The 53,063-nt window shown below is 65.9% G+C and carries 58 protein-coding genes, 1 tRNA gene and 1 other RNA gene (1 of these 60 running past the window's edge); 30 read left to right on the forward strand and 30 right to left on the reverse strand.

What is annotated here, in order from left to right; translation table 11 throughout:
- The first annotated feature begins 212 nt into the window (after nt 1–212).
- A complete protein-coding gene (gene metG, locus ACE3Q6_RS09820) occupies nt 213–1,931 on the forward strand; it encodes a methionine--tRNA ligase (RefSeq protein WP_374431605.1) in 1,719 nt (572 codons plus the stop codon).
- Nucleotides 1,932–2,320: 389 nt separating this feature from the next.
- Complete coding sequence (locus ACE3Q6_RS09825; protein ID WP_374431607.1) at nt 2,321–2,476, forward strand: hypothetical protein; 156 nt, start codon at nt 2,321–2,323, stop codon at nt 2,474–2,476.
- Nucleotides 2,477–2,492: 16 nt separating this feature from the next.
- Here ACE3Q6_RS09825 and ACE3Q6_RS09830 read toward each other — a convergent pair whose 3' ends face one another.
- From ACE3Q6_RS09830 to ACE3Q6_RS09845, 4 genes are all read right to left on the reverse strand, one after another.
- Nucleotides 2,493–3,701 carry an NAD(P)/FAD-dependent oxidoreductase gene (locus ACE3Q6_RS09830; protein WP_374431609.1) on the reverse strand — a complete coding sequence of 403 codons (1,209 nt, stop codon included), beginning with the start codon at nt 3,699–3,701 and terminating at the stop codon, nt 2,493–2,495.
- Nucleotides 3,702–3,759: 58 nt separating this feature from the next.
- Nucleotides 3,760–4,260: an SAM-dependent methyltransferase gene (locus ACE3Q6_RS09835; protein ID WP_374431611.1), complete on the reverse strand. Its 501-nt coding sequence runs from the start codon at nt 4,258–4,260 to the stop codon at nt 3,760–3,762.
- 61 nt (nt 4,261–4,321) lie between these two features.
- On the reverse strand, nt 4,322–4,858 hold the full coding sequence (locus tag ACE3Q6_RS09840) for a copper chaperone PCu(A)C (RefSeq protein WP_374431613.1): 537 nt from the start codon (nt 4,856–4,858) through the stop codon (nt 4,322–4,324).
- 266 nt (nt 4,859–5,124) lie between these two features.
- Nucleotides 5,125–5,490, reverse strand: coding sequence for a hypothetical protein (locus ACE3Q6_RS09845; protein WP_374431615.1), 366 nt, complete (start codon nt 5,488–5,490; stop codon nt 5,125–5,127).
- Between the two features lie 135 nt (nt 5,491–5,625).
- Here ACE3Q6_RS09845 and ACE3Q6_RS09850 point away from each other — a divergent pair, with 135 nt between their 5' ends.
- Nucleotides 5,626–6,693, forward strand: coding sequence for a dipeptidase (locus tag ACE3Q6_RS09850; RefSeq protein ID WP_374431617.1), 1,068 nt, complete (start codon nt 5,626–5,628; stop codon nt 6,691–6,693).
- 23 nt (nt 6,694–6,716) lie between these two features.
- On the opposite strand, the gene ACE3Q6_RS09855 is transcribed toward ACE3Q6_RS09850, so the two are convergent.
- Nucleotides 6,717–7,604, reverse strand: a complete 888-nt coding sequence (locus ACE3Q6_RS09855; protein WP_374431619.1) for a LysR substrate-binding domain-containing protein — start codon at nt 7,602–7,604, stop codon at nt 6,717–6,719.
- A 151-nt stretch (nt 7,605–7,755) separates the two neighbouring features.
- On the opposite strand from ACE3Q6_RS09855, the gene katG reads away from it, so the two are divergent.
- Nucleotides 7,756–9,924 (forward strand): catalase/peroxidase HPI, encoded by a 2,169-nt coding sequence (gene katG, locus ACE3Q6_RS09860; protein WP_374431621.1) that lies wholly within the window; start codon nt 7,756–7,758, stop codon nt 9,922–9,924.
- Between the two features lie 53 nt (nt 9,925–9,977).
- Here the strand turns inward: katG and ACE3Q6_RS09865 are convergent, their stop codons facing one another.
- From ACE3Q6_RS09865 to ACE3Q6_RS09875, 3 genes are all read right to left on the reverse strand, one after another.
- Entirely contained in the window at nt 9,978–11,702 is a 1,725-nt protein-coding gene (locus ACE3Q6_RS09865) for a hypothetical protein (RefSeq protein WP_374431624.1), read from the reverse strand.
- Nucleotides 11,702–12,454, reverse strand: a complete 753-nt coding sequence (locus ACE3Q6_RS09870; RefSeq protein WP_374431625.1) for a pyrroline-5-carboxylate reductase — start codon at nt 12,452–12,454, stop codon at nt 11,702–11,704. The genes ACE3Q6_RS09865 and ACE3Q6_RS09870 overlap by 1 nt, the downstream gene beginning before the upstream one ends.
- Nucleotides 12,455–12,491: 37 nt before the next feature.
- Nucleotides 12,492–12,577 (reverse strand) — tRNA-Leu (locus tag ACE3Q6_RS09875).
- 103 nt (nt 12,578–12,680) lie between these two features.
- Between ACE3Q6_RS09875 and ACE3Q6_RS09880 the strand changes: the two genes are divergently transcribed.
- Nucleotides 12,681–13,715 carry a hypothetical protein gene (locus tag ACE3Q6_RS09880; protein WP_374431628.1) on the forward strand — a complete coding sequence of 345 codons (1,035 nt, stop codon included), beginning with the start codon at nt 12,681–12,683 and terminating at the stop codon, nt 13,713–13,715.
- On the opposite strand, the gene ACE3Q6_RS09885 is transcribed toward ACE3Q6_RS09880, so the two are convergent.
- On the reverse strand, nt 13,716–14,261 hold the full coding sequence (locus ACE3Q6_RS09885) for a LuxR C-terminal-related transcriptional regulator (protein WP_374431630.1): 546 nt from the start codon (nt 14,259–14,261) through the stop codon (nt 13,716–13,718).
- A 108-nt stretch (nt 14,262–14,369) separates the two neighbouring features.
- On the opposite strand from ACE3Q6_RS09885, the gene ACE3Q6_RS09890 reads away from it, so the two are divergent.
- Genes ACE3Q6_RS09890 through ACE3Q6_RS09900 form a run of 3 tightly spaced genes read left to right on the forward strand, consistent with a single transcriptional unit; the run spans nt 14,370 to nt 15,995 of the window.
- A complete protein-coding gene (locus tag ACE3Q6_RS09890) occupies nt 14,370–15,074 on the forward strand; it encodes a CoA transferase subunit A (protein WP_374431632.1) in 705 nt (234 codons plus the stop codon).
- On the forward strand, nt 15,074–15,715 hold the full coding sequence (locus ACE3Q6_RS09895) for a 3-oxoacid CoA-transferase subunit B (protein ID WP_374431634.1): 642 nt from the start codon (nt 15,074–15,076) through the stop codon (nt 15,713–15,715). Before ACE3Q6_RS09890 ends, ACE3Q6_RS09895 begins: the two co-directional genes overlap by 1 nt.
- Nucleotides 15,705–15,995 (forward strand): GNAT family N-acetyltransferase, encoded by a 291-nt coding sequence (locus ACE3Q6_RS09900; RefSeq protein ID WP_374431636.1) that lies wholly within the window; start codon nt 15,705–15,707, stop codon nt 15,993–15,995. The genes ACE3Q6_RS09895 and ACE3Q6_RS09900 overlap by 11 nt, the downstream gene beginning before the upstream one ends.
- Here ACE3Q6_RS09900 and ACE3Q6_RS09905 read toward each other — a convergent pair.
- Nucleotides 15,992–16,855: a lytic transglycosylase domain-containing protein gene (locus tag ACE3Q6_RS09905; RefSeq protein WP_374431638.1), complete on the reverse strand. Its 864-nt coding sequence runs from the start codon at nt 16,853–16,855 to the stop codon at nt 15,992–15,994. The two genes, ACE3Q6_RS09900 and ACE3Q6_RS09905, sit on opposite strands and share 4 nt — an antisense overlap.
- Nucleotides 16,856–17,195: 340 nt before the next feature.
- Here ACE3Q6_RS09905 and ACE3Q6_RS09910 point away from each other — a divergent pair, with 340 nt between their 5' ends.
- The 13 genes from ACE3Q6_RS09910 to ACE3Q6_RS09970 all read left to right on the forward strand — a co-directional run bounded on the left by ACE3Q6_RS09910 (nt 17,196) and on the right by ACE3Q6_RS09970 (nt 29,739).
- Nucleotides 17,196–17,411, forward strand: a complete 216-nt coding sequence (locus ACE3Q6_RS09910) for a hypothetical protein (RefSeq protein ID WP_374431640.1) — start codon at nt 17,196–17,198, stop codon at nt 17,409–17,411.
- Nucleotides 17,412–17,819: 408 nt separating this feature from the next.
- Nucleotides 17,820–18,026 carry a hypothetical protein gene (locus tag ACE3Q6_RS09915; RefSeq protein WP_374431642.1) on the forward strand — a complete coding sequence of 69 codons (207 nt, stop codon included), beginning with the start codon at nt 17,820–17,822 and terminating at the stop codon, nt 18,024–18,026.
- Nucleotides 18,027–18,382: 356 nt separating this feature from the next.
- A complete protein-coding gene (gene cpaB / locus ACE3Q6_RS09920) occupies nt 18,383–19,243 on the forward strand; it encodes a Flp pilus assembly protein CpaB (protein WP_374431644.1) in 861 nt (286 codons plus the stop codon).
- 211 nt (nt 19,244–19,454) lie between these two features.
- Nucleotides 19,455–20,816, forward strand: a complete 1,362-nt coding sequence (locus ACE3Q6_RS09925; protein ID WP_374431646.1) for a type II and III secretion system protein family protein — start codon at nt 19,455–19,457, stop codon at nt 20,814–20,816.
- Nucleotides 20,817–20,820: 4 nt separating this feature from the next.
- Nucleotides 20,821–21,474, forward strand: coding sequence for an OmpA family protein (locus ACE3Q6_RS09930; protein WP_374431649.1), 654 nt, complete (start codon nt 20,821–20,823; stop codon nt 21,472–21,474).
- A 242-nt stretch (nt 21,475–21,716) separates the two neighbouring features.
- A complete protein-coding gene (locus ACE3Q6_RS09935; protein WP_374431651.1) occupies nt 21,717–22,976 on the forward strand; it encodes a CpaE family protein in 1,260 nt (419 codons plus the stop codon).
- A 17-nt stretch (nt 22,977–22,993) separates the two neighbouring features.
- Nucleotides 22,994–24,433 (forward strand): CpaF family protein, encoded by a 1,440-nt coding sequence (locus tag ACE3Q6_RS09940; protein ID WP_374431653.1) that lies wholly within the window; start codon nt 22,994–22,996, stop codon nt 24,431–24,433.
- A 5-nt stretch (nt 24,434–24,438) separates the two neighbouring features.
- A complete protein-coding gene (locus tag ACE3Q6_RS09945) occupies nt 24,439–25,407 on the forward strand; it encodes a type II secretion system F family protein (protein ID WP_374431655.1) in 969 nt (322 codons plus the stop codon).
- A gap of 8 nt (nt 25,408–25,415) precedes the next feature.
- Nucleotides 25,416–26,399 carry a type II secretion system F family protein gene (locus ACE3Q6_RS09950; protein WP_374431657.1) on the forward strand — a complete coding sequence of 328 codons (984 nt, stop codon included), beginning with the start codon at nt 25,416–25,418 and terminating at the stop codon, nt 26,397–26,399.
- A 13-nt stretch (nt 26,400–26,412) separates the two neighbouring features.
- On the forward strand, nt 26,413–26,970 hold the full coding sequence (locus ACE3Q6_RS09955) for a tetratricopeptide repeat protein (protein ID WP_374431659.1): 558 nt from the start codon (nt 26,413–26,415) through the stop codon (nt 26,968–26,970).
- 37 nt (nt 26,971–27,007) lie between these two features.
- The gene (locus ACE3Q6_RS09960) at nt 27,008–27,865 is read left to right on the forward strand and encodes a tetratricopeptide repeat protein (RefSeq protein WP_374431661.1); all 858 of its coding nucleotides are present in this window, start codon (nt 27,008–27,010) and stop codon (nt 27,863–27,865) included.
- Nucleotides 27,865–28,359, forward strand: coding sequence for a prepilin peptidase (locus tag ACE3Q6_RS09965; RefSeq protein WP_374431663.1), 495 nt, complete (start codon nt 27,865–27,867; stop codon nt 28,357–28,359). Before ACE3Q6_RS09960 ends, ACE3Q6_RS09965 begins: the two co-directional genes overlap by 1 nt.
- Before the next feature lie 63 nt (nt 28,360–28,422).
- Nucleotides 28,423–29,739 (forward strand): ATPase, encoded by a 1,317-nt coding sequence (locus ACE3Q6_RS09970; protein ID WP_374431665.1) that lies wholly within the window; start codon nt 28,423–28,425, stop codon nt 29,737–29,739.
- Nucleotides 29,740–29,800: 61 nt separating this feature from the next.
- On the opposite strand, the gene ACE3Q6_RS09975 is transcribed toward ACE3Q6_RS09970, so the two are convergent.
- Together ACE3Q6_RS09975 and mgtE are read right to left on the reverse strand one after the other, a co-directional pair.
- The gene (locus tag ACE3Q6_RS09975; protein ID WP_374431667.1) at nt 29,801–30,346 is read right to left on the reverse strand and encodes a 5-formyltetrahydrofolate cyclo-ligase; all 546 of its coding nucleotides are present in this window, start codon (nt 30,344–30,346) and stop codon (nt 29,801–29,803) included.
- Nucleotides 30,343–31,710 carry a magnesium transporter gene (mgtE, locus tag ACE3Q6_RS09980; protein WP_374431669.1) on the reverse strand — a complete coding sequence of 456 codons (1,368 nt, stop codon included), beginning with the start codon at nt 31,708–31,710 and terminating at the stop codon, nt 30,343–30,345. The genes ACE3Q6_RS09975 and mgtE overlap by 4 nt, the downstream gene beginning before the upstream one ends.
- Before the next feature lie 172 nt (nt 31,711–31,882).
- Here mgtE and guaD point away from each other — a divergent pair, with 172 nt between their 5' ends.
- Nucleotides 31,883–33,163 carry a guanine deaminase gene (gene guaD / locus ACE3Q6_RS09985; protein ID WP_374431671.1) on the forward strand — a complete coding sequence of 427 codons (1,281 nt, stop codon included), beginning with the start codon at nt 31,883–31,885 and terminating at the stop codon, nt 33,161–33,163.
- 250 nt (nt 33,164–33,413) lie between these two features.
- Here guaD and ACE3Q6_RS09990 read toward each other — a convergent pair whose 3' ends face one another.
- The 5 genes from ACE3Q6_RS09990 to ACE3Q6_RS10010 all read right to left on the reverse strand — a co-directional run bounded on the left by ACE3Q6_RS09990 (nt 33,414) and on the right by ACE3Q6_RS10010 (nt 37,112).
- A complete protein-coding gene (locus ACE3Q6_RS09990; RefSeq protein ID WP_374431673.1) occupies nt 33,414–33,731 on the reverse strand; it encodes a ribonuclease E inhibitor RraB in 318 nt (105 codons plus the stop codon).
- A gap of 26 nt (nt 33,732–33,757) precedes the next feature.
- Nucleotides 33,758–34,339, reverse strand: coding sequence for a hypothetical protein (locus ACE3Q6_RS09995; RefSeq protein ID WP_374431675.1), 582 nt, complete (start codon nt 34,337–34,339; stop codon nt 33,758–33,760).
- 72 nt (nt 34,340–34,411) lie between these two features.
- Nucleotides 34,412–35,752 (reverse strand): 8-oxoguanine deaminase, encoded by a 1,341-nt coding sequence (locus ACE3Q6_RS10000; protein ID WP_374431677.1) that lies wholly within the window; start codon nt 35,750–35,752, stop codon nt 34,412–34,414.
- Nucleotides 35,753–35,864: 112 nt separating this feature from the next.
- Nucleotides 35,865–36,662: an inositol monophosphatase family protein gene (locus tag ACE3Q6_RS10005; protein ID WP_374431680.1), complete on the reverse strand. Its 798-nt coding sequence runs from the start codon at nt 36,660–36,662 to the stop codon at nt 35,865–35,867.
- An 87-nt stretch (nt 36,663–36,749) separates the two neighbouring features.
- Complete coding sequence (locus ACE3Q6_RS10010) at nt 36,750–37,112, reverse strand: helix-turn-helix domain-containing protein (protein ID WP_374431681.1); 363 nt, start codon at nt 37,110–37,112, stop codon at nt 36,750–36,752.
- Between the two features lie 367 nt (nt 37,113–37,479).
- Between ACE3Q6_RS10010 and ACE3Q6_RS10015 the strand changes: the two genes are divergently transcribed.
- Nucleotides 37,480–38,451, forward strand: a complete 972-nt coding sequence (locus tag ACE3Q6_RS10015; protein WP_374431684.1) for an NADPH:quinone oxidoreductase family protein — start codon at nt 37,480–37,482, stop codon at nt 38,449–38,451.
- On the opposite strand, the gene ACE3Q6_RS10020 is transcribed toward ACE3Q6_RS10015, so the two are convergent.
- Nucleotides 38,439–39,290, reverse strand: a complete 852-nt coding sequence (locus ACE3Q6_RS10020; protein WP_374431686.1) for a LysR family transcriptional regulator — start codon at nt 39,288–39,290, stop codon at nt 38,439–38,441. The genes ACE3Q6_RS10015 and ACE3Q6_RS10020 overlap by 13 nt on opposite strands.
- A gap of 124 nt (nt 39,291–39,414) precedes the next feature.
- On the opposite strand from ACE3Q6_RS10020, the gene ACE3Q6_RS10025 reads away from it, so the two are divergent.
- Together ACE3Q6_RS10025 and ACE3Q6_RS10030 are read left to right on the forward strand one after the other, a co-directional pair.
- A complete protein-coding gene (locus tag ACE3Q6_RS10025; protein ID WP_374431688.1) occupies nt 39,415–39,645 on the forward strand; it encodes a DUF1127 domain-containing protein in 231 nt (76 codons plus the stop codon).
- Nucleotides 39,646–39,775: 130 nt separating this feature from the next.
- Nucleotides 39,776–40,513, forward strand: coding sequence for a Bax inhibitor-1 family protein (locus ACE3Q6_RS10030; RefSeq protein WP_374431690.1), 738 nt, complete (start codon nt 39,776–39,778; stop codon nt 40,511–40,513).
- Between the two features lie 46 nt (nt 40,514–40,559).
- On the opposite strand, the gene ACE3Q6_RS10035 is transcribed toward ACE3Q6_RS10030, so the two are convergent.
- From ACE3Q6_RS10035 to ACE3Q6_RS10080, 10 genes are all read right to left on the reverse strand, one after another.
- A complete protein-coding gene (locus tag ACE3Q6_RS10035) occupies nt 40,560–41,087 on the reverse strand; it encodes a GNAT family N-acetyltransferase (RefSeq protein WP_374431694.1) in 528 nt (175 codons plus the stop codon).
- Between the two features lie 39 nt (nt 41,088–41,126).
- Entirely contained in the window at nt 41,127–41,822 is a 696-nt protein-coding gene (locus tag ACE3Q6_RS10040) for a VIT family protein (protein WP_374431696.1), read from the reverse strand.
- A gap of 151 nt (nt 41,823–41,973) precedes the next feature.
- Entirely contained in the window at nt 41,974–42,141 is a 168-nt protein-coding gene (gene rpmG / locus ACE3Q6_RS10045) for a 50S ribosomal protein L33 (protein WP_135448918.1), read from the reverse strand.
- 100 nt (nt 42,142–42,241) lie between these two features.
- Nucleotides 42,242–42,892, reverse strand: coding sequence for an EF-hand domain-containing protein (locus ACE3Q6_RS10050; protein ID WP_374431698.1), 651 nt, complete (start codon nt 42,890–42,892; stop codon nt 42,242–42,244).
- A 135-nt stretch (nt 42,893–43,027) separates the two neighbouring features.
- An RNA gene (rnpB, locus tag ACE3Q6_RS10055) (RNase P RNA component class A) lies at nt 43,028–43,419 on the reverse strand.
- Nucleotides 43,420–43,430: 11 nt separating this feature from the next.
- Nucleotides 43,431–44,150, reverse strand: a complete 720-nt coding sequence (locus tag ACE3Q6_RS10060; protein WP_374431700.1) for an N-acetylmuramoyl-L-alanine amidase — start codon at nt 44,148–44,150, stop codon at nt 43,431–43,433.
- The gene (locus ACE3Q6_RS10065) at nt 44,147–44,902 is read right to left on the reverse strand and encodes a hypothetical protein (protein WP_374431702.1); all 756 of its coding nucleotides are present in this window, start codon (nt 44,900–44,902) and stop codon (nt 44,147–44,149) included. Before ACE3Q6_RS10065 ends, ACE3Q6_RS10060 begins: the two co-directional genes overlap by 4 nt.
- A 30-nt stretch (nt 44,903–44,932) precedes the next feature.
- The gene (gene gatA / locus ACE3Q6_RS10070) at nt 44,933–46,417 is read right to left on the reverse strand and encodes an Asp-tRNA(Asn)/Glu-tRNA(Gln) amidotransferase subunit GatA (protein WP_374431704.1); all 1,485 of its coding nucleotides are present in this window, start codon (nt 46,415–46,417) and stop codon (nt 44,933–44,935) included.
- Nucleotides 46,414–46,701, reverse strand: a complete 288-nt coding sequence (gatC, locus tag ACE3Q6_RS10075) for an Asp-tRNA(Asn)/Glu-tRNA(Gln) amidotransferase subunit GatC (RefSeq protein WP_374431706.1) — start codon at nt 46,699–46,701, stop codon at nt 46,414–46,416. Before gatC ends, gatA begins: the two co-directional genes overlap by 4 nt.
- A 75-nt stretch (nt 46,702–46,776) precedes the next feature.
- Complete coding sequence (locus ACE3Q6_RS10080; RefSeq protein WP_374431708.1) at nt 46,777–46,977, reverse strand: hypothetical protein; 201 nt, start codon at nt 46,975–46,977, stop codon at nt 46,777–46,779.
- A gap of 466 nt (nt 46,978–47,443) precedes the next feature.
- Between ACE3Q6_RS10080 and ACE3Q6_RS10085 the strand changes: the two genes are divergently transcribed.
- Nucleotides 47,444–48,139, forward strand: a complete 696-nt coding sequence (locus tag ACE3Q6_RS10085; RefSeq protein WP_374431710.1) for a metal-dependent hydrolase — start codon at nt 47,444–47,446, stop codon at nt 48,137–48,139.
- A gap of 367 nt (nt 48,140–48,506) precedes the next feature.
- Here ACE3Q6_RS10085 and ACE3Q6_RS10090 read toward each other — a convergent pair whose 3' ends face one another.
- Entirely contained in the window at nt 48,507–48,971 is a 465-nt protein-coding gene (locus ACE3Q6_RS10090; protein WP_374431712.1) for a nucleoside deaminase, read from the reverse strand.
- Nucleotides 48,972–49,025: 54 nt separating this feature from the next.
- Between ACE3Q6_RS10090 and ACE3Q6_RS10095 the strand changes: the two genes are divergently transcribed.
- A complete protein-coding gene (locus ACE3Q6_RS10095) occupies nt 49,026–50,063 on the forward strand; it encodes a pseudouridine synthase (RefSeq protein ID WP_374431714.1) in 1,038 nt (345 codons plus the stop codon).
- On the opposite strand, the gene ACE3Q6_RS10100 is transcribed toward ACE3Q6_RS10095, so the two are convergent.
- Nucleotides 50,060–50,965, reverse strand: coding sequence for a hypothetical protein (locus ACE3Q6_RS10100; protein WP_374431716.1), 906 nt, complete (start codon nt 50,963–50,965; stop codon nt 50,060–50,062). The genes ACE3Q6_RS10095 and ACE3Q6_RS10100 overlap by 4 nt on opposite strands.
- Before the next feature lie 96 nt (nt 50,966–51,061).
- Between ACE3Q6_RS10100 and ACE3Q6_RS10105 the strand changes: the two genes are divergently transcribed.
- The 3 genes in view from ACE3Q6_RS10105 to ACE3Q6_RS10115 are tightly spaced (at most 12 nt apart) and all read left to right on the forward strand, a layout consistent with a single transcriptional unit that may run on beyond the window.
- A complete protein-coding gene (locus ACE3Q6_RS10105) occupies nt 51,062–51,211 on the forward strand; it encodes a hypothetical protein (RefSeq protein ID WP_374431718.1) in 150 nt (49 codons plus the stop codon).
- Entirely contained in the window at nt 51,211–52,074 is an 864-nt protein-coding gene (locus tag ACE3Q6_RS10110; protein ID WP_374431720.1) for a 5-bromo-4-chloroindolyl phosphate hydrolysis family protein, read from the forward strand. The genes ACE3Q6_RS10105 and ACE3Q6_RS10110 overlap by 1 nt, the downstream gene beginning before the upstream one ends.
- A 12-nt stretch (nt 52,075–52,086) precedes the next feature.
- A protein-coding gene (locus ACE3Q6_RS10115; protein ID WP_374431722.1) for a toxic anion resistance protein crosses the window boundary here: on the forward strand, nt 52,087–53,063 show its 5' portion. The gene runs 196 nt beyond the window's last position; only the first 977 of its 1,173 coding nucleotides appear in the window; the start codon lies at nt 52,087–52,089; its stop codon lies off the right edge, out of view.

Consider the following 53,063-nt stretch of genomic DNA (forward strand, 5'->3'; position numbering starts at 1 on the left):
AATCGCCCCTGCAGCGCCCCGCCATCGGGACGCGGCGGCGGGTGCCAGCCGGGGACCTTTGCGCCAAACTGCTTCACCACGATGAAAACCTCCGCGTTTTCAGGCAGGTTAGGCGCGCCCCCGCCCCAGCGCAAGCGGCCTGATCGGGGCCACTGGCCAGCCCCGCCGGCATGGGTTAAACCGCTACCCGCAAGACAGGTCAGGCAGGTATCATGGCACGGATTCTCATCACCTCGGCCATCCCTTACATCAACGGGATCAAGCATCTGGGCAATCTGGTGGGCAGCCAGTTGCCTGCCGACCTCTTTGCCCGTTACATGCGCGGGCGTGGCCACGAGGTGATGTTCATCTGCGCCACCGACGAACACGGCACCCCCGCCGAACTGGCCGCCGCCAAGGCGGGCAAGCCCGTGGCCGAATATTGCGCCGAAATGCATGATGTTCAGGCCGAGATCGCCCGGGGGTTCCGGCTGTCCTTTGACCATTTCGGCCGTTCGTCCAGTCAGCGCAACCACCAGCTGACACAGCATTTCGCCGGGCGCCTGGCCGATAACGGGCTGATCCGCGAAGTGAGCGAAAGCCAGGTCTATTCGGTCGATGACGGCCGTTTTCTGCCCGACCGTTATATCGAGGGCACCTGCCCGAACTGCGGCTATGATTCGGCGCGCGGCGATCAGTGCGACAACTGCACCAAGCAGCTTGACCCGACCGACCTGATAAACCCGCATTCGACCATCTCGGGGTCGACCAACCTCGAGGTGCGCGAGACCAAGCACCTCTACCTGATGCAGCGCGCGCTGCGCGACAAGCTGGAGGCCTGGATCGACAGCAAGACCGACTGGCCGATCCTGACCACGTCGATCGCCAAGAAATGGCTGAACGACGGCGACGGACTGCAGGACCGCGGCATCACCCGCGACCTTTACTGGGGCATCCCGGTGAAAAAGGGCGACCAGCCGTGGCCGGGGATGGAGGGCAAGGTCTTCTATGTCTGGTTCGACGCCCCCATCGAATACATCGCCGGGACCGCCGAATGGGCCGACGCCAACGGCAAGACGGACGCCGATTGGGAACGCTGGTGGCGCACCGACAAGGGCGCGGCCGACGTCACCTACTACCAGTTCATGGGCAAGGACAACGTGCCCTTCCACACGCTCAGTTTCCCCGCCACCATCCTGGGGTCGGGTGAGCCGTGGAAGCTGGTCGACTACCTCAAGTCCTTCAACTACCTGAACTATGACGGCGGCCAATTCTCGACCTCCCAGGGACGGGGCGTCTTCATGGACCAGGCCCTGTCGATCCTGCCCGCCGACTACTGGCGCTGGTGGCTGCTGTCGCACGCGCCGGAATCCAGCGACAGCGAATTCACCTGGGAAAATTTCCAGACCTCGGTCAACAAGGACCTCGCCGACGTGCTTGGCAACCTCGTCTCCCGCGTGACGAAGTTCGCGGTGTCCAAGTTCGGCAATCAGGTCCCGGCGGGTGGCCAGTTCGGGCCATTGGAGACCGCCCTCATCGCCGACCTCGGCGCCCGTATCGCGGACTACACGAAGTTCATGCAGGAGATGGAGGTCCGCAAGGCCGCCGCCGAGCTGCGCGCGATCTGGGTCATCGGCAACGAATATCTGCAGTCCGCAGCGCCCTGGTCCGTCGTCAAGACCGACCCCGAGCAAGCCCAGGCCATCGTGCGGCTCGCGCTGAACCTGATCCGCATCTACGCGATCCTGTCTGCCCCGTTCATCCCCGATGCCTCGGCCACGATGATGAAGGCCGTCGGCTCGGAGGATTGGACCTGGCCCTCGGACATTCACGCCGGCATCCGCACCCTCGCCCCCGGCCATGCCTTCGAGGTGCCCGAGAACCTGTTCCGCAAGATCACGGACGAGGAGCGCGCCGATTGGCAGACCCGCTTCTCAGGCGTGAGAAGCTAGGCAGCTTTCCGCGCAATTGCAGTTGCAGCAGGCGCGAGCGCGCCTTCTTCGGCCATGTCCCCGCCACGGGCAATTGTTTCCGCAGGCGCGATAGTCGCCGGCTTTGGCGCTGGATGACGGGTTAATCGTGGATTCTCAGGGCCTTGCACGAACCATTCGCGATCAAACGAATCGTCTTTCAACGATGTGACTGCGGACGGAAAACGGTTCGTGTGCAGGCGCAGAAAAAGCCGGGCATCGGGCGGAAATTTGCGCGGACGCCTCCTGCGCGGGAAGAAATTCCGCCGACTCTGAAATCTTCGGGCACCACGCCACCCGTGAAGGTGGTAATGTCTGCGCATCGGACCTGAGTCGCTGCCCGACTTTGCCTAAGTCCAGGAGAACCCGAGATGACACAGATTCTGCCGTCACGTACCCGTCCCGCCAGAACCTATGCTGCCGTCGCCCTGTTCCTTGCCGTCTATGCCGGAGTGCTGGTTTTCGTCTTCGCGCCCAAGGACATGATTGCCGTCCAGTCGCCGACCGCCCTCGTGGCCTCCGACTGACACTCCCCGACCGACCTCAGATGATCGCTCCTTCCACCAGCGCACGCCCCTCGGCGATGCGCTGGTAGTGGAAGTCCGACATGTCCAGCGTGCGGTAGCCGCCGTGCACGATCCATTCCGCCGTCGCGCGCCCCATCGCGGGCGATTGTTGCAGACCGTGGCCTGAAAACCCGTTCAGGAACAGGAAGTTGGCGATCTCCGGATGCGGGCCGGTGATCGCGTTCTGGTCCAGCGTGTTGTAATCGTACTGCCCCGCCCATTCGCTGATGACCTTCACCCTCTCGAAGGCCGGGATGCGGGTTGCCAGCGCGGGCCAGATCTTCTCCAGCCACAGGTCATGGTCCATCACGAAGTCGTCGTGATCGACCGCCGGATCGACATCGGCATGCCCACCGGCCATGTAGGTGCCCCCGCCCACCTCGCGCGCGAAGGCGCCCGAGGGGTCTATCACCAGAGGAAGCGGCCGGTCCAGCGGCTCGGCCGCCTGGATCACCCAGTTGAAGCGCTTGCGCGGCTCGATCGGGATCTGGATCCCCGCCATCGCCGCCACCTTCGCCCCCCGCGTGCCCGAGGCGTTCACAACCGTCCCGCAGGCGACCGTGCGCCCGGATGCAAGCCGCACCCCGGTCACCCGCGACCCGGTCCTGTCCAGCCCCACGACCTCGTCAGCCAGATACTCCACCCCCGCCTCGCGCGCCTTGCGGCGGAACCAGTCGAACACGGTCGAGCCGTCGAAATAGCCTTCATCCAGCGTGTTCAGGCTGCCCAGCACCAGGTCGTCCACGACCATGAAGGGAAACTCTTCCCGAATCTGGCCGGGCGTCAGAAGCCGCGTCCCCGCACCGGCCGCCGCCTGCACCTTCTGGTTCGCCCGCAGCACCGCCGCGAACTCCTCGGTATCCGCAAGATAGAGGTAGCCGAAGTTCTGGATCTTCAGCTCGGGCACGCGGTCGTCCCCACCCATCCGGCTGCGCAGGGATTGCACGAAATCCGCGCCGAACTGCGAGATGCGGATGTTCAGTTCGGTCGAGAACTGCTGGCGAATGCAGGAAAAGGACAGGCTCGACGCCGCCTTCTCGTAGCTGGGGTCGCGCTCCACAACCAGCACCCGGCCCGAGAAGCCCATTTCGGTCAGCCACCAGGCCGTCGACGACCCCATGATGGCCCCGCCGATGATGACGACATCATAAGCCGCGTGCTTCGGTTCCGTGGAAAATCCCTGCATTTTCGTCCTGCGTCCAAGCCCTCGCCGACGGTGTAGCGCAGCGGTCGGGCAGGGTAAATCACCCCTGCGGAGGGGGCACGTCGACCGAGGGCAGCCAGGGCTTGATGTCCAGAAGCGGCGTGCCGTCGAAGGCGTCGAGCGCGTCGAACTCCAGATGACCGGCCTCGCAGTCGCAGGCCAGCAGGCGGACCACCCCCAGTGCGACCGGATTGGGCCGCGCCGGTGAGCGAAGGGCGAAGACCCCGGTCGGGGCGTCGCGGTGCGGCGGGTGCAGCACGATCCGGTCGCGCCGCGCCTGGCCGGTCCAGTACAGCAGGATGACCGCCTGGCCCGGTACCAGGCCGGTCAGGCCCGGACGGAACGGCGGGTCGATCTCGGCCCGGAACTCGCCTCCTGCCTCTCGCGCCTCGCGCAGGTTCTTCGGACAGTGGCCGGGCGACCAGGGACTGCGCAGCCGCCCGATGAAGCGCAGCCGCGCATCATCCGCGATCCGCGCCGGGTCGAAGCTCAGCGCGACCTCGCCCGGGCGTGCCGGCTTGCCCGTGGGTGCCTCGTTCATGCCGCGCATCCTCCCCTTGGCCCCGTCACATGCTGAGGCCAAGGGGAAAGGTGCGCAAGCGTCAGTCGCCCGCGCCGTCGTGACCCATCGTGGAGTGGTCCATATGCGAATGGTCCATCTTGGAGTGGTCCATTTTGGAGTGGTCCATCTGGCCCATGCCCATCATCGGCGGGTCGATCTGGAACTCGATCTCGACCCGACCAGCCTTCTCGAAGATCAGCGTGGCCTTGTGCATTTCGCCTTCGGTCAGGGTCCCCGTCAGGCCCATCAGCATGACGTGGTAACCGCCGCGCTCCAGGCTGACCGTGCCGCCCGCCGGGATCTCCAGCGCCTCGACATGTTCCATGGTGCCCACGCCATCGGCGGCAACCTTGCTTTCATGCACCTCGGCCTTGCCGGCGATGTCGGTCTCGACCCCGACCAGCCGGTCAGCCTCGGCGCCGTTGTTGACGATGGCCATGTAGCCGCCCGCCGACTTGGCACCCGGCGCGGGCTGCGGGATATGGGGATGGATGATCTGCAGATCGCCCACCGTCAGGTCGTGGGCAACGGCGGGTGCCGCGATGAACAGCGCCGCTGCGATGGCAAGGATTTTCATGGGTTTGCTCCGTATGAAGGGAAGAGACATCAGCTGACCGGACGCTGCGGCAGGTCAGCTGAAAGGGACGAGGTTGGGGACGATGACCGCCATAGGCGTCGCGTCCAGCGTCGGGAAGGCGCTCACGTCGGAAAGCCCAAGGTGGTTCTGGGATTGGGTGTCGTTCGACATGCGGTGGCCTTCGGGTCGCGTGAGGATGCCCAGGCGCAAGGCCTGCGGGCTGCACGGGAAGGCGGCGTCGGTTTCGCGGGAAAGAGGCGCCGCCGTCAGGCGACGGGTGGGCCTTGCGGACGGTGCGCGGGGTCCGGCACGCGCAACAGCTGCCGAAGTTCCAGGGGAGCCACGACCTTGGCATGGAAGGCCAGTTCCAGGTCGATCCGGGCGCCGGTCGGGTCCGGCAGGTCGGCGGAGCCCGCAATCTGGCAGGCCGGGCAATCGGCCCCGGCATGAAGTCCGCCCGTCAGGTCGTCGCCGCAGATGTCGGACGGGCTGAACCCGTTCGCCAGCGCGAGGGCGAGGATGTCGTCCTGCGGCAGGATGACCCGATGCGCAAAGCCCGTTCCCACCAGGGCGACGGTCAGCGCGGCCAGGATCATCACGCGGTGCAGGCTATGGACCAGTTGGACCAGCATGGCCTTGGCATGACCGAACTCCGCCGGTCCGTCAACCGTCGCCTGCACTCCGCCCCCGCGACCATTCAGCCCGGCTTGCGCCCGCACTGGGAACAAGGAACAGTGCCCGGGACGCAATCATCCCGGACCCGCCCCATGCCCGCGCCCGTTCCCGTCTTCGACGGCCACAACGACATCGTCCTGAAGATTGCCGCCGCTGGTAAAGCCCGCGACAGGCTCTGGCTGAAGGGGGAAGGCGCGGGCCACCTCGACCTGCCGCGGATGCTGTCCTCGGGGTTCGCCGGAGGTTTCTTCGCCGTCTACATCCCCTCGCCCGAGACCGGGGACGTCGGCGCCTACCACGACCTGATGGACAATCCACCCTACGACGTCCCGCTTCCTGACCTGATCGACCATGCCGCCGCCCAGCCGGTCGCGGTCGAGATGCTGGGCCACCTCCTCTGGATGGAACGCGCCTCGGAAGGCCGCTTCCGCTGGTGCCGCAGCGCCGCCGAGATCCGCGCCTCGATGGCAGCGGGTGCCGTCGCGGGCGTCCTCCACTTCGAAGGGGCGGAACCCATCGGCCCCGACCTCGACGCGCTTCACCTCTTTCACGCGATGGGCTTGCGCTCCCTTGGCCCGGTCTGGAGCCGCCCGACCATCTTCGGCCACGGCGTCCCGTTCCGTTTCCCCTCGACCGGCGACACCGGACCGGGGCTGACCGACCTCGGCCGCGCGCTGGTCCGCGAATGCAACGCGCTGCGCATCATGATCGACCTGTCGCACATGACCGAGGCCGGGTTCTGGGACGTGGCCAAGCTGTCGGACGCGCCGCTGGTGGCCACCCATTCCAACGCCCATGCTGTGACGCCATCCAGCCGCAACCTGTCAGACCGCCAGCTGCGCGCGATTGGGGAATCCGGCGGCATGGTGGGCCTCAACTTCGCCACCTGCTTCCTGCGCGAGGACGGCCGCGAAAGCCCCGACATGACGCTTGACCCGGTCAAGCGCCACATCGAGCACATGCTGAAGCTTGCCGGCGAGGATCACGTCGGCATCGGCTCGGACTATGACGGCGCGACGACGCCCAAGGACATCGGCGGGGTCGAGGGCCTGCCGGTCCTGATCGCCGCGATGGGCGAGATGGGGCTTGGCGAGGCGCTGATCCGGAAGATCGCCCACGGCAACTGGCTGCGCCTCCTGGAACGCACCTGGGGCGCCTGAAGGTCTCGGCGAACACCGAAGGTTCAGCCAAGCGCCGTCCGCAACCCCTCGGCCAGATCGACAAACCGGTCCGACAGCGGGTTGGACCGCCGCCAAACCAGCCCGATCCGCCGCCCCGGACGCGGTTCCGGCAGTCGATGCAAGACCACCGGGGCCGACCGGCCTTCCACCTCGGCCGCCATCTCGGGGATCAGCGTCACTCCGATGCCGGCCCCCACCATCTGCACCAGCGTGGACAGCGCCGAGCCCTCCATGATCTCTCCCGCCGGTCCCCGAGGCAGCTTGCAGGCCGCAATCGCCTGGTCGCGGAAGCAGTGCCCTTCTTCCAGCAACAGAAGCGGCGCGGCGGGCAGGTCCGACAGCGGCGGGATCGGCAGATCGGCCGCGCTTTCGTGGCGGACCAGCAGGAATTCCTCGTCCAATAGCGGGTGTTCGACCAGCGACGGCTCGGACACCGGCAGCGCGAGCAGCGCGAGGTCCAGCCGCCCCTCGCCCAGGTCGCGCAAAAGCTTCGGCGTCACCGCCTCGCGCGGGCGCAGGTCCAGCTCGGGGAACCGCCCGCCAAGTTCCTGCATCAGCCGCGGCAGCAGATAGGGCGCGACCGTCGGGATCACCCCCAGCCGCAGCCGCCCCGACCACGGCCCCGTCGACGCCCGCGCCAGCGCCCCCAGCTCGTCCACCGCCCGCAGGACCTCGCGCCCGCGCGCTGCAACCTCCTCGCCCAGAAGAGTCAAACCGATTTGCCGCGCCCCCCGCTCGACCAAAGGCGCGCCCAGGATCTCCTCCAACTCCTTCACCTGCAGCGACAGCGCGGGTTGCGAGATCGACGACGCCTCAGCCGCCCGTCCGAAGTGCCGGTGCCGCGCCAGCGCGTCGAAATAGCGCAGATGCTTCAGGGTGATCTTTGTCATAAGCCTTGCATATCGCGACGATAGGAAAATGAAAATTCCTATTATCGATCGGAGGTGCTAGCCATGCCCTACGACACAGCATCCGAGTCGCCCTCCAGATCCGGGATCGGGCGCCTGCGGTGTTTTTTGCAGCCAGTTCAGGGAGAGCAAGATGGACGGCAATGACGTTGGACGGTCGGGCAAGTGCCCGGTCATGCACGGCGCGATCACCACGACCACGCAGACGGTGACGGACTGGTGGCCGAAGACGCTGAACCTCGACATCCTGCACCAGCATGACACCAAGGTGAACCCGCTGACCGGGTTCAACTACCGCGAGGAAGTTAAGAAGCTCGACTTCGAGGCGGTGAAGCGTGACCTGATCGCGCTGATGACCGACAGCCAGGACTGGTGGCCCGCCGACTGGGGCCACTATGGCGGCATCTTCATCCGCATGTCCTGGCACGCCGCCGGGACCTACCGCATGGCCGACGGCCGCGGCGGCGCGGGCACCGGCAACCACCGCTTCGCCCCCCTGAACTCCTGGCCCGACAACGCCAACCTTGACAAGGCCCGCCGCCTCTTGTGGCCGATCAAGAAGAAATACGGCAACCGCCTGTCCTGGGCCGACCTGATGGTCCTGGCCGGGACTGTCGCCTACGAATCGATGGGCCTCAAGACCTTCGGCTTCGGCTTCGGCCGCGAGGACATCTGGCACCCCGAGAAGGACGTCTACTGGGGGTCGGAAAAGGAATGGCTGAAGGACGAACGCTATCCGACGAAGGAAGACCGCTCCAGCCTCGAAAACCCGCTCGCCGCCGTGGTCATGGGGCTGATCTACGTGAACCCGCAGGGCGTGGACGGCCAGCCGGACCCCGCCCGCACCGCGATGGACGTGCGCGAGACCTTCGCCCGCATGGCGATGGATGACGAGGAAACCGTGGCGCTGACCGCTGGCGGCCACACCGTCGGCAAGGCGCACGGCAACAACGACGCCGCCCGCATCGGCGCGGAACCGGAAGGCGCTGCCATTGAAGAGGGTGGCCTCGGCTGGATGGTCCACTCCGCCCGCTCCGTGGGGCGCGACACCATCACTTCGGGCCTCGAAGGTGCCTGGACCACCAACCCGACCAAGTGGGACGGCGGCTATTTCCACCTTCTGCTGAAATACGACTGGGAGCTGGTGAAATCCCCCGCCGGTGCCTGGCAGTGGCAGCCGATCAACATCGACCCGGCGGACATGCCTGTGGACGTGGAAGACCCCTCGATCCGCCGGATGCCGATGATGACCGACGCCGACATGGCGATGAAGGTCGATCCGAAGTACCGCGCGATCTCCGAGCGGTTCGCGAAGGATCAGGCTGCGTTCAGCGATGCCTTCGCCCGCGCCTGGTTCAAGCTCACGCACCGCGACATGGGGCCGAAGGTCCGCTACCTTGGCCCCTGGGTTCCGCAGGAAGACCTGATCTGGCAGGATCCGGTCCCCGCCGGCTCGACCGCCTGGAACGTGGACGCGGTGAAAGCGAAGATCGCCGCTTCGGGCCTGTCGGTCAGCGACATGGTCGCCACCGCCTGGGACTCCGCCCGCACCTTCCGCGGTTCGGACAACCGGGGCGGCGCCAACGGTGCCCGCATCCGCCTCGCCCCGCAGAAGGATTGGGAGGGCAACGAACCCGCCCGCCTGGCGCGCGTCCTGTCGGTGCTGGAACCCATCGCCAAGGAAGCCGGGGCCTCGCTGGCCGACGTGATCGTCCTTGCCGGCAACGTCGGCGTCGAGCACGCTGCGAAGGCCGCGGGCGTTGACGTCACCGTCCCCTTCCACGCGGGCCGCGGCGACGCCACGCCTGAGGACACCGACGCCGACAGCTTCTCCGTGCTGGAGCCGCTGGCGGATGGTTTCCGCAACTGGATGAAGAAGGACTACGCCGTGTCCGCCGAGGAGCTCCTCCTCGACCGCGCGCAGCTCATGGGCCTGACCGCGCATGAGATGACCTGCCTGATCGGCGGGATGCGGGTGATCGGGACGAACCACGGCGGCACAAAGCACGGGGTCTTCACCGACCGCGTGGGTGCCCTGACCACCGACTTCTTCACCGGCCTCACGGACATGGCCTACAAGTGGGTTCCGAAAGGCAACAACCTCTACGAACTCACCGACCGCAAGACCGGCGCGGTGAAGTGGACGGCCACCCGTGCGGACCTGGTGTTCGGCTCGAACTCCATCCTGCGCGCCTATGCCGAGGTCTATGCCCAGGACGACAACCGCGAGAAGTTCGTCTGCGACTTCGTCTCGGCCTGGGTCAAAGTGATGGAAGCCGACCGTTTCGACCTGCGGGCCTGATCCGGATCCGGCTTGCGACCAGTGGCGGCCCGGGAGAGATCCCGGGCCGTTCGCTATTCGCGGGGATGGCTCCGACGCAGGGATCCAAGTGCCCCGGCAAGCTCGGCGGCCTCGCGGCAGACCAGCGCCCCGGCTTCCGCCAGCTGATCCCCCACATCGACCGGCAGGCTGGAGTTCGACCCCTGCGGAATCTGGTTCAGCCGTCCGCCGATCAGGATCGGCACCGCGATCCCTGCCCTCCGCAGTGCCGAGTAATAATCCAGCGCCACCCCGTTGTAGGTGCTGATCGCCACGGCATCGGGCCGTTCGAGGGCGACGCGCGCCGCCAGCAGGGCAGGATCGGTCGAGACGCCGCCGTCCAGTACGGTGACCCGCAGCCTCCGCAGGATTTCCTCCACCAGCATCTTGCCATGCTCGTGCACGTCGCTGGTCGCCACCATGACCCGCATCCCCGCCAGATCGACCGGCCCGGTCCGCGCCAGCGCATGGTCCGCCATCTCGGCCAACTCACCCAGGATCGAGGCTGGAGCCACCGGCACGCGGCCTCCCGGAACCTGCGGATCGACCCGGCCCGCGCCGAACGCCGCTTCCAGCCGCCGCGCCCCCATCCGGCGCAGCGCAAGGAAAAGCTGGAACGGGCAGGTCACGTCGATCCCGCGCTCCTCCAGCCCGCGCAACGCCGCATCCGCAAAGGCGCGTCCACCCGCCACGATCTGCGCAGAAAGCGCAGCCACGGGCGTCTCGTCGATCATCTCCACCCAGCCGGGGGCAAGCTCGGCCATCCGCCCCGCGAAAAGCTGCGCCGCAATCACCTCGTCGATCTCGGGGATGCGCTCGTTTTCCGTCACCGGAACCGCGTTGATCGCGTGGCCCGTCGGCTGCGTGAGCTGCCCAACCGCGTCAACCAGAAGGTAGTTGGAAAGGCTGGCGAAATTCGAAGCCCCTGCCCCGCGGTAGGCCGTGGTGTTGCCATAGACCATCGTACCCGGCGCCGCCCCCACATCGGCCAGCGCGCGCTGAAAGGCCAGGCGCGACAGCGGATCGCGGAAATGGTGGCCATAGCAATGGCCGATCTCGGCCCCCACAAGGTCGCGGATGATATGCCGCTCGATCAGGACCATCCCCAGGCACGAGGCAAGGTCGGTGAACTGCGCCGCAAAGCCGTCGTCCAGGTTCGACTGCACCAGGACGCGCTGCGGCTGTGCCGCGATCAGGCCCAGCGCCCGGACGGTTTCCGCCGTGGCGCGGATGTCGTCGTCGTGGCCCGGAATGCGGAAGGTGAAATACTGGCCCAGGTTGCCGATGGCCGTGCTGCCCGCCGCCAGGGCCGCCTGGGTGTTCTCGACCGCCGCTTCGAACCCCAGCACGAAGTCGCCGAAATGCGCTGCGACCGGGGCGGTGTTTGCCAGCCGGACGAAATCCTCGACCTCGGGCAGGATCATCCCCGTCCCCTGCTGGGCGCCCTTCCGCAGCGCCCGTGGCACCGACATCGACCAGTCAAGGCAGAGACCATAGCGCTGCACCCGAACGCCTTGCGCCGCGCAGCTCTCCCAGATCTCGGCATAGGCACGCTGGCTTTTCCCCGCATCGCGGTAGCCGATCTGCGCGTGCTGGGTGATCCGCCCCTCGGCCATTGCCCGCAGTTTGAAGTCGTATTCGCTGGCAACGCCCTCCTCCATCAGGAAGGCGGACCGACCGAGAGTCCAGTCCCGTGCCAGGGCGCGGCCCTCGGCCAGAAGGTCATGGCCCCGCGGCAGGTCGGGCTCCGGCAGCAGCATCACCGCCCCTGCACCCGCGCCAGGACCCCGTCCAGCGCCCCGGTCAGCGCCGTCGTCCCGCCGGCCTCGGCAAAACTGCGGAACACCTGTTCGTTCAGCCCGCCTTTCGTCGAGAATTCCTCGCGCAGCGCGGCGAAGGGCATTGTCCCGCCCTCTGCCACCCGGCCAAGATTGGCAAAGAGCCCGGCCAGATAGGACCGGGCCGCAGCCTCGGGCAGGCCCTTCTCAACCAGCCAGTCCTGAACCGTCTCAAGCAGGCCGAAATAGCTGCCCATCATCGCCGAACCCACCGCGAGGAGATCGAACTCTGCCAGGCTTGCGCAAGGCAGCGCCGTGCCCAGACGGTTGAACAGTGCCTCGGTCTCGGCGTCGGCGGGATGGATCGGCGTCACGCAGGTCCGCTCTGCGACGAAGGGCAAGGGCACCGCGCGGATCACCGGCAGGTCCAGCCCGATCCAGTCGCGCAACCGCTCGACCGGCGTGGCCGCCACGACCGAGATCACCTTCTGCCCCGGCCGGAAGCGCAAGGCGCGAACGACGTCTTCCACCACCTGCGGTCGCACGGCCAGCACCACCGTGCTCGCCGCGTCCACCACCGCCTGGTTGCTGTCGGCGACGCGCACCCCCGGCAAGCGCCGCGCCAGGTCGGCCGCCCGCTCCGCGCCGCGCGGCGACAGAAGGATGTCCCCGCCGCCCAAACCTTCGACCATCGCCGCAGCCATCGTCCCGATGCCGATGAAGCCCAGGGTCATCCGTCTCTTCCCGCTTGACCCTTAGGTCCTTGCATTCTGGTGCCCGCGGCCGGGCTCGAACCGGCACGGCCTTGCGGCCAAGGGATTTTAAGTCCCCAGTGTCTACCATTTCACCACGCGGGCCAGCGGGCGGACCTTAGCCGCTGGCGGCGACCGGGAAAAGCCCGGTCCTTGCCTTGGCCCCGCCCACCGCTTTAGCCTGCCCGCAAACCCGCAGGAAGCCCCGATGACCGCCCCCGCCCAGACCCTGCCCAGAAGCGACACCGTGGTCACGGCATCGCTGGCACATCTTGCCCGGATCGTCCTGCCGAAGGGCCGCTTCATCTATGCCCACGAGGCCGGGGACACCGCTACGGTGCATGACGGCTACAACCTCCTGCGCCATTGCGGGACGCTGTGGTTCATGGCCCGCGCCACGACGCTCATCCCCGGCCGGGCTGATCCCGACCTTCTCGCAGCCATCGCCCGCGCCACGGCCTATCTCGGCCAAAGGCTTGCCCCGCCGCCCTGGGCCGCGCCAGGCCGGCCAAGCCTCGGCCTGGTCGGAAATGGTGCGGTCAAGCTGGGCGGCCTCGGGCTCGGCCTTCTCGCCCTGACCGAGGTCGCCGCGATCCCGGCCCTGATCCTGCCACCGAACGCCCTGCCCCATCCCCTGCCCGACACCATGTCCCGGATGCGCCAATATGCCCTGGACGAAATCGATGGCGACGACTTCCGCCACAAGCGCGTCTTCGCGACGGGCGAGGTGCTGGGCTTCCGCTCCGACTACTACACCGGCGAGGCGATCTTCGGCCTTCTCATGTCCGGCCCCAGCACCCCGGACCTGACGCGCGTCACCACGGCCCTCATGCGCCAGGGCTATGGCTTCGCCCAGCAAAGCCATTGGATGGCCTATGCCGCCTGCGAAGCCGTGGCCCGCTCCGTGGTGCCCGAGGCGCTGGGGTCGGCTTACCTGACCGGGCTCATGGAGGCGATCCTTGCCGACACCCACTACCGCGCCCGCCGCCAGTCCACCCCCATCGCCTGCCGGACCGAGGCTCTGACGCGCGTCCTCCTTCTGGCGCGCGACCACCCGGGCCTTTTGACGCCCGACCTCCTGAACCGCATCCGCAGCGCCGCTGCCGAGAACCTGGCCCTGCAGCTGGACTGGTACGGTGACGGCCAGTTTTGGAAGGGCGACGACGCGCGCAAGGTGCAGATCGACTACATCCAGCACAACGCCACCGCCTTCCTGCACTGGGGCCTTCTGGGCGAGGGCTAGTCAGCCCACCGCCGCCAGCAATCGGCTCACCAGTTCGAAACTGTTCCGCACCCCCATCTTGCGGATCATGTTCGCCCGGTGCACCTCGACCGTCCGGGGCGACGACCCCATCGCCAGGGCGATCTCCTTCGAGGTGAACCCGTTCACCAGATACCGCGCGATCCGCCGTTCCGTGGGTGTCAGGGCCCCCGTCGGGCCTTCGGATTCCAGCGGCCGGTAGGTCCAGACCGCCAGGCGCTGCGGGTCCTCGGGGTCCAGCGCGGTGCCATGCCCCTCCATCCACACCACCTGCCCGTCCTTCCGCCGCATGAACCGCTCATCCCGGTAGACCGGCGCCGCCTGCATCGCCTTGCGCGCCCTCTCGCCGATCAGCTCATAATCCGTCTGGCCCGGATAAAGCACCCGGATCGACTGCCCCTCCAGCTCCTTCGGGGTCCAGCCAAACACCGCCTCGACCCGGAGGCTGGCCCGCAGGATCACCCGGTCGGCCAGGATCAACGTCGCATCCGGCGCGTGCTGGAAGGCCAGCCGTTCATAGTCGCGCATCGCTGCCCCTACGTAGCCATATACGTATTCTTACGGATGGTGGCCATTTGCGCAATCTTTCAGGATCACCGCCAGTCCGTTCCCCCAAGGAACCGGGAGGAGAATCCAATGAACAAGGTCTACCCCAGCGCCGCTGCGGCCCTCGACGGGCTTCTGCACGACGGCATGCTGATCGCGAGCGGGGGCTTCGGCCTCTGCGGCATCCCCGAGCTTCTGATCGCCGCCATCCGCGATGCAGGCACCAAGAACCTCACCGTCGCCTCGAACAACGCGGGCGTCGACGGCTTCGGGCTTGGCGTGCTGCTCGAGACGCGGCAGGTCAAGAAGATGATCTCGTCCTATGTGGGCGAGAACGCCGAATTCATGCGCCAGTACCTCAGCGGAGAACTGGAGCTCGAATTCAACCCGCAAGGCACCTTGGCCGAGCGCATGCGGGCCGGCGGCGCGGGCATCCCGGGCTTCTACACTGCCACGGGCGTCGGCACCGTGATCGCCGAGGGCAAGGAACACCACGACTTCGACGGCAAGACCTACATCCTGGAACGCGGCATCGTCGCCGACCTGTCCATCGTGAAGGCCTGGAAGGCCGACCCCTCGGGCAACCTCGTCTTCCGCAAGACCGCGCGGAACTTCAACGTCCCCGCCGCCACCTGCGGGAAAACCTGTGTGGTCGAGGTGGAGGAAATCGTGCCCCTCGGCTCCATCGACCCCGACCACATCCACCTGCCGGGGATCTACGTCCACCGCATCATCACCGGCAAACACGAAAAGCGCATCGAACAGCGGACCGTCCGCAAGAAGGAGGCCGTGTGATGAGCGAGACCAAAGGCTGGGACCGCAACGGCATGGCCGCCCGCGCCGCGCAGGAGCTTCGCGACGGAACTTACGTGAACCTCGGCATCGGCATCCCGACACTCGTGTCCAACTACATCCCCAAGGGGATCAGCGTCACCCTGCAGTCGGAAAACGGGATGCTCGGGATGGGTCCTTTCCCCTATGAGGGCGAGGAAGACCCGGACCTGATCAACGCCGGTAAGCAGACGATCACCGAACTGCCGCAGACCGCTTACTTCGACTCTGCGCAGAGCTTTGCCATGATCCGCGGCGGAAAGATCGCGATGGCGATCCTGGGTGCGATGGAAGTGGCCGAAAATGGCGACCTCGCGAACTGGATGATCCCCGGCAAGCTCGTCAAGGGCATGGGCGGCGCGATGGACCTGGTGGCCGGTGTCGGCCGGGTCGTGGTCGTGATGGACCACACCTCGAAGCACGGCGAGTCGAAGGTCCTGAAGCAATGCACCCTGCCCCTTACCGGCAAGGGCGTCGTGGACCGGATCATCACCAACCTCGGCGTCCTCGACGTGGGCCACAAGGGCCTGCACATCGTGGAACTCGCTCCCGGCGTCACGGAAGAAGAGCTTCGCGCGGCGACCGAGGCCACCATTGTCGGCTGACCACCACGTTACCCGCGAACACGGAGCGACCAAGGGTCGCTTCGTGATCCGCCATGGCGGCGAAGAGGCGGAACTGACCTATTCGGTCACGACGCCCACCCTCATCATCGCCGACCACACCGGCGTCCCCGACAGCTTCCGGGGCACTGGAGCAGGCCTGGCCCTGGTCGAAGCGCTGGTTGCGGCCGCACGGAAGGACGGCTTCAAGGTCGTCCCCCTCTGCCCCTTCGTCAACGCCACGCGCAGGAAACACCCCGACTGGGCCGACGTCTTCGTCTAAAGCCCGGCAATGTCCGTGCGGAAGACGCAAGGGTCGGTCACCAGCATCGGCGGGCTGACGCAAAGCCCCTGCGCCACCTGCCAGGCGGCCAGCACCTTCGGCACATAGTCCCGCGTCTCGGCATAGGGCGGCACGCCGCCGTTGGCCCGCACCGCCCCCTCCCCGGCATTGTAGGCCGCAAGCACCATCACCGGGTCGTTGTCGAACTCGTCCAGAAGCCAGTCGAGGTAGGCGACCCCACCCTTGATGTTCTGCACCGGATCCGTGCTGTCGCTCACCCCGAACCGCTCGGCCGTCGCCGGGATCAACTGCATCAACCCCACGGCCCCGGCCGAGCTGACCGCATCCGACCGCCCGGCGCTTTCAATGCCGATCACCGCCAGCACCAGCGCGGGCGAGACATCGGTATCCAGCGTCGCCCGCAGGATGTCCTTGCCATAGGCGTCCGCCATGTCCTGCATCGTCTGCAGCCGCGGAGCGCGGACCGAGGCCCCGTCCGGTCCCTGCGTCAGAGAGGCCAGTGCGATGTCGAACCGATCCGCCGCCGCACCCAGCCCCGGCGGAACCTTGTCCCAGAACCAGGCGTAGGATGACGCAGGGGCCGGCCCGGGTTCGCCAACCGGGCCGCTGGGCTGGTCCGCGACCTTGGGATCTTCCAGCCCGTGGTCGGGGTTCGGATCCACCTTCGGCAGCGATGCGAGAAAACGCGCCTGCTCCTCGGGATCGATCTGCACTGTGATCCGCTTGCCGGGAGTCTCGCCCCCGACCTTGATGCGCTTGAAGCTGGTTCCCTCGGCAAGGGACGCATACGGGAGGACCGCGCAGAGAATCGCTGCGCATCCGAAAATTCTTCTGCTCATGTCCGGGCCTGCTCGCCTCGTTGTTTGAGGGAAGAATCGCAGGTTCACCCCCTCGCAGCCAGCACTTTCACCGACCAAACATGGCAATTCCGCCAAAATTGACCGAAAAACCACGGCCTACCACGTAAGGATGAACAGGTTCCTAAAATTTGTTTCGTTCAATATCAAAGGTTTGGAGGAAAATCCGAGAGTTTTTCGAGTTGGAGCAAAATCGGCAGATCTCGTCCAAACTGCTGCCACGTTTCACTGGCTATATCTCCTCATACCGAACGACGAAGGCGCAGCAAGGGCCAGATCGAAGCGGTTGAGTGAAGTGACACCTTAGAAAAGGATTATGACCATGACCAAGATCTCTGCTTTCCTGAAGGACGAAGCTGGCGCCGTGACCGTTGACTGGGTCGTTCTGACCGCTGCCGTCGTGGGCCTCGGCCTCCTGATCTTCAACTGGGTCCGTCCGGCCGTTTCGAACCTGGCTGAATCGATCAACAACGAGCTCGAGCAGGCTCAGACCTGCATGGAAAGCAACGGCACCAACTGCACCGGCAGCGCACCCTGACGGGATAATCTATACTGGCCGCGCTTCGCAAGAAGCGCGGCCAGTTGCTTTTTTGGGGCAGGCCGCGAGTGTCTTCGCGGCGCCCCGGCCCAAGCCGACCTGGTTCGGACGACCCGACCTACGCGGCCTCAGGGCGCGACGACCCCGTACCGTCCACGCATCCGGATCATCGCGATTTCGCCGCAGAGTTGCACGGCCGCGCGCTCGCTACGCTCGACATTCGAAGTTTCTTCTATTTTAAATCATATACTTACCTTGAAAAATTCCCCCTTGACCCGCGGGCGCAGAAATAACTCAAGCCGTCCAAACTCCTGCCATGATTGTCCGGCCATATGTGCTCATACCGTCCGAGAATGGCAGTGGCCTCATCGCACCGGTTGCACAGGGAACAGTTAAAGGGACATGACCATGACCAAGTTTTCCGCCTTCCTGAAAGACGAAGCCGGTGCCGTGACCGTGGACTGGGTCGTTCTGACCGCCGCTGTCGTGGGCCTCGGCCTGCTGATCTTCAGCTGGGTTCGCCCGGCCGTTTCGAACCTGGCTCAGTCGATCAACCAGGAACTCGCCGATGCCCAAGAATGCATGGAGCAGAACAACGCCGCCACCTGCCAGTAAGGCCGGGTGACACACTACGGGGCCGCGTCTCACCCGGGACGCGGCCTTTCGCTTTGATGACGATCCGTCGCAGCTCAAGGAAACAGTCACGCGAAGACTGCAAGATTGTAGCCCGACATCCGTTAAACTTTCGCCGCATTCCAAAGCCAAGGTGCAAGCATCACGGATCGCCCCTCGCGGGTGCGGAAGCTGGAGCACCGGGGCCTTCGTCCCCTTCCAGACCGTCGCGACCGATCCGTCCACCGATTCGGGGCTCCCTCCCGCAGGCTTGCATGGGGCGTCCCTACATCACTAGAAGCAGCGCCGGGCCGCCAGGGTGAAACCGCAGGCAGCTCCCAGCAAAGTAGAGGGTAGAAATGAGAGCAGTTTTTGCATTGGTCCTTCTGGTCGGCATGGGGCTGGCCGGTGTGGCCGTTTACATGATTCAGGGCTACATGGCCGATCTGGAAACCGCGCTTCAGCAAGAGCGTGAGTTCAACGGCAAGGCCGGCAAACTGGTCGAGGTCTATGTTTTCGCCAAGCCGAAGGCCTATGGCGACGCTCTGGCAGAAAGCGATGTCCAGCTGATCTACTGGCCGGAGAAATCCCTGCCCAAGGAAATCTTCCGCGACAAGGCGGTCCTCTTCCCGGAAAATGCCGACGGCCCGCGCTACGTCATGCGCTCGACCGAGGCATTCGAGCCGGTTCTGGCCAGCCGCGTGACCGAACCGGGCGAGCTGGCCTCGCTGACCTCGAAACTGGAAAAGGGCAAGCGCGCCTTCGCGATCAGCGTTGGCATGGACTCGGGCGTTTCGAACTTCGTGAAGCCGGACGACTTCATCGACATCCTGTGGACCGGCACCGTTCCCGGGTTCGAAGGCCGGATGACCCGGCAGATCGAAAGCGCCGTCCAGGTCATCGCGGTCGACAACGCGATCAACGAGGGCCAGGTTACCAGCGACACTGTTGCCCAGACGGTGACGGTTGCCGCCACGCCCGAGCAGGTGGCCCGCTTGGCCCAGGCGCAGGCGACGGGAGAGCTGACGCTGTCGCTGGCGCTTGATGCGACCGAGGCCGTGGAAGGAACCATCGAGACCGACACCAAATCGCTGCTCGGAATCGTCGAGGCGGCCCCGGTCGTCGAGGCTCCGGTGGTGGAAGAGAAAGTCTGCTATGCCAAGCAGCGCAGCGGCGGCGTACTCGTCGACACCGATGTCGTGATCCCCTGCAAGGACTGATCCCGACCCTTCCGACTTCCCGGGGCGCGGCCACATCATCTGGGGCCGCGCCTCTTTCATTTTTCAACCCGTTGCGACCTGTTGCAGTTTATCCACATCAAGAAACTGCCCCAAAGCATTGATTCTTGCAAAAAAAGCAGCCCTGGGTCATTCTCCCCGAACATAAGGGCATTCAAGACCCAAACGAGGCGTGGTCGAAAGGGCAGATCACATGTACATGAAACGACTTCTGACTGCAGCATACCTCGGTGCGGCTCTCGCATCGACGGCGCTGACCCCGGTCAACGCAGAAGTCCTGCGCGTTCTGCAGGGCCAGGCGACCGAAGCACTCAACGTTCCGATGAACCGGGCCGTTGTCGTCGAAAGCGATGTTCCCTTCGCGGAACTGTCGATCGCGAACCCGGGCATCGCGGATATCTCCACGCTTTCCGATCGCTCCATCTACGTTCTCGGCAAGGCACCCGGGCGCACCACGCTCACGCTATTGTCGCCCGAGGGGCAACTGATCTCGAACGTCGACGTGCATGTCACGCCCGACATCGCCGAATTCAAGGAGCGTCTGCAGCAGATCCTCCCGGGCGAGAACATCGAGGTCCGGACCGCCAACGACGGCATCGTGCTGTCCGGCCAGGTCTCCTCGACCGCCAAGCTGGACCGCGCGCTCGACCTTGCGAACCGCTACGCCCCGGAACGGGTCTCGAACCTGATGGTGGTCGGCGGCACGCAGCAGGTCATGCTGAAGGTGCGCTTCGCCGAGATGAACCGTACCGTTACGAAGGCACTCGGTGGAGCGCTGCGGATACAGGGAACGGGGACGGATGGCAGCTTCGTCGGCGTGGGCGGCTCCGGCCTTGCCTCTTCGGCCGGCGGCGTCGGAGTAAGTTTCGGAATCGGCGACCTTGCCTTCCAGGTCGCGCTAGAAGCGCTTGAAACCAAAGGCATGGTCCGTACGCTGGCCGAGCCTAACCTGACGGCGCTTTCCGGGCAGGAAGCTAAGTTCCTGGCCGGTGGCGAATACCCTGTCCCGGTGTCTCAGGACGAAGACACGATCACCGTCGAGTACAAGCCGTTCGGTGTTGAACTCAACTTCACGCCGGTTGTTGTCGATCAGGACATCATTAACCTCACGGTCGACGCGGCAGTGTCGTCCATCGACCCGGCGAACGGCATTGATGTCAGCGGTTTCCAGATCGATGCCTTCAAGCGGCGCTCAACCTCGACCACGGTCGAGATGCGCGATGGGGAAAGCTTCGCGATCGCCGGCCTACTGCAGGACGACTTCCGAGATACCAACACCCAGCTTCCCTGGATCTCGGACGTTCCGATCCTGGGCGCTCTGTTCCGTAGCGCAGAATACCAACGCGCGCAGACCGAACTCGTCATCATCGTGACACCCCACCTCGTCACGCCGGTGGCGGGCGAGGCATTGGCGCTGCCAACTGACCGAGTGCGCATCCCGACCGAACGCGAGCTCTTCCTCTTCGGTGAAGTCGCCGGCAACCCGAACAAGGGCGCAGCCGCCGAGGTCGCCCGCCAGGACTTCAGCTCGTCCTACGGCTATGTGATGGAGTAAGGAGATGACCCGCATGCTTCCCAAGCTGCTTGCAGCCTCCGCCCTCCTCGCGCTGACCGCCTGTGGTGATTACGCCACCAGTTGGGACCGCGAACTTGGCTCCGAAGTCGACAAGGGCCAATTCGGCAACGCCACGATGAACAACACGCTGATCCAGACCGGCGAGTTGTCCTATACCGTGGCGCTGGCAGAACGGTTCGCGGCCGAAGTGCCTGACACGATCAACTTCGCCTTCAACAGCTCGGAACTTTCCGACGAGGCGCGGGCGATCCTGCAGAAGCAGGCGAACTTCATCAAGCAGTTCCCCGAGGTCCGCTTCCGGGTCTTCGGTCACGCTGATAAGGTGGGGTCGAATGCCTACAACCAGCGGCTCGGCCTGCGCCGCGCCCAGGCAGCGGTGGCCTATCTCACCTCGCTTGGCATCAGCCGTTCGCGGCTCGAAGCTGTCGTCTCCTACGGCGAGACGCGGCCCCTGATCGCCACCAACGAGGCGGAAGTCCGCAACCGCCGCACCGTGACCGAGGTGTCGGGCTTCGTGGGCAGCCACCCGCTGGTGCTGAACGGCAAGTATGCCGAGATCATCTGGCGCGACTACATCACCAGCGGCACGCGTGAGCATCTTGGCGAACGTGCCGACGCGGGCGCCGAAGGCGGCTGATCGACCCACCGCGGCAAAATTCAGAGGCCGGGCCTTGCGCCCGGCCCCTTCGTTTCCAGAATAGTGATAATCCCAGAAACAGGCTCTTTTAGCCCAATTATCGCCACCATTCTTGAACAAGGTCCGCCCATAGGATGAGTTTTTGGGGTCAGATTTCCCGAGGCTGCACCGACCCGGACCACGACGGCGAAGGCCTTGAAATCAAAAGATAACGACCCCGCACCGAAAGGACGCAACGCGAGATGACGAGCAAAGCCACTGTACAGAGCGATCCGGCGCCGATCCTCGCATGCACGATCTCCCGCGATGTGCAGCGATTCGATCTTCTGATCGACGACATGGAACAGGAGCTGGGCGAAGCCTGGGGCGATCTCAACTTCGAGGATGCTCTGGTCTTCCTCAAGCAGCCTGACAGCACCGGGATGCAATTCGTCGCCATCGCCGTCGACAGCGAGGACGAGACCGAACTGTCGAAGATGAACGACGTGATCAAGGCGGCCAAGGCCAAGAAGATCAAGGTCCTGCTCATCGCCAACCAGGTCAGCCCGTCGGTCCTGCACCAGATGCTGAAGCTTGGCGCCGACGACTTCGTCCCCTACCCTCTGCCCGAAGGCGCGCTGCATGACGCCATCGAACGCCTGCGGAAGCCCGCGCCGGTCATGCCCGACGGCTACGACCCCGAAACTGGCATGTTCAACCCGGTCTTCAAGGCAAAGGGCGACCGCAACGGCGTGATCCTGCCCGTGCACGGCATGGCCGGCGGCGTCGGCGCGACCACCTTCGCGGCGAACCTCGCCTGGGAACTGGCGCTGATCCCGGAAGCCGAGGGGATGCGCGTCTGCGTCATCGACCTCGACCTGCAGTTCGGCTCGGTCGCCACCTACCTCGACCTGCCGCGCAAGGAAGCGGTGCTCGAGATCCTGACCGACACGGCCTCGATCGACGCCGATTCGCTGATCAAGTCGATGCTCACCTTCAACGAAAAGCTGCACGTCTTCACCGCGCCCGCCGACATGCTGCCGCTCGAGATGGTGACGCCCGAAGACATCGGCCGGATCCTCGACACCGCGCAGGCAAACTTCGACTTCGTCATCATCGACATGCCCTCCACCGTGGTCGCCTGGACCGAGGCCGTGCTCACCCGGTCGCACGTCTACTTCGCGCTTCTCGAGCTCGACCTGCGGTCGGCGCAGAACATCCTGCGCTTCGTCCGCGCCCTGAAGGCCGAGGCCCTGCCGCATGAAAAGATCCGCTACGTGCTGAACCGCGCGCCGAAGTTCACCGACCTTTCGGCGAAGGCGCGGGTGAAGCGCATGGCCGAAAGCCTCGACATTGCCATCGAAGTGCAGCTGCCCGACGGCGGCGAACAGGTGACCCAGGCCAACGACCACGGCCTGCCCATCGCCGAAAGCGCGGGCAAGAACCCGCTCCGTAAGGAACTGCAGAAGCTTGCCAAGTCCTTGTACGACCTGAACAAAGCCGCTGAAACCGCCAAGGCCTGATTCAAGGGGAATGACCAGTGTTTAGCCGCTTCAAGAAAGATACCCCGCCCGGTGCCCGCCCGCTTCAGGGCACGGCCCCGGCGGCTGCCGCGGCCCCGACCGCCGCCGCCGCGGCCCGCGCTCCGGCCCAGCAGCCTGTGCAGCAGCGCGCCCCGGCCGAGGCCGTCGCCGCCGATCGCGAGAAGAAACGCAAGGAACGCCTGACCGAGCTCAAGGTCGAGATCCACAAGCGCCTTCTCGAGGACCTCAACCTCTCGGCGCTGGAATCTGCCAGCGAGCAGCAGCTTCGCACCGAAATCACCTCGCTGGCCGGCGAGGCGCTGGACGAGATGTCGGTCGCCCTGAACAAGGAAGACCGCCTCGCGCTCACCCAGGAACTCTACGACGAGGTCATGGGCCTCGGCCCGCTCGAGCCGCTTCTGAAGGACGACACGATCAACGATATCCTCGTCAACGGCCCCAAGCGCATCTTCGTCGAACGCGCCGGCAAGCTGGAACTGTCGGACGTCACCTTCCGCGACGAACGCCACCTCCTGCGCATCATCGACAAGATCGTCTCCGCCGTGGGCCGTCGGGTCGATGAATCGAACCCCTATTGCGACGCCCGCCTTCAGGACGGCAGCCGCTTCAACTGCATGATCCCGCCGATCGCGGTCGACGGCTCGCTCGTCTCGATCCGGAAATTCAAAAAAGAAAAGCTGAAGGTCGAGGACCTGGTCCGCTTCGGTGCCTTCACCGAGGAAATGGCCGCCTATCTCCAGGCCGCCGTGTCCTGCCGGCTGAATATCATCGTCTCGGGCGGTACCGGTTCCGGTAAGACGACCACGCTCAACGCGCTCTCGTCCTTCATCGACAACCACGAACGCGTCCTGACCATCGAGGACACGGCCGAACTTCAGCTTCAGCAGGTCCACGTGGGCCGCATGGAAAGCCGCCCGGCCAACGTCGAAGGCAAGGGGGCCGTCACCCAGCGCGACTGTCTGCGCAACGCCCTTCGTATGCGTCCCGACCGCATCATCGTGGGGGAAACCCGGGGTGAAGAGGTCATCGACATGCTGCAGGCCATGAACACCGGCCACGACGGGTCGATGACCACGATCCACGCGAACAACCCGCGGGACGCGATCAGCCGTCTGGAGAACATGGTCGCGATGGCCGGGATCGAGATGCCGCTGAAGGCGATGCGCAACCAGATCGCCTCGGCCGTCAACCTCATCGTTCAGGCCAGCCGTCTGCAGGACGGGACCCGCCGCATGACCTCGGTGACCGAGATCACCGGCATGGAAGGCGAAGTCATCTCCATGCAGGAGGTCTTCCGCTTCGAACGCCTTGGGGTCGAGCCGTCGGGCAAGATCATCGGCCGCTTCAACGCGACCGGCATCCGCTCGGCCTATTCGGACCGCTTCCGCCAGTGGGGCTACGACCTGCCGGCTTCCATCTACGAACCGATCATCTGACCGTCATGGAAATCAGCGCAGCACCCCTCATCTACATCATGATCTTCGTGGCGGTCGTCGTGATCGTCAACGGGATCTACCTGATCGTCTTCGGCAAATCGATCAGCCTGAACAGCCGAGTCAGCCGCCGTCTGACCCTGCTCGAGAAGAACGCGAACCGCGAACAGGTCCTGGAACAGCTCCGCAAGGAGATGAACCAGCACCTGAACGCGAAGAACATCCCGCTCTACTCGATGCTGGCCAAGAAGGCGCAGCGCGCCAACATCGCCTTCTCGCCCCAGGCGCTCATTGGGATCATGGCGGGCCTGTCGATCTTCGCCTTCCTGATGCTCTCGGTCTTCACCGCCGCCGAAACCGGCCTGCGCGTGGCCCTTGGCATCGCGATGGGTGTCGGCGGCGTCTTCTACTGGGTCAACAGCACCGCCAAGAAGCGGATGAACCTTCTCGAAGAGCAGCTTCCCGACTCGATCGAACTCATGGTCCGCTCGCTTCGCGTCGGCCACCCCTTCTCGACCGCCATCGGCATCGTCGCCAAGGAAATCCCCGACCCGCTCGGCTCTGAATTCGGCGTCATCGCGGACGAGGCCGCCTATGGCCGCGACGTGGCCGAAGCCCTCAAGGCCTTCGCCGAGCGCATGGACAGCCAAGACCTTCGCTTCCTCGCCGTCGCCGTGTCGATCCAGCAGCAGTCGGGCGGCAACCTGGCCGAGATCCTCGAAGGCCTTGCCAAGGTGGTCCGGGCGCGCTTCAAGCTCTTCCGCCGCGTCCGCGCCATCACGGCCGAGGCGAAGTGGTCCGGCATGTTCCTGTCGGGCTTCCCGATTGCGGCCCTGGTCATGATCAACGTCGTCCAGCCGGACTATTATGACGAGGTCAAGGAAACGACCGCCTACGTTCCGGCCGCGCTCTTCGTCGTCACCTTCCTCATCATCAACATCATCTACATGAAGGTGATGACCAACATCAAAGTGTAGGTCCTACCATGGGTTTCATCGGCGATATCTTGAACGGCCTGACCGAACGCTTCGGCCCGATGGCGCCGCTTCTGGCAGTAGGCCTCCTGGGGATGCTCCTGATCCTCCTGGCCCTGCCGGTGGTGATGAAGCGCCAGCGCGACCGCTTCCGCGAATTGAAGGACCAGGTCCCGAAGACCGGGACAGAAAAGAAGAAGGGCCTGCGCAAGGCCGACCGGATGGACAAGCTGGAAAAGTTTGCCCAGTTCCTGGAACCCCAGAAGAAGGAAGAGCTGTCGGCCGCAAAGCTGAACATGCTCCGCGCCGGCTATACCGGCAAGAACTCCGTCCGCATGTTCCACGCCATCCAGTTCCTGATGGCGATCCTGTTCCTCGTCGGCGGCCTGATCATCGCTCTGGTCAAGTCCATGTCGCAGGAAATGTCCGGGATGGACCTCCTCCTGCACAGCCTCCTGCCCTGCGCGATCGGCTACTACATCCCGCGCTACTACGTGAACAAGCGGATCGAAAAGCGGAAGACCGAGATCATCCAGGGCTTCCCCGATGCGCTTGACCTGATGCTCGTCTGCGTCGAGGCCGGCCAATCGCTTGACCAGTCGATCATCCGCGTCGGCAAGGAAAGCCGCGCGGGCTATCCCGCCCTTGCCGACGAATTCGATCTCGTCGCCCAGGAGGTTAAGGCCGGGAAAGAGCGGATTTCGGTGCTGAAGGACATGTCCGAGCGGGTCGGCGTTCCCGACGTCGCCTCCTTCGTGACCACGATCATCCAGTCCGCGACCTTCGGCACCTCGATCGCCGATGCGCTCCGCGTCTACTCGGCCGACATGCGCGACAAGCGCATCATGCGCGCCGAAGAGAAAGCCAACATGTTGCCGACGAAACTGACCCTGGGCACTATGCTGTTTACAGTTCCGCCGCTTCTGGTCATTCTCATCGGGCCTTCCGTCTACGGAATGGTGACAATGATGGGCGAGCTTGCAGGCAGCCTCTGAAACGGGAAACGACTTGCGCCACGCGGCGATACTGACCGTCTGCGCTATCCTTCTGGCCGGCTGCACGCCGGCCGGAGGCGTTTCCAGGAACAGCCCCTATGGTGTCGACGCCAACGGTGACGCGGTCAGCGGGATGACCGTTGGCCATCGGCTGATGGAAGCGGGCGAATACGAGCTTGCTCTCAAGGCCTATCTCCGCGGCGCAAGCGAGACGGGGATCAACGCCGACGTTCTCTCTTCCATCGGGTCGGCCAACCTGGCGCTAGGCCGGCTTGGCCAGGCCGAAAAGATCCTGGAGCGCGCGCTCGAACTTGATCCGAACTTCGTGCCGGCGGTCAACAACCTTGGCGTCGTCATGATGGAGCAGGGCAAGACCGGCGAGGCGCGCGTTCTGTTCCAGCGCGCCTTTGCGCTGGATAGTGGCGAAACGGACTCGATCCGCGAAAATCTGATGCTCGCTATCGCCCAAAGCGAGGCGAATGTGTATGATCCCGAGCAAGAACAAGAAAAAGGCGGGTTCCGTCTCGTCCGGCAGGAAAAAGGCAAGTTCGTTCTCCTGTCCGATCTCTAGGCGGTGCCCTGAGCAGTCAACAAAAAGGACGCTTAAGATGCGCCATCCGGTTATTGCCATGCTGTGCCTTGGCAGCACGGTTGCCCTGTCTGCCTGTCAGAAGAACTCTGACGCTCAGGTGCAACGGGCCCTCAAGGACGTCAACGTCATCGACGAGACCAACCTCAACGACGTGATGCTCACCGTCGCCGACCCCAACGAGGCGGTCGACTACTTCACCCGCACCCTGCAGCAGAACCCCGACCGCATCGACGTGATGCGCGGTCTGGCGCGGTCGCTTGTCCGGGCGCAAAAGCCGACCGAGGCGGCCCAGGTCTGGCGCACCGCCGTGGCGCATCCGGACTCCACGCCCGAGGACCGGGTGATGCTGGCCGATGCGTTGATCCGCTCGAACCAGTGGCCGGAAGCCAAGGCCGAACTGAACCAGATCCCGCCAACCCATGAAAGCTTCGACCGTTACCGGCTGGAAGCCATGGTCGCCGACAGCGACAAGAACTGGAAGAAGGCGGACAGCTTCTACGAGATCGCTGCCGGGCTGACCACCACCCCGGCTGGCGTGCTGAACAACTGGGGCTTCTCGAAGCTGACCCGCGGCGAACATGCGGGCGCCGAGAAGCTTTTCATGGAAGCGCTGACTTACGATCCGTCGCTTTTCACCGCGAAGAACAACCTCGTCCTCGCCCGGGCCGCCCAGCGCAAGTATGACCTGCCGGTGGTTCGGATGACGCAGACCGAACGCGCCGAACTGCTCTATTCCATGGCGCTTGCGGCGATCAAGCAGGGCGATGTCTCGGTCGGAAAGGGCCTTCTGAACCAGGCCATTGAAACCCATCCCAAGCACTTCGAAGCCGCCGTCCGCAGCCTTGAAGCCCTCGATGCCAATGTGAAGATGTAATGCTTGAACCAGTTGATGCGATGATCCTTCTGGTCCCGGTCCTGCCCATCGCGATCTGGGCAGCCGTTTCGGACCTGAAGCGGATGAAGATCCCGAACACAGCCGTACTGGCGATGGCGGCCGTCTGGCCGCTCATCGGCTGGTACGTCGTCCCGTGGGAATCCTGGCTCTGGGGCTTTGCCATCATGGCCGTGGTCTTTGTGGCGGGGTTCCTGCTTTACCTGACCGGGACCTTCGGGGCGGGGGATGCCAAGTACAGCGCCGCCATGTCCGGCATCTTCGTGGGCGGCAACATCGGAGAGATCCTGCTGATCATCTTCGTCAGCATGATCGGCTCGCTCATCCTGCACCGGATCCTGCGAAGCATGTCCTTCGTGCGCAACAGGACGCCGGACTGGGAAAGCTGGACGCGCAAGCGCTTCTTCCCCTTCGGCATGGCGCTCTCGTGCATCGTGGTCTTCTACCTTCTTGCCGCCATCTGGCCACAGGGCTGACACAAGTTACGTCTACGACTCAAATCGAAGCTGTTTGCTACGATTGTTTACGGAGCTTGTAGAATGAACGCTGAAGCACCGGTGTCCGGCGTCCAACCGCCGCCCTCGCCCCGTTCGCTGGCCGATACGGGGCTTTCCACCGTGATGATGCGGGACATCCTCCTGAAGTCGATGTTCCGCACCAACCAGGATCAGGTTTCGGTACTGTCGAAGACGGTCTGCCTGCCGGTGCCGCTGACGCAGGAACTGATGGACCTCTGCCGCTCGCAGAAATTGGTCACGGCAACGGGCACGCTGCACGCGACCTCGGGCAACGAGATGGGCTACGAGCTGACCGACGCCGGCAAGGCACGCGCGCTCGATGCGCTCTCGCAGTCCGAATACTATGGCGCGATGCCGGTGCCGCTGGACCAGTATTCCATCCAGATCAAGCGCCAGTCCGTCCGCGACATCCGGCTGAACCGCGAGCAGCTGATGGCCGGCATGGGCCACCTGATCCTGCCGCCCGACCTGATCGACAACCTCGGCCCCGCCGTGACCTCCGGCCGCTCGATCCTCCTCTACGGACCGCCCGGCAACGGCAAGTCGTCGATCTCGCACGGCATCCGCGCCGCGCTTGGCGACAAGGTCTATGTCCCGCGCGCGATCGAGTATTCGGGCCAGATCATCAGCGTCTACGACCCGATCGTCCACTCCGCCGCCGAATCCGCCGTGGACGACCCGAACTCGCTCCGCCGCACCTCGAACCGCTTCGACAACCGCTATGTCTACTGCGAACGCCCCTCGGTCATCACCGGCGGTGAACTTTCGCTCGACATGCTGGACCTGAACTACAACCCCACCGCCCGCACCTACCAGGCGCCCCTGCAGCTGAAGGCCACCGGCGGCATCTTCATCATCGACGACCTTGGCCGCCAGGCCGAACCGCCGCAGAAGATCGTCAACCGCTGGATCGTGCCGCTGGAAGAAAGCCGCGACATCCTGGCGCTGCAGTCGGGCGAAAAGTTCACGGTGCCCTTCGACACGCTTGTGATCTTCTCCACGAACTTCCACCCCAACCAGATCTTCGACGGCGCGGCGCTGCGTCGTATCTTCTTCAAGATCAAGATCGACGGCCCCAGCCAGGAGAACTTCCTGAAGATCTTCGCCATGGTCGCGCGCAAGAAGAAGATGCCCCTGGACGAAACCGCGCTGATGCACCTGATGAAGGTCAAGTTCCCGACGATCCAGAACAACTACGCGAACTACCAGCCGGTCTTCCTGATCGACCAGATGATCGCCGTCTGCGAGTTCGAGAACATCCCCTACCAGATGACCCCCGAACTCATCGACCGCGCCTGGGGCAACATGTTCGTCCGGCAGGAGGACATCGCGCACTAAGTGACCCAAATTCCTTAAGTAAGGAATTTGTCAAAATTCTTCCTTAAGAATTTTGGGGGCGTCACGCGAAGACCGTGACGCCCTTTTCCGTCACCACCGCATCCAGCCGCTGGTCGAACTGGTCAATCGGCACCTCCGCCATCTCCTGGGCCGAAAACGCAAATCCCACCGCCAGCACCGGCCCCCGCGCGCGCAACAGCTCCAGGGTCCGGTCGTAGAACCCCCCGCCGTAACCCAGCCGATAGCCCCGCGCATCGAAAGCCAGCATCGGCACGATCACCACTTCCGGCTCCAGCCACGCCCCCTCCTCGGGCACCAGCGCCTTGAACGTCCCCTCAACCATCCGACACCCCGGAGACCACTCCCGGAACCGCAGCGGAGCCGCCTTCGCCACGATCACCGGCACCCCGACCGGCCCCTGGTGCACCGCCATCGCCGGCAGAGGATCGATCTCCGACCGCATCGGCATGTAGCCCGACAGAACCTTGCCCCGGTGCGGAGCCAGGAAATCCGCCAGGATCTCCGCCGCCTGCCCCTGCCCCGCGGCAAAAGCCTCTGCCCGCCGCTGAAAGGCCTCTGCCCGAGCCGCTGCCTTGATATCCGTCATGTCAGCATCACCGTCGCCAGCCCCAGGAAGGCAAAGAACCCCATTACGTCCGTCAACGTCGTCACGAAGGTCCCCGATGCCAGCGCCGGGTCCAGCCCCATCCGCTCCAGCGTCAAGGGCACCAGCACCCCGCCCAGCGCCGCCACCACCTGGTTCACCATCATCGCCAGCGCCAGCACCGCTCCCAGATGCCAATCACCAAAGATCAGCACCCCGGCGGCCCCCAGGATCAGCGCCAGCCCAAGCCCGTTCATCAGCCCGGCCAGAAGCTCCCGCCGCACCACGCGCCCCGCATTGGCCCGCGTCAAGTCGCGCGTCGCCAAGGCCCGCACCGCCACCGCCAGGGACTGCGTCCCCGCGATCCCGCCCGTCGACGCCACGATCGGCATCAGCGCTGCCAGGGCCACCAGCTGCGCAATGGTTGCTTCGAACTGCGTGATCACCAGCGCCGACAGGCTTGCCGTGAACAGGTTCACCACCAGCCAGGGCAGCCGCTGCTTCACCGTCTCCAGCGGGCCATCGCTCACATCCGCCTCGTCGCCGACGCCCGCCAGACGCAGCATGTCCTCCTCGTGCTCCTCGTCCAGCACGTTCATCGCGTCGTCGATGGTGATCACCCCCACCAGCCGCCCCGAGCCATCCACCACGGGACAGGAGATCAGGTGATACTGGTTGAAGATATAGGCGACGTCCGCCTCTTCATCCGTCGCCGCCACCGTGCGGAAGGAGTCCTCGGTAATCGCCTTCAGCGCCACGTCCCGCCCCGAGCTGAGAACGCGCCCAAGCGTCACGTAGCCCACCGGCATCATCCGCGGATCGACCAGGATCACATGATAGAACTGGTCCGGCAGATGCTCGGCACCCCGAAGGAAATCAATCGCTTCCCCCACGGTCCAGTGCTCCGGTGCCACCACCAGCTCGCGCTGCATGAGACGCCCCGCAGAGTGCTCCGGCCAGGCCAAAGCCTGCTCCACCGCCACCCGGTCCGCCGCATCCATCGCGCCCAGAAGGCGCCCCTGGTCCTCGGCCTCCAGATCCTCGACGATGTCCACCAGATCGTCCGAGTCGAGTTCCCGCAGCGCCTCGGCCACCACCTCGTCCGGCAGCGCATCCAGCACGTCCTCGCGGATCGCGTCGCTGATCTCGGACAGCACCTCGCCGTCGATGACCGCCGAGCCCATCGCCAGCAGCGCCTCGCGGTCGGTCTCGCTCACCTGCTCCAGAAGGTCGGCCACGTCGGCCGGGTGGACCGGCTCCAGCAGAGCCTCGACGCGTGCCGCATCGCCCGCCCGGGCCGCGTCCAGCGCCGCTTCGACCAGTTCGGCGTCCAGCCCTTCGGCCGTGTTCCTGACCGCTTCCGCCATGCGCGCCCCCTCGCCTCACCCGACCTTAGGCCGCTTTTCCGGCAACGGCAAAGCCTGTCGCCTCCCCATGCGCCTTCGCGCTTTTGCGAAACAGTTTCAAGCCTTGATCGTCAGTCGAAAATTTACCGCCGCCGGGAAACCCTCTACCCTGAGCCGGTTGAACAGGTGCCACATGACCGATCTTCTCCTGGGCCAGGTGCTCAGCTTCACCGGCGATCCCTTTCTGGACGGCCTCTCCGCCGCCCGCGTCTTCACGCACGGTGCCGTGGCCATCGAACACGGCCGCATCGCCGCGGTGGGCGAAGCCACTGTCCTCCGTGCCCGCTACCCCCAGGCCCGTGTGCATGACCACGGCCGGAACCTGATCTCGGCCGGCTTCATCGACGCCCATGTCCACTATCCGCAGACCGCGATCATCGCCTCCTGGGGCAAGCGGCTGATCGACTGGCTGAACACCTACACCTTCCCCGAGGAAATGCGCTTCGCCGACCCGGCTTACGCGGACGAGATCGCGAACCGCTACCTCGACCTCGTCCTCGCCCGCGGCACCACGACCGTCTGCTCTTACGCCACCATCCATCCTGCGTCGGTAGACGCCATTTTCTCCGCCGCCCGTGCGCGCGGCATGCGCGTCTTTGCCGGCAAGACCTGCATGGACCGGAACGCCCCCGAAGGCCTGCGCGACACTGCCCAATCTGCCTACGACCATTCGAAGCGCCTCTTGGAGACATGGCACGGCCAGGACCGCCTCTCCTACGTGATCACCCCCCGCTTTTCACCGACCTCCACGCCCGAGCAACTGGCCGCCCTGGGCCAACTCTGGCGCGAACACCCCGACTGCCTGATGCAGACCCACCTCTCCGAGCAGACGGACGAGATCGCCTGGGTCAAGGAGCTATTCCCCCAATCCCGCGACTATCTCGACACCTACGAAGCCCAGGGCCTCCTCCGCGAGGGCGCCGTCTACGGCCACGCCATCCACCTGACCGAGCGTGAGAAATCGCGCCTCATCGAAGCCGGCGCCTCCCTCGTCCACTGCCCAACCTCGAACACCTTCATCGGCTCCGGCCTCTTCGACATGACGCTGGCGCAGCACCTGCGCGTCGGCCTCGCCACCGACACCGGCGGTGGTTCGAACTTCTCGATGCTCCCCACCATGGCCGCCGCCTACGAGGTCGCCCAGCTCCGCGGTCAGTCCCTCCACCCCGCGCACCTCTGGTGGCTTGGGACCCAAGGTTCCGCCCGCGCGCTCCGCGCCGAGGACCGGATCGGCAACCTTGCGCCGGGCATGGAGGCCGACCTCATCGTCGTCGACCTCGCCTCCACCCCCGCCATCGAACAGGCGACCCGCCGGGCCGAAGACCTCTGGCAGCAGCTGTTCCCCACCATCATGATGGGCGACGACCGCGCCATTGCCGAAGTCTGGGTCAACGGCAAACGCCTCGCTGCCTAGCGCTTTCACATTTGCCCAAATATCCCCGCCGGAGGCCCCCGAGGTTCTGCGCGTCCTTCACGCGCAGAGCCGAGACAAAAGGAACGCGCCGCAAGGCGCTCTATTTCGCAACCGTCCCGGCAGGTACCACGGTCATCCGCCTGGCACGACCGTGTCGGGAAAGCCGGCCAGCATGGTAAAGACCACCTGAACACGCCCGCACAACCCCTTGATTTCAAAGGGTCCAGAACCCCTAACCAGCGTGGACGGGCTACTCCGCCAGCTCCCAGCCATCGGGGTAGAAGTCGTGCTTCAACGCGATTTCCGTGGCCGCGTGTTCCCGCTCCCAGATCGCCTCCGGAGTGACCGGCATCGGCCCATAGGACGCGATCAGCGTGATCCCGTCCTTCAGCCGCCGCGTCCGGAAGCCAGCCAGCTTCAGTGCCCGCTCGAAGGCCGGCCAAGAGGCATCGTTCTCCTCCACGAAGAATTCGAACTCGACCACCGCCGTCTTCGGCAGGCTCACCCCCTTCGCCTGGCGAAAGGTCTGGAAGGTGTCGCGTCGCTGGGCGGCATAATCGTGGGACATCGGGGCCTCCTGAGGAGGGTTCTACCTCACTCCGTCCGGCTGCAGAAGCCCCGGTCGTAGGCCGCGCCCCATGTCCAGTCGCTGGCATTCAGCGCCTCGAAGCCCACCGGCTGCAACTGCCGCTCCACCCCGTCCTCGACGACCACCATGTTCCACAGATCGACGTCGCATTCCCGGGTGAACGGCTCACCGCCCGGATTGTAGAAGCGGGACAGGTTGTAGTAGCCCACGACCGTGTACTGGTTGTCGATGAACTGAAGCTGGGTCACGGACCGCCCCTCGGCGTCCTCGTCGGCAAACTCGACCACCACCTGCAGGATGCTGCCATCCGGGCCTTCCACCACCTCCAGAGCCTCTCGCGTGGCAAAGGCCGAAAGCTCGATCGCCGGGTTGTCGAACTCCGGCTCGCCCGTCCCCGCGGGCACCCCGTCCAGCGCCCCGCCCCAGATCGACAGGCGCAGCTTGTCCTCGGCCCGGCTCAGCCGTGCAAGGAAGTAGAACCCCTGCCGGGACGCGCCCGCCCAGTTGCCGCTGGCTTCGGCGATGAAAGTCTCTGCCCCCGAAGGGACGGCGGTGACAAGGGTCAGCAGCAGGGCGGCAAGGCGCATGGGTGTCTCCGGACTGTCCGGCGCGACCATCGCCCGGTTCCCCGCCTGGCGAAAGGCGGGAATACCCGACGCTTACCCCGCAAGCCGCTGGGCCAGGTGACGCTGGCGCTCCAAAAGACGGGGCAGGTCCAGCGTCACAATCTGGCCGGCCCGCACCACCTGCCGCCCCTCCACGATCAGGTCGCGCACCCGGGTCGGCCCGCAGAGGAGCAGCGCCGCCACCGGATCCCAGCTTCCCGCCGCCTCGATTCCCCGCAGATCCCAGATCGCGAGGTCGGCACGCTTGCCCGGCACCAGCTGCCCGAGGTCTTCGCGGCCCAGCACCCGGGCACCGCCCAGCGTGGCGATCTCCAGCGCCTCCCGCGCCGACATGGCATCCGCGCCCCGCGCCACCCGTTGCAGAAGCATCGCCATCCGGGCCTCGGCCACAAGGTTTCCCGCGTCGTTCGAGGCAGACCCGTCCACGCCAAGCCCCACCTTCACACCCGCGTCGCGCATCTGACGGACCGGAGCGATGCCAGAGCCGAGTCTACAATTCGAACACGGGCAATGAGCAATTCCGGTAAGAGATCGGCCAAAAAGTTCAATTTCCGAACTATCCAGCTTCACGCAGTGTGCGTGCCAGACGTCGGCCCCGGTCCAGCCCAGATCCTCGGCATACTGGCCTGGCCGGCAACCGAACTGGGCGAGCGAATAGGCGATATCCTCTTCATTCTCTGCCAGATGGGTATGCAGCATCACGCGCTTGTCCCGCGCCAGCAGAGCCGCATCCCGCATCAGGTCCCGGCTGACCGAAAAGGGGGAACAGGGCGCGAGGCCTACCCGCACCATCGCCCCCGGCCGGGGGTCGTGAAAACGGTCCACCACGCGGATCATGTCGTCCAGAATCTTCGGCTCCCGTTCCACCAGGCTGTCCGGCGGCAGGCCGCCTGCGCTTTCACCGATGCTCATCGCTCCCCGCGTCGGGTGGAACCGCAGTCCCACCTCTTCCGCCGCCGCGATGGTATCGTCCAGCCGCGCGCCGTTCGGATAGAGATAGAGGTGATCCGAGGTCATCGTGCAGCCCGACAGCGCCAGTTCGGCCAGCCCGACCTGGGCCGAGGTGAACATCTCCTCCGGCCCGAACTTCGCCCAGATCGGGTAAAGCGTCTTCAGCCAGCCGAACAGCAGCGCATCCTGCCCACCCGGGACCGCGCGGGTCAGGGTCTGGTAGAGGTGATGATGGGTGTTCACCAGGCCGGGTGTGACGACGCAGCCCCCCGCGTCGATCACCTCGGCTCCTGGCGCGTGAAGGCCGGTCCCGACGGACAGGATCACCCCGTCCCGGATATGGACATCCCCGCGCGCAATCTCGGCGCGCTGGTCATTCATCGTCACGACGACGTCGGCATTGCGGATCAGCGTTTCGGACATGGGTGCTCCCTGCACCCTTCGGCCCGGCTCCATGCCCCAGGACCGCGCGTCAGAAGGGAGAAGGACACGCACGGCGGAGGCAGTATAGCCGCAGCGCCGCCCGCAGGAAAGCTCAGCCGTTCAGAAGAGCCAGCGCCTCGGCGTGCAGCGCGCGGCTGGACGCCGCCAGGATCTGCCCACCCTCGAGCGCGGGTCGGCCCTGCCAGTCGGTAACGATGCCACCCGCCGCCTCGATCACCGCAATCGGGGCCTGCACGTCATAGGCCTGCAACCCCGCTTCGATCACCAGGTCGATCTGTCCGGCCGCGATCAGCGCATAGGCATAACAGTCGGTGCCGTAGCGGACGAGTTTCGCCCCTGCTGCCACGCGCCGGAAGGCCGCACCTTCAGCGGGCGTCCCGACTTCGGGGAAGGTCGAGAAGAGAATCGCTTGCGACAGCGGTCGGTGCGGGCGGACAGCAAGCGCCGCTTCGCCCATGGGGCCGGTGACAAGGGCGCGACCGAGGCCACCCTCGAACCGTTCGCGGATGTAGGGTTGGTCGATGATCCCGAACAGCGGACCTTCGGCGTCCCGGACCGAGATCAGCACACCCCAGGTCGGTGTGCCGGAAAGATAGCCGCGCGTGCCGTCGATCGGGTCCAGCACCCAGGTCAGGCCAGAGGTCCCCGCGCGTGCGCCGAACTCCTCGCCCAGGACACCGTCTTCTGGACGGCGCCGGGCAAGGACTTCGCGCATACGCTCTTCGGACAAGCGGTCGGCGGCCGTCACCGGGTCGAAGCGTTCGGTTTCCTTGGTTTCGGCCGCAAGATCCCGCGTCCGGAAGTAGGAGAGTGTGGCAACGCGCGCCACATCCGCCAATTCATGCGCCGTCGCGATCAGCTCGGACGCCAAACCCGTGGAAACCCGCATTCTGTCCTCATGGCCTGCCGGACCGCGCGTGAGGGGTCCGCCCCAGGGGCGCGCTAAACGCCCCAGGGGACGAGGTCAAGGCACCTTTCAGGCGGCTTCGGATAGAACCCGGGCCAGGTCGAACAGGCGACGGCGCTGCGCTTCGGGGATCGCGTAGTAGGAACGGACCAGTTCCAGCGCTTCCTTGTCCGACATCATGTCGCCGTGGGCATAGGCCGCGGCCGCCTGACCTTCACCCAGTCCTTCGAAGAAGAACGAGATGGACACGCCCAGCGCATCGGCCACATCCCACAGGCGGGAGGCGCTGACGCGGTTCATGCCGGTCTCGTACTTCTGGATCTGCTGGAACTTGATGCCCACCTTGTCGGCCAGTTGCTGCTGGGTCATGCCCACCATCCAACGGCGGTGACGGATGCGCTTGCCGACATGTGCGTCTACGGGATGCTTCATTCTGTACTCCAAAAACGTGTGTCCGTTCCCCTCGCTGTTGTATAAGCAAATTCCGTGCCAATCTTTCGGAGGGAGGAGAAGTTCGTGAAAAAAATTGGAACCGGGGCAAAACCTGTCCTTTTGGACATGTCGAATTACACAATCGTATAACACACGGTGTGGTTGTCCTGACCTGCCCGCACAGGCAGCACGACCGAATCAGCGCTCGCCCTAAAGTGGTATCGCATTTCGCGTTGCATTTTGCATAGCGCTCCGAGGGACTGTCGCATTTTGCGAAAGTTTGATCATTGCATTGCAAGAAACTGTACGCGGGTTAAAACCTGCACACTGTAGGTAGTAGAAACAACCCGACACAGAAGGGTCTTCCATGCGCGCCTGGCAAGTTCCCGCGTTCGGCAGCAAGCCTATCCTGTCCGAGATCGCGGAGCCAATACCCGCTAAAGGCGAACTTGTCCTCCGGGTGGAAGCAGTCGGGCTCAACTTCGCGGATATGCTTGCAATTGAAGGCAAGTACCAGGTTCGGCAGACTCCTCCCTTCGTGCCCGGCATGGAAGTCTCGGGCGTGGTCGAAAGGCTCGGGCCGGAGACCGCGGGACCTGCCCCGGGCACGGCGGTGCTGGCGACCTGCGCCGCAGGCGCGCTTGCCGAGCGGATCCGGCTTCCGGCGAGCCGGGTCAGCCCCGTTCCGGCCGAGATGGGCTTTGCCGAGGCGGCGGGCTTTCCGATCGCTTATGGCACTTCCCATCTTGCCCTGACCCACAAGGCCCGGTTGCAGCCCGGAGAGACGCTCTTCGTGACCGGCGCGGCCGGGGGCGTCGGGCTGACCGCGGTCGAGATCGGCAAGCGGCTTGGCGCCCGGGTCCTGGCCTCGGCGCGCGGGGACGCTCGCCTTGCGGTAGCGCGCGAGGCCGGGGCGGATGTGCTGATCGACAGCGACGCGCCCGACCTGAAAGACCGGCTGCGGGCGGAAGGCGGGGTGGACGTGGTCTATGATGCCGTGGGCGGCCCGGCCTTTGATGCCGCCATGCGCGCCTGTCGCCCGGACGGCCGACTTCTGGCGATCGGCTTCGCTTCGGGCGAGGTCCCGCAGATCCCTGCCAACATCCTGTTGGTCAAGAACCTTACCGTGTCGGGCTTCTGGTATGGCGGGTACGAGACGCACGCGCCCGACCTCGTCTCTGCCAGCATGGCCGAGCTTCTGCGCTGGCGGGCCGAGGGGCTGATCCGGCCCCATGTCAGCCACGTCCTGCCCTTCGATGCCTTCCCCGAAGGACTCGCCCTCCTGCGCGAACGGAAGGCTACCGGAAAAGTGGTCATCCGCGTCGGTCAGGAGCCGTAAGCGCAGCGAAGCTCGCTGACCAGAAGATCCAGCGCCTCGTCCGACCGGCGGCTGCCGCGGTAGAGCGCCAGCTTCATGTCGCCCACCGCGGGCAATTGGTTCTCGGCACCGATCGGGCTCATGCCCTCTGGAATGCTGCTGGCCAGCCGGACCGACACGGCAAGGTCGGCCGCCACCGTCGCCTCGACGGCCTGCTCGCTTTCGCCGCCGGTCGCCATCTCCCACGGGATGCCCGCTTCCTCCAGCGCTGCCTGGGCGCGCGGGCGGAAGATGCAGGTGTCCTTGAACCCCAGCCGCAGCGGCCGCCTTTGCCAGGCATTGCCGTCCGGGGCACCGACCCAGACCAGCTCGCGCGTCGACAGAACCTCGGCGCCCGGGTCAGGAGTATCCTCGGTCGTCAGCATCACGTCGAACGCCCCGCGCGCAAAGTCCTGCTTCATCAGGATGGTGAAAGACGACACCAGATTGATCCGCACCCGCGGGTAGGCCTGGGCCATGCGGCGCAGGATGCCCGGGATCGCCGGATAGACCACGTCATGCGGCACACCCAGCCGGATCTCGCCCTGGCAGCAGGTCGCTGCCAGCTGTGACAGCGCTTCGTCGTTGAGCGCCAGCATCCGCCGGCCGTAGGACAGAAGCTGTTCTCCCTCGGGCGAAAGCGCGAGCTTCCGCGCCGCGCGCAGGAAGAGCGACATCCCCAGCGACTCTTCCAGCCGCTTGATCTGCATCGAGACGGCCGACTGTGTCAGGTTCAGATAGCCCGCCGCCCGCGTCACCCCGCCCACATCGGCGACAGTCACGAAGGAACGAAGCGAGGCGAGGTCAAGGTTGCGCGGCATATCACGGATCCTGATGGAATGTCTAACAATCATTCGTTTCCATCATGCTCTAGGAAGGCGCATTGTTCAAGCATCCTGATGCGACCGCATCGCCCCATGACAAAACCGAATGATGGAGCCCGCCATGACCAGCTTCCGCCTTGCTCTCCCGCTTGCCTTTCGCCCTGCCCGCGTGGCGCGCATTCCCGGCCGGTTTCTCGCCCGCCTGATCGCCATCGAGGCCATGGCCCGGTCCCGCCGGAGCCTTGCCCGCCTCGACGACCATCTCCTGCGTGACATCGGGCTGACACGGGCCGAGGCAGAAGCCGAGGCGGAGAAATCCGCCTGGGATTCCCCTCTGCACTGGAAGGGCTGAAAAGTTGACACTTCCGCAAATTGGCCGCCTCCAAGGTTCTTGAAATGCACCAAGCGGTTCCCAATATTCTGTGCACGAGGTCGCGCCGGTCCCCCCGGCGTTGCCCTTAGGGACAACATCGGAGGCTTCTATGGCTCAGTACGATACGATCCGCAGCGTTGGCGTTGGCGCCAGCGTCCGGATCGATGAAGGGCTTCGCGCCCATATGAACAAGGTCTACGGGCTGATGTCCGTGGCCATGCTGGTCACCGCCGGCGTGGCATGGGCGGTCGGCACGTCGGACGCGCTTCTCTCGATCTTCCGCGACCCGATGACGCTGCAGCCCAACATCCTGGGCTGGATCGTCATGTTCGCCCCTCTCGCGATGGTCTTCGCGTTCGGCGCGATGATCAACCGGATGTCGGCAGCGGCCGCGCAGCTGTTCTTCTACGCCTTTGCCGCCGTCATGGGCCTGTCGCTGGCCTGGATCTTCAAGGCCTTCACCGACACCTCGATCGCGACGACCTTCCTCGCCACCTCGGCAGGCTTCGCGGGTCTGTCGCTCTACGGCTACACGACCAAGCGTGACCTGTCGGGCCTTGGCCGCTTCCTGATGATCGGCCTCATCGGCCTTCTGGTCGCGATGCTGGTGAACCTGTTCGTCGGCTCCTCGGGCCTCGCCTTCGCCATCTCGGTGATCGGCGTGCTGATCTTCGCTGGCCTGACCGCCTATGACACGCAGAACATCAAGAACAACTACATCGCCCACGCACAGGCGATGGATGAAGAGTGGCTGGCGAAGTCCGCGATCATGGGCGCGCTGAACCTCTACATGAACTTCATCAACCTGTTCATGTTCCTGCTGCAGTTCCTCGGCAACCGCGAGTAACGCGGGGGCCAGCGAAACCTCAAAGGGCCGGTCGAAAGACCGGCCCTCATCTTTTGCGGGGCAGCTCCTCCTCAAGATCGGCCAGCATCCGCAGGACTGGAAAGTCGATCCCTGGCCCCAACGCCAAGTCCTTCGGATGCATGATCCGGAATCCCAGCGCCTGATAAAACGACACAGCGGTCCGGGTCGACAGGCAGTCCAGCCAGCGGACCCCGGCCTCGCGCGCCTCTAGCATCACCCGCGTCATGATCATCCGGCCAAGGCCTTGCCGCACGACGTCAGGATCAGTGGCCACATGTCGCACGTGGCCGCTCCTCTCCACCTCATGGCCCGAGGGACTGCGCCATGACCAGCCACCCGCGGCGAGGATCCGGCCCTGGGCGTCCTCGGCCACGAAGTAGCGCCCGGACTGCAGAAGTTCGGGCTGGGCGCGGGCAAAGCGCGGCACCGCCAGCACGAGGGTCGAGGGCGGATAGTCCGGGGCAAGCAGCCGGGAATAGCTGCGCCCGAGAAGCCGGTCCAGCGCGGCCAGGTCCGACGGCAGTGCCGTCCGAAGGGTGATCGTCTGCGCCATGCCGAAGAAGGATGGGGCGGTTCGGCGGAAAGGAAAGGCCTAGGCCACGACCGCGCCGAAGACCTTCCCCACACTCCAAGTCACCGCCATCGCCACCGCGCCCCAGAACGTCACCCGCAGGACTGCCCGCGTCATGCTTGCACCGCCCGCCTTGGCCCCCACCGCACCCAGAAGCGCCAGGAAGACCAGCGACAGTCCCGTCACCCAGAGCGCAAGCTGCGGCTCGGGTGCCAGCGCCGCCGCCGCCAGTGGCAGGGCCGCACCCACCGCGAAGGTCAGGGCCGAGGCCCCAGCGGCGACCAGCGGCCGCGCTTCTGTATGCTCGAAGATCCCCAGTTCATCGCGCACATGCGCCGCCAGCGGGTCCTTTGCATGCAAGGCCTCGGCCACCTGCCATGCAAGTTCCGGTGGGACACCGCGGTCCTCGTAGATCCCGGCCAGCGCCCGCAGCTCCTCGGCCGGGTCGGCCGCGATCTCGGCCCGCTCGCGCGCGATGTCCGCCGCTTCCGTATCGGACTGCGAAGAGACGCTGACATATTCCCCGGCCGCCATCGACAATGCCCCGGCGGCAAGACCGGCGGCTCCTGCCACCAGCACTTCTGCCCGACCCGAGGCCGCCGAGACCCCCACGATCAGCGAGGCCGTCGAGACGATCCCGTCGTTCGCACCCAGGACGGCCGCCCGCAGCCAGCCCACCCGCGCGACATAGTGTTCTTCCCGGTGCTTGCGTTCCATCGCACGGCTCCTCTGTTCGTTGCCAGAAGGGCCCGTCACCAGGGCCGGGTCAATGACATAGGTCAGATCGGCCGTCAGCGCTGGCTTAAGTCAAAGGAAAAGGGCCGCATCCCACCGGACGCGGCCCCGTATTCCTGCAGTCGGCGCGATCTTACTTGATCTTGCCTTCCTTGTATTCGACATGCTCCCGCTTCACGGGGTCGTACTTCTTGATGACCATCTTTTCGGTCATCGTACGGGCGTTCTTCTTGGTCACGTAGAAGTGGCCGGTGCCCGCGGTCGAGTTCAGGCGGATCTTGATGGTGGCGGGCTTTGCCATGGTCGTTTCCTCTGCATCGGGGAATCCATATCCCCCGGTGAAATCCTTGAAGCCCGCCTTTTAGCCATGCAGGCGGCAGAGTCAACCGCTATCGGCGCGCTTATTGCCACATCGCCGCGCGCAACTCCCACGGCGTGACCTTCCCGTCGCCATCACTGTCAGCGGCGTCGTACTGCGCCTTTTCGGCGGCCAGGAACTCGGCCATCGTGACCTTGCCATCGCCGTCGCCGTCCTTTGCCGCGAAGCGCGCTGCGTGGCGCTCCTGCATCGCGGGCGCCATGCCCCAAGGGTTCATCATTCCCATGCGGCCTGCACCGAACTCTCCCGCTTCCAGCGCGCCGTCCGCATTGACGTCCATCAGCGCAAACATCGCTTCGGCATGGGCCGCCGCTTCTTCCTCGGAAATGTCGCCGCTCTGATCTGCATCGAGACCGGCCATCATCGCCCCGCGGCCCATGCCGCCTCCCATTCCGCCTGGGGCGGCGCCCCAGCCCTGACCCATGCCCCAGCCCTGACCCATGCCGGGGCCAGCACCGTAGCCGGGCCCGGCGTCATAGCCTTGCCCCATGTAGCCCGGCCCCATCTGGCCCGGCCCCATCTGGCCCTGGCCCATATAACCGGGTCCCATGTCCCAGCCCCAACCTTGCCACCAGCCCTGTCCGGGACCGCCGCCCCAGCCTGGCTGACCCTGCGCCAGTGCCGCCGACGACGCACCGATGCTCAGCATCACGATAAGGCAGACTCGTTTCATGGTCCGGTCCTCCTGCAATCCGGTGACGCGCCATGCGCCATCCGTCGGGGGCAGAGAAGCAGGGCATGACCGCGTCGCGCGTTGACCAGGATCAATCGCACGCAAAGGTGAAGGGCCAAGCCGGAAACGAAGGAATTGCGCGGAGAGCCTGTAAGCCGGATTCTGTCCCGGGCTTTCGCCCATGGATGACCATTCCTCTGCCGACCGTGTCGCCACGGCGGTCAAGCTGCCAACCCGGGCCTCTCGGGCGTTGGCGTCCCTGCGGCGGTATCGGTCGCCCGACCAGCCCCGCGCGAGGCCCCTATTTGGCATTGCTCCGGGTGGGGCTTGCCGTGCCGGTCCGGTTGCCCGTCCCGCGGTGGGCTCTTACCCCACCGTTTCACCATCACCCTTGTGAACAAGGGCTGTCTCTTCTCTGTGGCGCTTTCCCTGGGGTTGCCCCCGCCGGGCGTTACCCGGCACCCTTGCCAACGGGAGTCCGGACTTTCCTCGAAACCTTGCGGCCCCGCGGTCATCCAGCCCTCCGCGCGCCGGTCAGTTAGGCATCACCGGGCGGTGCGTCAACTGCAAACCGCCGTAGCCCCGCCGCAAGGGCGCAGTCGGTCTCGTCCAGGGGACCGGCCGCCCAGGGCCGGAACCTCAACCGGAACGCCGCCAGCAGGGCCTCCGGCGCGGCATCGGGATAGCCGAAGGCGCGCAGGTCAGCCAGGAAACGCGACTTGTCGGGCGAAGCGCCTCCCTCCCCCCCCGTGGGAGAGGGCTGGGGTGGGGGGGCGCCCGTGGCATCCGGCCAGACCGCCAGCCCCTGCAGGGCCAACCGCCGCCAGTCGAACCGCGCGCCGGGATCGCCCTTCCGCTCGGGCGCCATGTCGCTGTGCCCGATGACCGCCTCGGGTCCCAGCCCGTGCCGCTCCATGACCTCCGCCAGCAACCGCTCCAACGCGGCCATCTGCGCCTCGGCAAAGGGCTCCCGCCCCGTGTTCGCGAGTTCGATCCCGATGGAGCGAGAGTTCACGTCACCCTCACCGCGCCATTCCCCCAGCCCCGCGTGCCAGGCGCGCGCGGCTTCATCGACCAGTGAAAGGACCGTCCCGTCCGCGTCGATCAGGTAGTGGGCCGAGACCTCGGCCAGCGGGTCGCAAAGACGCTCCAGCGCTTCGGCGCACGAGGGCATGGCAGTGTAATGCAGGACGACCAGTTCGACCCGGCCCCTGCCCCGCCTCTCGCCAAAGTTCGGCGAGGGATGCGTCAGGTTCACTGCAGCGCGGTGCGGAACGGGCGCGGGTCCCAGGTGCAGGCGAAGCCGTCGCCGTCCGGGTCGACGCCCATCCGGTCACGATCCGGACCGCCCTTGGCCAGGAAATCCTGCTGCGCCTGGTCGGGCGACGGGTACTTGGCGCAAGCCGAAGCCGCGCTCCGCACGCTCAGACCCGAACGCTTGTACATCTGCACGCCCGGCGCGTGGGTGGTCGCCAGCGCGAATTCCACGATGTTCGGCCCGGTATCGCCTGGCCGCGTCGGCAGCGCGCCCGGCTGGACCACGACATATTCCGCCCGGTTCCGCGCGATCCGTTCAGCATCGCTTTCGATGGTCTCGCGGGCCGAGACGGCGTTGAAGTCCTGTTCGTCCGAGATGCCGGTGTTGTTGTGCGCCACCTCGCCCGATTCTTCCTTGATCCCCGCCGGAGCCCCACCACGCGGGCGGTTGGTGCTGTCGGTCGGCGCGGTCGCGGGCAGCGGGGTCGGCGTCACGGCCACCGGGGCCGCCGCCACCGGTGCCACACCCTGTGCCCGGTCGATCGCAGCCGCAGCCGCAGCCGGATCAAATGCCCCGCCCGGAGGCGGCACCGTCACCGGAGCGCCCGCAGGGGCCGGAGCCGCCCCGCGGATGTAGGAATTGTAGTCCTGAAAGCCCACCCCTGACCCGGTTTCGGTGGTCGTGGGCGTGCAGGCCGCCATCAGAAGCGCAGCCATGACGGCGCCAGCGGCGGGAGGGAAGGTACGGCTCATTACTGCCTCAAGGGTGCGTTTCGCGGCCCCTTACCACCATTTTTCCGCTTTGGCCACAAACCCGGCGCGGGATTCCAACACATGTGCGTAATTCAGCAACGCATCTTCCTCCCACGGCCGCCCGATCAGCTGCAGCCCCAGCGGCAGCCCCTGCGCGTCCAGCCCCACCGGCACCGACACCCCCGGCAGGCCCGCGAGGTTCACCGTCACCGTGAAGACGTCGTTCAGATACATCTTCACCGGGTCCGCATCCGCCATCTCGCCCAATCCGAACGCCGCAGACGGAGTGGCCGGTGTCAGGATCGCATCCACCCCATCGGCAAACACCATCTCGAAGTCCCGCTTGATCAGCGCCCGCACCTTCCGCGCGCGGTTGTAATAGGCGTCGTAGAACCCGGCCGACAGCACATAGGTCCCGACCATGATCCGCCGCTGAACCTCGGGTCCGAAGCCCTCGGCCCGGGTCTTCTCGTACATCTCGGTGATGCCGTCGCCCTGCGACAGTTTCGCCCGATGCCCATAGCGCACGCCGTCGTACCGCGCGAGGTTCGACGACGCCTCCGCCGGGGCGATCACGTAATAGGCCGGAAGCGCGTACTTGGTGTGCGGCAGGGAAATGTCCCGCACCTCCGCGCCTGCATCCTTCAGCATCTCCACGCCGCGCGCCCAAAGCGCCTCGATCTCCGCCGGCATCCCGTCCATCCGGTATTCCTTCGGAATGCCGATGACCTTGCCCCGGATATCCCCGGTCAGCGCCGCCTCGAAATCCGGCACCGGCAGGTCGGCACTGGTCGAATCCTTCGGGTCATGCCCCGCCATCGCCTGCAGCATGATCGCCGCATCGCGCACCGACTTGGTCATCGGCCCCGCCTGGTCCAGGCTCGACGCGAACGCCACGATCCCCCAGCGCGATACCCGCCCATAGGTCGGCTTGATCCCCACGATCCCGGTGAACGCCGCCGGCTGCCGGATCGACCCGCCGGTATCCGTCCCGGTCGCCGCCAGGCACAGGTCCGCCGCCACCGCCGCCGCCGAGCCGCCCGAGGACCCGCCCGGGGTCAGCTGCACGTTCGACCCCTTCCGGCGCCAGGGGCTGACCGCATTGCCATAGGCCGAGGTCTCGTTCGACGAGCCCATCGCGAACTCGTCCATGTTCAGCTTGCCCAGCATCACCGCGCCCGCCTCGAAGAGCTTCGTGGTGACGGTGGACTCATACTCCGGCTTGAACCCCTTCAGGATGTTCGACGCCGCCTGGCTCGGCACGCCCTTGGTGCAGAACAGGTCCTTGATCCCCAGGGGAATCCCGCACATCGCGGGCGCGTCTCCACCCTTCAGACGCGCATCCGCCGCCCGCGCCTGCTCCAGCGCGATCTCCGGAGTCTTGTGCACGAACGCATTCAGCGCATCGCCCGCGTCGATGGCCGTGAGACAAGACATGGTCAGATCGACCGCCGAAATCTCACCCTTCCGCAGCGCATCCCGCGCCGCCGCGATGGTCCATGTGTTCGCGCTCATTCCACCACCTTCGGCACGGCAAAGAACCCCTCGCGCGCATCGGGCGCGTTCTTCAGGACCTGCGCCTGGATGTTCCCATCCGTGACCTCGTCCTTCCGGCGCTTCAGCCGCATCGGCGTGACCGAGGTCATCGGCTCCACGCCCGTCACGTCGACCTCGTTCAACTGCTCCATGAAGCCCAGGATGCCGGAAAGCTGACCCGCCAGCTTGGGCAGGTCGGCTTCCTCCACCCGGATCCGCGCCAGCTTGGCGACCTTCCGTGCCGTGTCGATATCGATGGCCATCGGGCTCTCCCTTGGATTTCGCCCCGTTTAGCGGCCCCCGCCCCGCCCCGCAAGCGGCTGAAGCGGGGGCGGCCCCTACCGCAGCGGGTCCCGCCGTGGCGGCAGCGGCTCCAGCCCGATGTCGCGCCGCAGATGGTCGTTCAGGCCAAGCGGCGGCAGCGGAGGGTCACGCGGCTGAAGCAATGCCAGCAGCACCCGCCAGCGCCCATGCGCCGCGATGATGTCGTCCAGGGCCACGCGCAGCGGCAGCCGCTCGTCATGCAGAATCGGAGTCATGATGTCATCCGGCGACGCGCGGTCGTCCGGTCCCATGTGAAAAGTTGGAATGGGCCGACCGGGGTCAGGCGCGATGCGCCCCTCGGTCAGCGGTCATTTGGTTTGGAATGGACCGACCCTGGCGCCTTGCGCCCCGGGTCCGGCTGTCGTCAGCAGACGCGGTTTCGGCGCTGCGATTGGACATAGATGCCAGCGGCCAGTCCAAGGGAAATTCCTTGACGGGTATATGCAGTCATATGTCCGCCTCCCTGGCTCGCCTGGATCGAAGGCCGACCGCTTAACCGCGTTTGGTGAGTCGCGCACGCAAAATCGCCGCAGTCCGCGACATCCTGCCGCACTGTGTTGCTCCGGCCACAGCCATCGGCGGCGCTCCGCCCGCCTGGGGCGCGATCACGGCTCTGCGATTGTCATGGATACGCTCCGTCCTGAAGTTACATGTCCACGCCTGACCAAGAAGGAGAGACCCATGCAGATCACCTGGCTCGGCCATTCCGGCTTTCGCATCGAAATCGAAGAGGCGGTGCTGCTGGTCGATCCCTGGCTGACCGGCAACCCGATGTTCCCCGCGGGGAAGGAAGACGAGGCCGTCGCGGGCGCGACCCACATCCTCCTCACCCACGCCCACGGCGACCACGCCTCAGACGCGGCGCGGCTGGCGAAAATGCTGGGGGTGAAGGTCCACTGCATCCATGAAGTCTCGGAGTGGCTGAACGGCCAGGGATGCGAGACGGTGGGCTTCGGCAAGGGGGGAACGCTGCACCTCAACGGCGCGAAGGTGACGATGGTCCATGCGGTCCACTCGGCCTCGATCGACTTCGGGGGAAAGGGCCTCCTTCCCGCGGGCGACGCGGCGGGGTTCATGATCGCGGGCGAGGGGCACACGATCTACCTGTCGGGCGACACCGACATCATGGCCGACATGGCCTGGATGGCCGAGTTCCACCAGCCCGACATCGGCATCCTCGCCTGCGGCGGGCACTACACGATGGACATGGAACGCGCCGCCTGGGCGGCCCGCAAGTGGTTCAACTTCCGTTGGGTGATCCCCTGCCACTACAAGACCTTCCCGATCCTCGCTCAGGACGCGACCGCGCTCCGGGCCGGCCTGCCGCCGGGGATCGAGGTGATCGAGCACGAGGTCCTGGACCCGATCCGCATCTGACCCTGTCCACGCAGGACAACCCGACGACCCAAACAAGATCAATAGCTTGACCGAGGACATTTACCCTCGGTCAAGCATGATCCCCATCGGCACGCCCCCCTTCTCGGCCCCGCCGTTTCATCTTTGCCCAAATATCCCCGCCGGAGGCCTCGACCTCAGCCCCTCGCGCAGCCCGGTCCGGCCTGGCACAAACGCAGCCAGAGGCCTCCCCTCTCCCCTTGGGGGAGAGGGTCAGGGTGAGGGGAACAGCGCCTGCCAAGCGGCGGAGCATGTCCGGATGCGCCGGCACAAATCCTTTCCAAATCCCTAACGTCCGCGACCAAGTCACTGGAATCATTGGACAACCAGCGTTTGTCCACCGTGGACACTATCCACGCTTTCCTGCGAAGAACCCCTTCAGTAGCGCCTCCGCCTCCTCCGCCCCGATCCCGTCATAGACCTCGGGCACGTGGTGGCACTGCGGGTGGCTGAAGACCCGCGCCCCCACCGTGACCCCGCCTGATTTCGGGTCCGCCGCCCCGAAATACAGCCGCCCCACCCGCGCCGCCGAGATCGCGGCGGCACACATCGGGCAGGGTTCGAGGGTGACGTAGAGATCGCAGCCCACCAGCCGTTCCGACCCCAGGGCCGCGCAGGCCTCCCGAATCGCAAGCATCTCGGCATGGGCCGTCGGATCGCTCTTTTCCCGCGTGCGGTTACCGGCCCGGGCCAGCACCCTCTCGCCGCGCACCACCACGGCGCCCACGGGCACCTCGCCGCGCGAGGCGGCCGCCCGCGCCTCGTCCAGCGCCAGGGCCATGAACGACCGGAACCCTTCGCGTTGCTCTTTCATGCCCGCTTCGATACCCTGCCCGCCCGGCCACCAAGGCCCCGAAGGATGATGGCCATGACCGGAAAAGAAAAGCCCCCCGCCCGAAAGACGGCCCCGAAGACGACCCCGAAGGATGCCGATACGCCGGAAGGCGAACGCATCGCCAAGGTCCTGTCACGCGCCGGGATCGCCTCGCGTCGGGAAGCCGAGCGGCTGATCGAACTGGGCGAGGTGAAGGTCAACGGCAAGGTCATCACCTCCCCCGCGCTGAACGTGACGGCCAAGGACAAGATCACCGTCCGGGGCGAGCCCGTGGGCCAGCCCGAACCGCCGCGCCTGTGGCTTTACTATAAGCCCGAGGGCCTCGTGACCTCGGCCGCCGATGAAAAAGGCCGCGACACGGTCTTCGACCACCTGCCCGAGGACATGCCGCGCGTGATGTCGGTGGGGCGCCTCGACCTGAACTCGGAGGGCCTGCTCCTTCTGACCAACGACGGGGAACTCAAGCGGCGGCTGGAGTTGCCTTCGACCGGATGGTTGCGGAAGTACCGGGTGCGGGTGAAGGGCAACCCGACCGACCCGGACCTGGAACCCCTGCGCAAGGGCATCACCATCGACGGCGAACACTTCCAGAAGATGGAGGTCAAGCTTGACCGCCACCAGGGTGCGAACGCCTGGCTGACGGTGGGCCTGCGCGAAGGCAAGAACCGCGAGATCCGCCGCGCGATGGCCCATATCGGGCTGACGGTGAACCGGCTGATCCGCACGTCTTACGGGCCCTTCCGGCTGAACGAATTGCAGCCGGGCGACGTGGAGGAAGTGAAGCCCAAGGTCCTGCGCGAGCAGTTGGGCCTGTCCGAGGCCGAGGTCCCTGGCGGACCGCGACCGGGCCGGAAGCCCGAGGCGAAGCCTGCGCCGAAACCGGCCGCGAAGCCTGCGGCAAAGGGCAAGATGCTGAAGCCCGGCGAGGGGCTGAAGCAGCTGTCCGAGACCTGGCAGAAGGCCACGCGCCCGCCCGCGCGGCAGGCGGACCGCCTGGGAGCGGAGCGCCCGGCGCGTTCGTCAGGCAAGCCGGCGCGCCCCGGACCGAGACCGGGGCCGAAGAAGGGCTAGGCTTTGCCACGCGCTTCGAGCGCAGAAAGGCTGTCGGGCAGGAATCGTTCGGAAAAGCCCGCAAGGAAGCACCAGACGATCAGCTTGGCGAAGCCCGGCGTCGGGCCGCTGTAGCCGTCGGCCCCGTAGTCCTGCCAGAGCCGTCCGAACCCCCCGCCTGCGCCAGATGGCTGCGGCAGAAGCTCGCCGCCGATCAGGCGTCCTGCGATGACGAAGTAGACCACCAGCGCCGACAGCCCGCCGACCATCAGGCGCAACAGGAGGACGTGCCAGGCATAGCCGTTTTCCAGATCGTCGACCGACAGCCGCGCCGCGCCGTTCTGGAAGGCCAGAAGCCGTGAAAGATAGGCCCCCAGAACTCCGAAAGCCGTGGTGAGCGCGAGGTTGTACTGGGCCAGCACCTGCTGGCTGTCCCCTGTCGCGAGGCCCGGGCCAACGAGGATTGCCACAAGGCCCCCAGCCAGAAGGAAGCCCAGGCGGGCGAGGCGTCCCGCGGCCCGGCGCCTCTCGATCCGTTCGGACTGGCGGGCGGCGTAGCGCAGGTGGATGTCGCGCAAAAGGCGGGCGAGAAGCGCTTGCTTCTCGGCGTCGCGGGCGAGGCCTTCGCGGCGCTTGCCCAGATCTCCCAGGGCCGGCACGTCCAGCTCTGCTGCCTTGAGAAGCGCGTGGTCGAGTTCCATGTCCAGGTCCGCGCCAGTGACCATCGGCGAGAGGAGGATCTCGATCTCGTTCGGGACCGACCAGTCGGCGGGCATGGAGGTCTGGAGGAGGTCCTCGATCCGGGGCGAGCGGCGCGTGGGGTCCTGCGCCAACAGGCGCTGATAGCCCGCGTTGAGCGCGGCCATGCGGGAGGACCAGGCCCGCGTGGCTCCGGTGGTCGCCGTTTCGGCTGAGGTCGGCATCATGCGTCTCCGCTTTTTTCAGGCAGCGAAGCAGGGCGCGGTTCCGAAACAGTGAAGGCGGCGCGCGGGGAAGATTGCCGCCTATTCCCCGCAGGCGTGACTGGCATGGTGCGGGGGCTTGGGCTAAGGTCGGGCGAAGCGGCAGGCAAGGGAAGGCAGGCGATGTCGGGCGGGGGAATTCGGACGCTTTCGCTGGTGCTTCTGGTCTTCCTCGTGGCCTATGTGGCCTGGTCGGGGGGCGCGTGATGGCCGAACGCTTCGGCGGCAGGTATTCGCCCGGCGGCGGGTCCCAGGGTCCCGCGGGCGCCCCTGCGGCGGCGCCGCGCGTGACCGGCAAGTGGCGGACGACCGTGCTCTTCCTGACGGCCTTCCTGTTCCTGTTCCCGGCCTTCGGCGACGGCCCGCGCGAGATGCTGCTGGGGCTGCTGGCCGGCGGCCTGATCGTGCTGGCAGCCTGGCTGACGCGGGAGGGGATGGTGGCGGAAGCGGCCTACAATGCCCGCAAGCTGGCCCGCCGCCCGGCCTTCCCGCGCAAGGCGGCCGGGGCGGTGGCGACAGGGGCGGCGCTGGCCGTGGGCGGCGTGATCGCCGACCAGGGGCTGGTCTATCCGGTGCTTTATGCTCTGGTCGGGGCGGCGCTGCATCTGGGGGCCTTCGGGTTTGACCCGATGGCCGACAAGGGGATGGAGGGGATCGACGCTTTCCAGACCGGGCGCGTCGCCAAGGCCGTCGAGGAGGGCGAGGCGCATCTGGCCGCGATGCAGGACGCGATCCTGCGGGCGAAGGACCGCAGTCTGGAGAAGCGGGTCGCGCAGTTCTCGGGCGTGGCGCGGGGGCTGTTCCGTACGATCGAGGGCGATCCGGGCGACCTGACGGCGGCACGGAAGTACCTGTCGGTCTACCTGATGGGCGCACGCGACGCGACGGTGAAGTTCGCCGACCACTATGCCCAGACGCGCGATGCGCAGGCGCGGGCAGATTACGAGGCACTTTTGACCGACTTGGAAACCACTTTTGCGCAGAAATCCACGGCGTTCCTGACCAACAGCCGCACCGACCTGGATGTCGAGATCGCCGTGCTGCGCGACCGTTTGAAACTTGATCATTAGGGGAGAAGCCAGATGTCCACGACCGTGCAAGCCGATGCCCAGGCCCTTCTGACCGAGGTCGAGAAGGTCAACGCCGTGATCCTGCCCGAGCCGATGGCCGAAGTGGTGGCTCTGGAGGCCGCGCCCTCGGACAAGGCCGAGGCGATCCGCAAGCGGATGTCTGAGGTGGACCTTGCGAACACCCAATCGATCATCGCCTTCGGCTCCTCGGCCCAGGCGGAGCTGCAGGTGATCAGTCAGGCGATGCTGCAGGACGTGAAGAACAAGGACGTGGGTCCAGCCGGCGACAGCTTGCGCAAGATCGTCACCACGATCCGCGGCTTCGCGGTCGAGGAGCTGGACCTGCGGCGCGAGGCGAGCTGGTGGGAGAAGCTGTTGGGCCGGGCGGCGCCCTTCGCGGAGTTCGTGGCGCAGTATGAGGATGTGCAAAGCCAGATCGACAAGATCACGGGCGAGCTGCTGACGCATGAGCATACGTTGCTCAAGGATATCAAGAGCCTGGACGTGCTCTATGAAAAGACGCTGACCTTCTACAACGAGCTGGCTTTGTACATCGCGGCCGGTGAGGCGAAGCTGGCCGAGACGGACGGGACGGCGATCCCGGCCAAGGAGGCCGAGGTGGCGGCGGCGCCCGAGGCGGACAAGGTGATGAAGGCGCAGGAGTTGCGCGATCTGCGCGCGGCGCGGGATGATCTGGAACGCCGGGTGCATGATCTGCGTTTGACCCGGCAGGTGACGATGCAGTCGCTGCCCTCGATCCGGCTGGTGCAGGAGAACGACAAGAGCCTTGTGACCAAGATCAACTCGACGCTCGTGAACACCGTGCCACTGTGGGAGACGCAGCTGGCGCAGGCGGTGACGATCCAGCGGTCGAAGGAAGCGGCCGAGGCGGTGCGCGAGGCAAATGACCTCACGAACGAGCTTCTGAAGGCCAATGCCGAGAACCTGCAGGCGGCGAACAAGGTGGTGCGTGAGGAGATGGAGCGGGG

Source organism: Tabrizicola sp., from assembly GCF_041913445.1.
Taxonomy (GTDB): Bacteria; Pseudomonadota; Alphaproteobacteria; order Rhodobacterales; family Rhodobacteraceae; genus Tabrizicola.

What these genes read in the sequence shown, in the direction of transcription:
- ACE3Q6_RS09885 (WP_374431630.1), bottom strand. Translation starts at nt 14,261, where the DNA reads ATGCGCGACTATGAACGGCTGGCCTTCCAGCACGCGCCGGATGCGACG.
- rpmG (WP_135448918.1), bottom strand. Translation starts at nt 42,141, where the DNA reads ATGGCAAAGCCCGCCACCATCAAGATCCGCCTGAACTCGACCGCGGGC.
- ACE3Q6_RS09945 (WP_374431655.1), top strand. Translation starts at nt 24,439, where the DNA reads ATGGAAATCAGCGCAGCACCCCTCATCTACATCATGATCTTCGTGGCG.
- ACE3Q6_RS09970 (WP_374431665.1), top strand. Translation starts at nt 28,423, where the DNA reads ATGAACGCTGAAGCACCGGTGTCCGGCGTCCAACCGCCGCCCTCGCCC.
- ACE3Q6_RS10000 (WP_374431677.1), bottom strand. Translation starts at nt 35,752, where the DNA reads ATGTCCGAAACGCTGATCCGCAATGCCGACGTCGTCGTGACGATGAAT.
- ACE3Q6_RS10020 (WP_374431686.1), bottom strand. Translation starts at nt 39,290, where the DNA reads ATGCCGCGCAACCTTGACCTCGCCTCGCTTCGTTCCTTCGTGACTGTC.
- ACE3Q6_RS09975 (WP_374431667.1), bottom strand. Translation starts at nt 30,346, where the DNA reads ATGACGGATATCAAGGCAGCGGCTCGGGCAGAGGCCTTTCAGCGGCGG.
- ACE3Q6_RS09930 (WP_374431649.1), top strand. Translation starts at nt 20,821, where the DNA reads ATGACCCGCATGCTTCCCAAGCTGCTTGCAGCCTCCGCCCTCCTCGCG.
- ACE3Q6_RS10010 (WP_374431681.1), bottom strand. Translation starts at nt 37,112, where the DNA reads ATGAAGCATCCCGTAGACGCACATGTCGGCAAGCGCATCCGTCACCGC.
- ACE3Q6_RS10110 (WP_374431720.1), top strand. Translation starts at nt 51,211, where the DNA reads ATGGCCGAACGCTTCGGCGGCAGGTATTCGCCCGGCGGCGGGTCCCAG.
- ACE3Q6_RS09890 (WP_374431632.1), top strand. Translation starts at nt 14,370, where the DNA reads ATGAACAAGGTCTACCCCAGCGCCGCTGCGGCCCTCGACGGGCTTCTG.
- ACE3Q6_RS10015 (WP_374431684.1), top strand. Translation starts at nt 37,480, where the DNA reads ATGCGCGCCTGGCAAGTTCCCGCGTTCGGCAGCAAGCCTATCCTGTCC.
- ACE3Q6_RS09915 (WP_374431642.1), top strand. Translation starts at nt 17,820, where the DNA reads ATGACCAAGTTTTCCGCCTTCCTGAAAGACGAAGCCGGTGCCGTGACC.
- cpaB (WP_374431644.1), top strand. Translation starts at nt 18,383, where the DNA reads ATGAGAGCAGTTTTTGCATTGGTCCTTCTGGTCGGCATGGGGCTGGCC.
- mgtE (WP_374431669.1), bottom strand. Translation starts at nt 31,710, where the DNA reads ATGGCGGAAGCGGTCAGGAACACGGCCGAAGGGCTGGACGCCGAACTG.
- ACE3Q6_RS09950 (WP_374431657.1), top strand. Translation starts at nt 25,416, where the DNA reads ATGGGTTTCATCGGCGATATCTTGAACGGCCTGACCGAACGCTTCGGC.
- ACE3Q6_RS10005 (WP_374431680.1), bottom strand. Translation starts at nt 36,662, where the DNA reads ATGCGGGTTTCCACGGGTTTGGCGTCCGAGCTGATCGCGACGGCGCAT.
- ACE3Q6_RS10040 (WP_374431696.1), bottom strand. Translation starts at nt 41,822, where the DNA reads ATGGAACGCAAGCACCGGGAAGAACACTATGTCGCGCGGGTGGGCTGG.
- ACE3Q6_RS10050 (WP_374431698.1), bottom strand. Translation starts at nt 42,892, where the DNA reads ATGAAACGAGTCTGCCTTATCGTGATGCTGAGCATCGGTGCGTCGTCG.
- gatA (WP_374431704.1), bottom strand. Translation starts at nt 46,417, where the DNA reads ATGAGCGCGAACACATGGACCATCGCGGCGGCGCGGGATGCGCTGCGG.
- ACE3Q6_RS09960 (WP_374431661.1), top strand. Translation starts at nt 27,008, where the DNA reads ATGCGCCATCCGGTTATTGCCATGCTGTGCCTTGGCAGCACGGTTGCC.
- ACE3Q6_RS09830 (WP_374431609.1), bottom strand. Translation starts at nt 3,701, where the DNA reads ATGCAGGGATTTTCCACGGAACCGAAGCACGCGGCTTATGATGTCGTC.
- ACE3Q6_RS10090 (WP_374431712.1), bottom strand. Translation starts at nt 48,971, where the DNA reads ATGAAAGAGCAACGCGAAGGGTTCCGGTCGTTCATGGCCCTGGCGCTG.
- ACE3Q6_RS09845 (WP_374431615.1), bottom strand. Translation starts at nt 5,490, where the DNA reads ATGCTGGTCCAACTGGTCCATAGCCTGCACCGCGTGATGATCCTGGCC.
- ACE3Q6_RS10025 (WP_374431688.1), top strand. Translation starts at nt 39,415, where the DNA reads ATGACCAGCTTCCGCCTTGCTCTCCCGCTTGCCTTTCGCCCTGCCCGC.
- ACE3Q6_RS09835 (WP_374431611.1), bottom strand. Translation starts at nt 4,260, where the DNA reads ATGAACGAGGCACCCACGGGCAAGCCGGCACGCCCGGGCGAGGTCGCG.
- katG (WP_374431621.1), top strand. Translation starts at nt 7,756, where the DNA reads ATGGACGGCAATGACGTTGGACGGTCGGGCAAGTGCCCGGTCATGCAC.
- gatC (WP_374431706.1), bottom strand. Translation starts at nt 46,701, where the DNA reads ATGGCCATCGATATCGACACGGCACGGAAGGTCGCCAAGCTGGCGCGG.
- ACE3Q6_RS09865 (WP_374431624.1), bottom strand. Translation starts at nt 11,702, where the DNA reads ATGCTGCTGCCGGAGCCCGACCTGCCGCGGGGCCATGACCTTCTGGCC.
- ACE3Q6_RS09935 (WP_374431651.1), top strand. Translation starts at nt 21,717, where the DNA reads ATGACGAGCAAAGCCACTGTACAGAGCGATCCGGCGCCGATCCTCGCA.
- ACE3Q6_RS09895 (WP_374431634.1), top strand. Translation starts at nt 15,074, where the DNA reads ATGAGCGAGACCAAAGGCTGGGACCGCAACGGCATGGCCGCCCGCGCC.
- ACE3Q6_RS09925 (WP_374431646.1), top strand. Translation starts at nt 19,455, where the DNA reads ATGTACATGAAACGACTTCTGACTGCAGCATACCTCGGTGCGGCTCTC.
- ACE3Q6_RS09905 (WP_374431638.1), bottom strand. Translation starts at nt 16,855, where the DNA reads ATGAGCAGAAGAATTTTCGGATGCGCAGCGATTCTCTGCGCGGTCCTC.
- ACE3Q6_RS09825 (WP_374431607.1), top strand. Translation starts at nt 2,321, where the DNA reads ATGACACAGATTCTGCCGTCACGTACCCGTCCCGCCAGAACCTATGCT.
- ACE3Q6_RS10095 (WP_374431714.1), top strand. Translation starts at nt 49,026, where the DNA reads ATGACCGGAAAAGAAAAGCCCCCCGCCCGAAAGACGGCCCCGAAGACG.
- ACE3Q6_RS09855 (WP_374431619.1), bottom strand. Translation starts at nt 7,604, where the DNA reads ATGACAAAGATCACCCTGAAGCATCTGCGCTATTTCGACGCGCTGGCG.
- ACE3Q6_RS09995 (WP_374431675.1), bottom strand. Translation starts at nt 34,339, where the DNA reads ATGCGCCTTGCCGCCCTGCTGCTGACCCTTGTCACCGCCGTCCCTTCG.
- ACE3Q6_RS09880 (WP_374431628.1), top strand. Translation starts at nt 12,681, where the DNA reads ATGACCGCCCCCGCCCAGACCCTGCCCAGAAGCGACACCGTGGTCACG.
- ACE3Q6_RS09870 (WP_374431625.1), bottom strand. Translation starts at nt 12,454, where the DNA reads ATGACCCTGGGCTTCATCGGCATCGGGACGATGGCTGCGGCGATGGTC.
- ACE3Q6_RS09840 (WP_374431613.1), bottom strand. Translation starts at nt 4,858, where the DNA reads ATGAAAATCCTTGCCATCGCAGCGGCGCTGTTCATCGCGGCACCCGCC.
- ACE3Q6_RS09965 (WP_374431663.1), top strand. Translation starts at nt 27,865, where the DNA reads ATGCTTGAACCAGTTGATGCGATGATCCTTCTGGTCCCGGTCCTGCCC.
- ACE3Q6_RS10035 (WP_374431694.1), bottom strand. Translation starts at nt 41,087, where the DNA reads ATGGCGCAGACGATCACCCTTCGGACGGCACTGCCGTCGGACCTGGCC.
- ACE3Q6_RS10065 (WP_374431702.1), bottom strand. Translation starts at nt 44,902, where the DNA reads ATGAGCCGTACCTTCCCTCCCGCCGCTGGCGCCGTCATGGCTGCGCTT.
- metG (WP_374431605.1), top strand. Translation starts at nt 213, where the DNA reads ATGGCACGGATTCTCATCACCTCGGCCATCCCTTACATCAACGGGATC.
- ACE3Q6_RS10085 (WP_374431710.1), top strand. Translation starts at nt 47,444, where the DNA reads ATGCAGATCACCTGGCTCGGCCATTCCGGCTTTCGCATCGAAATCGAA.
- ACE3Q6_RS09850 (WP_374431617.1), top strand. Translation starts at nt 5,626, where the DNA reads ATGCCCGCGCCCGTTCCCGTCTTCGACGGCCACAACGACATCGTCCTG.
- ACE3Q6_RS10030 (WP_374431690.1), top strand. Translation starts at nt 39,776, where the DNA reads ATGGCTCAGTACGATACGATCCGCAGCGTTGGCGTTGGCGCCAGCGTC.
- guaD (WP_374431671.1), top strand. Translation starts at nt 31,883, where the DNA reads ATGACCGATCTTCTCCTGGGCCAGGTGCTCAGCTTCACCGGCGATCCC.
- ACE3Q6_RS10080 (WP_374431708.1), bottom strand. Translation starts at nt 46,977, where the DNA reads ATGACTCCGATTCTGCATGACGAGCGGCTGCCGCTGCGCGTGGCCCTG.
- ACE3Q6_RS09910 (WP_374431640.1), top strand. Translation starts at nt 17,196, where the DNA reads ATGACCAAGATCTCTGCTTTCCTGAAGGACGAAGCTGGCGCCGTGACC.
- ACE3Q6_RS09990 (WP_374431673.1), bottom strand. Translation starts at nt 33,731, where the DNA reads ATGTCCCACGATTATGCCGCCCAGCGACGCGACACCTTCCAGACCTTT.
- ACE3Q6_RS10100 (WP_374431716.1), bottom strand. Translation starts at nt 50,965, where the DNA reads ATGCCGACCTCAGCCGAAACGGCGACCACCGGAGCCACGCGGGCCTGG.